The organism is Isoptericola sp. NPDC019482 (assembly GCF_040632295.1).
Lineage (GTDB): Bacteria > Actinomycetota > Actinomycetes > Actinomycetales > Cellulomonadaceae > Isoptericola.
Map to the genome: position 1 here is coordinate 1 of NZ_JBEYBQ010000027.1, position 57,671 is coordinate 57,671.

At 72.5% G+C, this 57,671-nt stretch carries 42 protein-coding genes (1 of these 42 running past the window's edge); 32 read left to right on the forward strand and 10 right to left on the reverse strand.

Features of this window, described 5'->3' with window-relative positions; translation table 11 throughout:
• Nucleotides 1–224 precede the first annotated feature (224 nt).
• The 6 genes from pulA (at nucleotide 225) to ABZ493_RS15945 (ending at nucleotide 12,508) form a co-directional block, all read left to right on the forward strand.
• Nucleotides 225–6,104: a pullulanase-type alpha-1,6-glucosidase gene (gene pulA, locus ABZ493_RS15920; RefSeq protein ID WP_430583121.1), complete on the forward strand. Its 5,880-nt coding sequence runs from the start codon at nucleotides 225–227 to the stop codon at nucleotides 6,102–6,104.
• 310 nt (nucleotides 6,105–6,414) lie between these two features.
• Entirely contained in the window at nucleotides 6,415–7,575 is a 1,161-nt protein-coding gene (gene chvE, locus ABZ493_RS15925; RefSeq protein WP_430583122.1) for a multiple monosaccharide ABC transporter substrate-binding protein, read from the forward strand.
• A gap of 138 nt (nucleotides 7,576–7,713) precedes the next feature.
• Nucleotides 7,714–9,273, forward strand: a complete 1,560-nt coding sequence (gene mmsA, locus ABZ493_RS15930) for a multiple monosaccharide ABC transporter ATP-binding protein (protein ID WP_430583123.1) — start codon at nucleotides 7,714–7,716, stop codon at nucleotides 9,271–9,273.
• Nucleotides 9,270–10,448, forward strand: coding sequence for a multiple monosaccharide ABC transporter permease (gene mmsB, locus ABZ493_RS15935; RefSeq protein WP_430583124.1), 1,179 nt, complete (start codon nucleotides 9,270–9,272; stop codon nucleotides 10,446–10,448). Before mmsA ends, mmsB begins: the two co-directional genes overlap by 4 nt.
• Before the next feature lie 114 nt (nucleotides 10,449–10,562).
• Nucleotides 10,563–11,777 carry an ROK family transcriptional regulator gene (locus ABZ493_RS15940; protein WP_430583162.1) on the forward strand — a complete coding sequence of 405 codons (1,215 nt, stop codon included), beginning with the start codon at nucleotides 10,563–10,565 and terminating at the stop codon, nucleotides 11,775–11,777.
• A complete protein-coding gene (locus ABZ493_RS15945) occupies nucleotides 11,774–12,508 on the forward strand; it encodes an ATP-binding cassette domain-containing protein (RefSeq protein ID WP_430583125.1) in 735 nt (244 codons plus the stop codon). The genes ABZ493_RS15940 and ABZ493_RS15945 overlap by 4 nt, the downstream gene beginning before the upstream one ends.
• A 52-nt stretch (nucleotides 12,509–12,560) precedes the next feature.
• Here the strand turns inward: ABZ493_RS15945 and ABZ493_RS15950 are convergent, their stop codons facing one another.
• Together ABZ493_RS15950 and ABZ493_RS15955 are read right to left on the reverse strand one after the other, a co-directional pair.
• Nucleotides 12,561–13,934 (reverse strand): endo-1,4-beta-xylanase, encoded by a 1,374-nt coding sequence (locus tag ABZ493_RS15950; RefSeq protein WP_430583126.1) that lies wholly within the window; start codon nucleotides 13,932–13,934, stop codon nucleotides 12,561–12,563.
• A gap of 182 nt (nucleotides 13,935–14,116) precedes the next feature.
• Nucleotides 14,117–14,638 (reverse strand): MarR family transcriptional regulator, encoded by a 522-nt coding sequence (locus tag ABZ493_RS15955; RefSeq protein ID WP_430583127.1) that lies wholly within the window; start codon nucleotides 14,636–14,638, stop codon nucleotides 14,117–14,119.
• Between the two features lie 115 nt (nucleotides 14,639–14,753).
• On the opposite strand from ABZ493_RS15955, the gene ABZ493_RS15960 reads away from it, so the two are divergent.
• Together ABZ493_RS15960 and ABZ493_RS15965 are read left to right on the forward strand one after the other, a co-directional pair.
• Nucleotides 14,754–15,368 carry an NAD(P)-binding domain-containing protein gene (locus ABZ493_RS15960; protein WP_430583128.1) on the forward strand — a complete coding sequence of 205 codons (615 nt, stop codon included), beginning with the start codon at nucleotides 14,754–14,756 and terminating at the stop codon, nucleotides 15,366–15,368.
• Nucleotides 15,369–15,397: 29 nt separating this feature from the next.
• The gene (locus ABZ493_RS15965; RefSeq protein WP_430583129.1) at nucleotides 15,398–16,288 is read left to right on the forward strand and encodes a VOC family protein; all 891 of its coding nucleotides are present in this window, start codon (nucleotides 15,398–15,400) and stop codon (nucleotides 16,286–16,288) included.
• An 88-nt stretch (nucleotides 16,289–16,376) separates the two neighbouring features.
• On the opposite strand, the gene purU is transcribed toward ABZ493_RS15965, so the two are convergent.
• Nucleotides 16,377–17,234 (reverse strand): formyltetrahydrofolate deformylase, encoded by an 858-nt coding sequence (purU, locus tag ABZ493_RS15970; protein WP_430583130.1) that lies wholly within the window; start codon nucleotides 17,232–17,234, stop codon nucleotides 16,377–16,379.
• A 69-nt stretch (nucleotides 17,235–17,303) separates the two neighbouring features.
• Between purU and ABZ493_RS15975 the strand changes: the two genes are divergently transcribed.
• From ABZ493_RS15975 to ABZ493_RS16065, 19 genes are all read left to right on the forward strand, one after another.
• A complete protein-coding gene (locus tag ABZ493_RS15975) occupies nucleotides 17,304–17,858 on the forward strand; it encodes a GNAT family N-acetyltransferase (RefSeq protein WP_430583131.1) in 555 nt (184 codons plus the stop codon).
• Entirely contained in the window at nucleotides 17,855–18,934 is a 1,080-nt protein-coding gene (locus tag ABZ493_RS15980; RefSeq protein ID WP_430583132.1) for a LacI family DNA-binding transcriptional regulator, read from the forward strand. The genes ABZ493_RS15975 and ABZ493_RS15980 overlap by 4 nt, the downstream gene beginning before the upstream one ends.
• A gap of 128 nt (nucleotides 18,935–19,062) precedes the next feature.
• A complete protein-coding gene (locus ABZ493_RS15985; protein WP_430583133.1) occupies nucleotides 19,063–20,499 on the forward strand; it encodes a glycoside hydrolase family 43 protein in 1,437 nt (478 codons plus the stop codon).
• Nucleotides 20,500–20,777: 278 nt separating this feature from the next.
• Nucleotides 20,778–22,403 carry an FGGY-family carbohydrate kinase gene (locus ABZ493_RS15990; protein ID WP_430583134.1) on the forward strand — a complete coding sequence of 542 codons (1,626 nt, stop codon included), beginning with the start codon at nucleotides 20,778–20,780 and terminating at the stop codon, nucleotides 22,401–22,403.
• Nucleotides 22,404–22,448: 45 nt separating this feature from the next.
• Nucleotides 22,449–23,159 (forward strand): L-ribulose-5-phosphate 4-epimerase, encoded by a 711-nt coding sequence (locus ABZ493_RS15995; protein ID WP_430583135.1) that lies wholly within the window; start codon nucleotides 22,449–22,451, stop codon nucleotides 23,157–23,159.
• Nucleotides 23,160–23,213: 54 nt separating this feature from the next.
• Complete coding sequence (gene araA / locus ABZ493_RS16000; protein WP_430583136.1) at nucleotides 23,214–24,725, forward strand: L-arabinose isomerase; 1,512 nt, start codon at nucleotides 23,214–23,216, stop codon at nucleotides 24,723–24,725.
• Nucleotides 24,726–24,861: 136 nt separating this feature from the next.
• Nucleotides 24,862–25,881: a LacI family DNA-binding transcriptional regulator gene (locus ABZ493_RS16005; RefSeq protein WP_430583137.1), complete on the forward strand. Its 1,020-nt coding sequence runs from the start codon at nucleotides 24,862–24,864 to the stop codon at nucleotides 25,879–25,881.
• Nucleotides 25,878–27,431 (forward strand): sugar ABC transporter ATP-binding protein, encoded by a 1,554-nt coding sequence (locus tag ABZ493_RS16010; protein WP_430583138.1) that lies wholly within the window; start codon nucleotides 25,878–25,880, stop codon nucleotides 27,429–27,431. Before ABZ493_RS16005 ends, ABZ493_RS16010 begins: the two co-directional genes overlap by 4 nt.
• Nucleotides 27,432–27,605: 174 nt before the next feature.
• Nucleotides 27,606–28,613 carry an ABC transporter substrate-binding protein gene (locus ABZ493_RS16015; protein WP_430583139.1) on the forward strand — a complete coding sequence of 336 codons (1,008 nt, stop codon included), beginning with the start codon at nucleotides 27,606–27,608 and terminating at the stop codon, nucleotides 28,611–28,613.
• Nucleotides 28,614–28,772: 159 nt separating this feature from the next.
• The gene (locus ABZ493_RS16020) at nucleotides 28,773–30,269 is read left to right on the forward strand and encodes a sugar ABC transporter ATP-binding protein (protein WP_430583163.1); all 1,497 of its coding nucleotides are present in this window, start codon (nucleotides 28,773–28,775) and stop codon (nucleotides 30,267–30,269) included.
• Nucleotides 30,269–31,363 carry an ABC transporter permease gene (locus ABZ493_RS16025; protein ID WP_430583140.1) on the forward strand — a complete coding sequence of 365 codons (1,095 nt, stop codon included), beginning with the start codon at nucleotides 30,269–30,271 and terminating at the stop codon, nucleotides 31,361–31,363. Before ABZ493_RS16020 ends, ABZ493_RS16025 begins: the two co-directional genes overlap by 1 nt.
• Entirely contained in the window at nucleotides 31,363–32,385 is a 1,023-nt protein-coding gene (yjfF, locus tag ABZ493_RS16030; RefSeq protein WP_430583141.1) for a galactofuranose ABC transporter, permease protein YjfF, read from the forward strand. Before ABZ493_RS16025 ends, yjfF begins: the two co-directional genes overlap by 1 nt.
• A gap of 149 nt (nucleotides 32,386–32,534) precedes the next feature.
• Nucleotides 32,535–36,416: an alpha-L-arabinofuranosidase C-terminal domain-containing protein gene (locus ABZ493_RS16035; protein ID WP_430583142.1), complete on the forward strand. Its 3,882-nt coding sequence runs from the start codon at nucleotides 32,535–32,537 to the stop codon at nucleotides 36,414–36,416.
• A gap of 126 nt (nucleotides 36,417–36,542) precedes the next feature.
• Nucleotides 36,543–37,559, forward strand: coding sequence for a LacI family DNA-binding transcriptional regulator (locus tag ABZ493_RS16040; protein ID WP_430583143.1), 1,017 nt, complete (start codon nucleotides 36,543–36,545; stop codon nucleotides 37,557–37,559).
• A gap of 186 nt (nucleotides 37,560–37,745) precedes the next feature.
• The gene (locus ABZ493_RS16045) at nucleotides 37,746–39,422 is read left to right on the forward strand and encodes a glycoside hydrolase family 13 protein (protein WP_430583144.1); all 1,677 of its coding nucleotides are present in this window, start codon (nucleotides 37,746–37,748) and stop codon (nucleotides 39,420–39,422) included.
• 85 nt (nucleotides 39,423–39,507) lie between these two features.
• Nucleotides 39,508–40,902, forward strand: coding sequence for an extracellular solute-binding protein (locus ABZ493_RS16050; RefSeq protein ID WP_430583145.1), 1,395 nt, complete (start codon nucleotides 39,508–39,510; stop codon nucleotides 40,900–40,902).
• A 107-nt stretch (nucleotides 40,903–41,009) separates the two neighbouring features.
• Complete coding sequence (locus ABZ493_RS16055; RefSeq protein WP_430583164.1) at nucleotides 41,010–41,885, forward strand: sugar ABC transporter permease; 876 nt, start codon at nucleotides 41,010–41,012, stop codon at nucleotides 41,883–41,885.
• Nucleotides 41,882–42,829: a carbohydrate ABC transporter permease gene (locus ABZ493_RS16060; RefSeq protein WP_430583146.1), complete on the forward strand. Its 948-nt coding sequence runs from the start codon at nucleotides 41,882–41,884 to the stop codon at nucleotides 42,827–42,829. The genes ABZ493_RS16055 and ABZ493_RS16060 overlap by 4 nt, the downstream gene beginning before the upstream one ends.
• Before the next feature lie 98 nt (nucleotides 42,830–42,927).
• Nucleotides 42,928–44,484 (forward strand): helix-turn-helix domain-containing protein, encoded by a 1,557-nt coding sequence (locus ABZ493_RS16065; protein ID WP_430583147.1) that lies wholly within the window; start codon nucleotides 42,928–42,930, stop codon nucleotides 44,482–44,484.
• Nucleotides 44,485–44,590: 106 nt separating this feature from the next.
• On the opposite strand, the gene ABZ493_RS16070 is transcribed toward ABZ493_RS16065, so the two are convergent.
• From ABZ493_RS16070 to ABZ493_RS16080, 3 genes are all read right to left on the reverse strand, one after another.
• The gene (locus ABZ493_RS16070) at nucleotides 44,591–44,857 is read right to left on the reverse strand and encodes a hypothetical protein (RefSeq protein WP_430583148.1); all 267 of its coding nucleotides are present in this window, start codon (nucleotides 44,855–44,857) and stop codon (nucleotides 44,591–44,593) included.
• Nucleotides 44,854–45,411, reverse strand: a complete 558-nt coding sequence (locus ABZ493_RS16075; RefSeq protein WP_430583149.1) for a DUF6529 family protein — start codon at nucleotides 45,409–45,411, stop codon at nucleotides 44,854–44,856. Before ABZ493_RS16075 ends, ABZ493_RS16070 begins: the two co-directional genes overlap by 4 nt.
• A 127-nt stretch (nucleotides 45,412–45,538) precedes the next feature.
• Nucleotides 45,539–47,131, reverse strand: a complete 1,593-nt coding sequence (locus ABZ493_RS16080) for an alpha-L-arabinofuranosidase C-terminal domain-containing protein (RefSeq protein WP_430583150.1) — start codon at nucleotides 47,129–47,131, stop codon at nucleotides 45,539–45,541.
• Between the two features lie 137 nt (nucleotides 47,132–47,268).
• On the opposite strand from ABZ493_RS16080, the gene ABZ493_RS16085 reads away from it, so the two are divergent.
• The 5 genes from ABZ493_RS16085 (at nucleotide 47,269) to ABZ493_RS16105 (ending at nucleotide 53,687) form a co-directional block, all read left to right on the forward strand.
• Entirely contained in the window at nucleotides 47,269–48,618 is a 1,350-nt protein-coding gene (locus ABZ493_RS16085; protein ID WP_430583151.1) for an extracellular solute-binding protein, read from the forward strand.
• A 74-nt stretch (nucleotides 48,619–48,692) separates the two neighbouring features.
• Nucleotides 48,693–49,652 carry a sugar ABC transporter permease gene (locus ABZ493_RS16090; RefSeq protein WP_430583152.1) on the forward strand — a complete coding sequence of 320 codons (960 nt, stop codon included), beginning with the start codon at nucleotides 48,693–48,695 and terminating at the stop codon, nucleotides 49,650–49,652.
• Nucleotides 49,652–50,539, forward strand: a complete 888-nt coding sequence (locus ABZ493_RS16095) for a carbohydrate ABC transporter permease (protein WP_430583153.1) — start codon at nucleotides 49,652–49,654, stop codon at nucleotides 50,537–50,539. The genes ABZ493_RS16090 and ABZ493_RS16095 overlap by 1 nt, the downstream gene beginning before the upstream one ends.
• Nucleotides 50,536–52,593 carry a beta-L-arabinofuranosidase domain-containing protein gene (locus ABZ493_RS16100; protein ID WP_430583154.1) on the forward strand — a complete coding sequence of 686 codons (2,058 nt, stop codon included), beginning with the start codon at nucleotides 50,536–50,538 and terminating at the stop codon, nucleotides 52,591–52,593. Before ABZ493_RS16095 ends, ABZ493_RS16100 begins: the two co-directional genes overlap by 4 nt.
• A 5-nt stretch (nucleotides 52,594–52,598) precedes the next feature.
• Complete coding sequence (locus ABZ493_RS16105; protein ID WP_430583155.1) at nucleotides 52,599–53,687, forward strand: LacI family DNA-binding transcriptional regulator; 1,089 nt, start codon at nucleotides 52,599–52,601, stop codon at nucleotides 53,685–53,687.
• Here ABZ493_RS16105 and ABZ493_RS16110 read toward each other — a convergent pair.
• The 4 genes in view from ABZ493_RS16110 to ABZ493_RS16125 are tightly spaced (at most 57 nt apart) and all read right to left on the reverse strand, a layout consistent with a single transcriptional unit that may run on beyond the window.
• Complete coding sequence (locus ABZ493_RS16110; protein ID WP_430583156.1) at nucleotides 53,671–54,954, reverse strand: MFS transporter; 1,284 nt, start codon at nucleotides 54,952–54,954, stop codon at nucleotides 53,671–53,673. The two genes, ABZ493_RS16105 and ABZ493_RS16110, sit on opposite strands and share 17 nt — an antisense overlap.
• Nucleotides 54,951–55,571 carry a metalloregulator ArsR/SmtB family transcription factor gene (locus tag ABZ493_RS16115; RefSeq protein WP_430583157.1) on the reverse strand — a complete coding sequence of 207 codons (621 nt, stop codon included), beginning with the start codon at nucleotides 55,569–55,571 and terminating at the stop codon, nucleotides 54,951–54,953. Before ABZ493_RS16115 ends, ABZ493_RS16110 begins: the two co-directional genes overlap by 4 nt.
• Nucleotides 55,572–55,628: 57 nt before the next feature.
• Nucleotides 55,629–56,330 carry a DUF624 domain-containing protein gene (locus ABZ493_RS16120; RefSeq protein ID WP_430583158.1) on the reverse strand — a complete coding sequence of 234 codons (702 nt, stop codon included), beginning with the start codon at nucleotides 56,328–56,330 and terminating at the stop codon, nucleotides 55,629–55,631.
• Nucleotides 56,327–57,671, reverse strand: the 3' portion of a protein-coding gene (locus ABZ493_RS16125) for an arabinan endo-1,5-alpha-L-arabinosidase (protein ID WP_430583159.1). It continues 65 nt past the right edge of the window; the window shows 1,345 of its 1,410 coding nt (coding positions 66–1,410); the start codon falls outside the window, past its right edge; its stop codon occupies nucleotides 56,327–56,329. The genes ABZ493_RS16120 and ABZ493_RS16125 overlap by 4 nt, the downstream gene beginning before the upstream one ends.

A 57,671-nucleotide genomic window follows, 5' to 3' on the forward strand; every position in this document is an offset into this window, starting at 1 on the left:
CCGCGGGCGCCCCCGGGGGCCCCCGCCCCCCCCCCGGGGGGGCCCGCGGGGGGCCCCCCCCCCCCGCGGGGGGGGGCGGGTCCGTTTGCGCCCTGTTTCCCTGGGAAACAGGGCCAAACGTCCGCTCACACAAGAAACGCCGTCACCGTTGCTGCAACATTGCAGCAACGGTACAGTCGGCGCGGGTCGCGACCCGCGCGCCCGGACGACGAAGGAGTCCTCCCATGCCTCGTGCTGCCCAGGCCCGCGCCCACCGAAGGCGCCCGACCCGTCGCGTGGCGGCATCGCTGACCGCCGTCGCGCTCACCGTCCCGGCGCTGTCCGCCGGCCTCGGTGGGCTCGCCCTCACGACGGCGCCCGTGGCGGGCGCCGCGGACCGCACCGCCACGCTCGTCGGGAGCCTCCAGACCGAGCTCGGCTGCGCCGAGGACTGGGACCCCACGTGCGCGGCGACGGCGCTCGCGCCCGCCGGCGACGGCACGTTCAGCGCCGACGTCGACCTGCCTGCGGGCACGTACGAGTACAAGGTCGCGCTCGACGGCGCCTGGGACGAGTCGTACGGCCGCGAGGGCACCGACGAGAACGCGCCGCTCGTGCTGGGCGGCGACGCGCGCGTGCGGGTCACGTACGACGACACGACGCACCGCGTCGCGCTGACCCCGCTGACGCTGGCGGGCGCGTACGACGACGCGACGGACGCCGGGCTGGTCGCGGCGCCGGTGCGCCAGCCCGGCTCGGACGAGCGGTTCTACTTCGTCATGACCGACCGGTTCGCCGACGGCGACGCCTCGAACGACACCGGCGGGATCGACGGCGACCGGCTCGACCACGGCTTCGACCCGACCGACAAGGGCTTCTACCAGGGCGGCGACATCGCCGGCCTGCGCGAGAAGCTCGACTACATCGAGGGGCTGGGCACCACCGCCATCTGGCTGACGCCGTCGTTCCTCAACCGCCCGGTGCAGGGCACGGGCGACGACGCGAGCGCCGGGTACCACGGCTACTGGATCACGGACTTCACGCGGATCGACCCGCACCTGGGCACCAACGACGAGCTGCGCGCCCTGATCGACGAGGCCCACGCCAAGGGCATCAAGGTCTACTTCGACATCATCACCAACCACACGGCGGACGTCGTCGACTACGCCGAGGGGGAGTACGGGTACGTCGACCAGGCCACCTCGCCGTACACCGACGCCGCGGGGAACGCCTTCGACCCGGGCGACGTCGCGGGCTCGGACGACTTCCCCGAGCTCGACGCCGCGACGTCGTTCCCCTACACGCCGGTGATCGCGGACGAGGACGCCGACGCGAAGGTCCCGGGGTGGCTCAACGACCCGACGCTCTACCACAACCGGGGCAACTCGACGTGGACGGGGGAGTCGGTCACGTACGGCGACTTCGACGGCCTCGACGACCTCATGACGGAGGACCCGCGCGTCGTGCAGGGTTTCGTCGACGTGTACTCCGACTGGATCGACCTCGGCATCGACGGCTTCCGCATCGACACGGTGAAGCACGTGAACCCGGAGTTCTGGGAGACGTGGTCGGCCGAGGTGATGGACCACGCGCACGCGCAGGGCAAGGACGACTTCTTCATGTTCGGCGAGGTGTACGACGCCGACGCCGCCAAGACGTCGCCGTACGTGCGCGACACCGACATGAGCTCGGTGCTCGACTTCTCCTTCCAGGCGGCCGCGACCAGCTACGCGAGCGGCAACAGCGCCCGCGGCCTGGCGAGCCTGTTCGCGAGCGACGACCGGTACACGACGCCGACGAAGTCCGCGGCCGCGCTGCCGACGTTCCTCGGCAACCACGACATGGGCCGCGTGGGCTACATGCTCGCCGGGACTGACGAGCCGCTGGCCCGTGACGAGCTGGCGCACGACCTCATGTACCTCACGCGCGGCCAGCCAGTCGTGTACTACGGCGACGAGCAGGGCTTCGCCGGCACCGGCGGGGACAAGGACGCCCGGCAGACGCTCTTCGCCACGCAGGTGGACGAGTACGCCGACCAGCCGCTCGTCACGGGCGAGCAGGCCGGCAGCGTCGACCGCTACGCCACGGACGCCCCGCTGTACGGCCACATCGCCGAGCTCGCGGCGCTGCGCGAGGCGCACCCGGCGCTCGCGACCGGCGCGCAGGTCGAGCGGTACGCGGAGAACGGCGCCGGGATCTACGCGTTCAGCCGCGTGGACCGCGCGGAGAAGGTCGAGCACCTGGTCGCCGTCAACAACGCGGCGCAGGCGAATAGCGCGACGTTCACGACCCTCACCCCGGGCGCGTCGTACGAGGTGCTGTACGGCGACGGCGAGGCCGTGACGGCGGACGACGCCGGCGAGGTCACCGTCACCGTCCCCGCGACGTCGGCCCTGGTGCTGCGCGCGGACCGCACGGTGGGCGCGGACTCCGACGGCACGCTCGAGGTCGCGGTGCCCGCGGCGGGCGCGGCCGTGACCGGCACAGCGCCCGTGGCCGCCGACGTCGACGACGACGCGTGGGCGGAGACGTCCTTCGCATGGCGCGAGGTCGGCACCGCCGACTGGCACGCCCTCGGCACCGCCGAGGACACCACGCCGCGCGTCTTCCACGACGCGGGCGACCTGCCCGAGGGCACGCTGGTGGAGTACCGCGCCGTGACGCAGGACGCCGACGGCGACCGCGCCGCCGCCTCGACCTTCGCCTCCGTCGGCGTCGACGTGTCCGGCGTGGTCGGCGACACCGAGCCCGAGCCCGAGATCGACCTGGTGACCGTGCCCGGCAGCCACAACAGCGAGATGGGCTGCGCCGGCGACTGGACGCCCGACTGCGAGGGCGCGCGCCTCACCAAGCGCCCGGACGGCGTGTGGGAGGGCACGTTCGACCTGCCCGCCGGCGAGTACGAGTACAAGGTCGCCGTCAACGGCTCGTGGGACGTCAACTACGGCGTCGGGGGAGTGCGCGACGGCGGCAACGCCACCTACTCGCACGACGGCGGCGAGGTGACGTTCTACTGGGACCCGGTGAGCCACGACTTCTCGTCGACCGCGCAGGGTCCGGTCGTCACGCTGGCGGGGTCGTTCCAGGACCAGGTGGGCTGCCGGAGCAGTTCAGGAGAACCTGTGTCGTGGGCGCCCGACTGCCTCGCGTCGTGGCTGCGGGACCCGGACGGCGACGGCAGGTACACGTGGTCGACCGACGACCTCGCCGCCGGCGCCTACGAGGCGAAGGTGGCGCACGGCCTGAGCTGGGCCGAGAACTACGGCGTGGGCGGCAGGCCCGACGGCGCCAACTACTCCTTCAGCGTGGGCGAGGGCGAGACGGTGGCGTTCTCGTACGACCTCGCGTCGCACGTGCTCGAGATCGGCGTGGAGAACCCGCCGCTCCCCGGGGCCGGGCAGCAGGCCGCGCACTGGGTGCGGGAGGGTCTCGTCCTCGCCCCGGGCGACCTCGGCGCCGGCGACGACTGGACCCTGTGGACGGCGCCGGACGGCGGCCTTGAGGTCGCGGACGGCGAGGTACGGGGGCCGGACGGCGGCGACCTGCCGGAGGGGGCCGCGTCCTACGACCTGGTCCCCGCCGGGGACGTGCCCGACGACGTCGCGCGCGACTTCCCGGCGCTCGCGGGCCACACGGCCCTCGCGCCGGCGGGCGACGACGGGAAGCCGCTGGGCCGCGCCGTGGTCGAGGAGCTCCTCACGGGCCAGCTCCTGGTGACGCGGTCGTCCGCCGACGGCCTCACCGCCGCCACGGGGGTGCAGGTCCCGGGCGTCCTCGACGACCTGTACAGCGAGCAGGCGTCGAAGCGTACGTTCGGCGCGGAGCTGCACCCGAGCGGCAAGTGGGCCTCGTTCGCGCTCTGGGCGCCGACGGCGCAGGACGTCGACCTGCTGGTCTGGCCTGCCGGTCGCGACCTGGGCGAGGACCCCGAGCGCTTCGACGCGGAGCGCGAGCGGGACGGCTCGTGGACGCTCGACGGCAAGCGGGCCGCCAAGAAGCTCCCGTGGGACGGCGCGCGCTACCGGTACGCCGTGCAGGTCTACGTGCCGAGCACCGGGAAGGTCGAGACGAACGTCGTCACCGACCCGTACTCGGTGGGCCTCACGCTCGACTCGACGCACTCGGTCGTCGTCGGCCTGGACGACAAGCGCTGGCAGCCGAAGGTCTGGCGCACCACGCCGCAGCCCGTCGTCGAGCGGGCCGTGGACCAGACGATCTACGAGCTGCACGTGCGCGACTTCTCGATCTCCGACGAGACCGTGCCGGCGAAGGAGCGCGGCACGTACCTCGCCTTCGGAGAGCAGCGCTCGGACGGCATGACGCACCTGCGCGAGCTGGCCGACGCGGGCATGACGACGGTGCACCTGCTGCCGACGTTCGACATCGCGACGATCCCCGAGGACCGCGCGGACCAGGCGACCACGGGCGACCTGTCCGGGTTCGCGCCCGACGGCGAGGAGCAGCAGGCGGCGGTCGCCGACGTCGCGGCGAGCGACGGCTTCAACTGGGGCTACGACCCGTTCCACTTCTCGGTCCCCGAGGGCTCGTACGCCGTCGAGGCCGAGGGCGGCGCGCGCGTGGCCGAGTTCCGCACGATGGTGGGCTCGCTGCACGACGCGGGCCTGCAGGTGGTGCTCGACCAGGTGTTCAACCACACCGCGGCGAGCGGCCAGGACGCGAAGAGCGTGCTCGACCGGGTCGTGCCGGGCTACTACCAGCGGCTGAACCCCACGACGGGCGCGGTCGAGACGAGCACCTGCTGCCAGAACGTCGCGACCGAGCACGCGATGGCGGGCAAGCTCATGGTCGACTCGGTGGTCACGTGGGCCCGCGACTACAAGGTGGACGGCTTCCGCTTCGACCTCATGGGCCACCACAGCCGGGAGAACATGCTGGCCGTGCGCGAGGCGCTCGACGACCTGACCGTCCGCGAGGACGGCGTCGACGGGTCCGCCGTCTACCTGTACGGCGAGGGCTGGAACTTCGGCGAGGTCGCGGACAACGCCCTGTTCACGCAGGCCACGCAGGGGCAGCTCGGCGGCACGGGCATCGGCACGTTCAGCGACCGGCTGCGCGACGCCGTGCACGGCGGGTCGCCGGTGGACGCCGCGTCACGGTTCACGCAGGGCTTCGGCACGGGGCTGTTCACCGACCCGAACGGTCGGGAGGCCAGCGAGGGCGACGCGGGCAGCGTCAACGACGGCTCCGACGACGAGCGCGCGGACCTCGGCCACCAGACCGACCTGGTGCGCCTCGGCCTGGCGGGCAACCTCCGGGACTTCGCGTTCCGGGCCTCGGACGACGGCGCCGGCGAGACGACGCGGGGCGAGGACCTCGACTACCGCGGCGCCCCGGCCGGGTACGCGGACTCGCCGGAGGAGGTCGTCACGTACGTCGACGCGCACGACAACGAGACGCTCTTCGACCTGCTGACGCTCAAGCTGCCGCAGGAGACGTCGATGGACGACCGGGTGCGGATGAACACGGTGTCGCTCGCGACGACGGCGCTCGCCCAGACCCCGTCGTTCTGGCACGCGGGCACGGACCTGCTGCGCTCGAAGTCGCTGGACCGCAACTCCTACGACTCGGGCGACTGGTTCAACGCGATCGACTGGTCGGGGCAGGACAACGGCTTCGGCCGCGGCCTGCCGCCCGCGGCGGACAACTCCGACGCGTGGCCGGTGATGGCGCCGCTCCTGGCGGACCCGGCGCTCAAGCCCGCGCCGTCGGACATCCGGGTGGCGTCCCAGGCGGCGCGCGAGCTGCTCGAGCTGCGCTCGTCGACCCGGCTGTTCCGCCTCGGCAGCGCCGCGGCGGTCGAGGAGAAGGTGTCGTTCCCGGGCTCGGGCCCGGACGCGACGCCCGGCGTGGTCGCGATGGTGGTGGACGACACCGTGGGTCGCGACGCGGACCGGCGCCTCGACGGGGTGCTCACGGTCTTCAACGCGTCCCCCGAGCCGGTGACGCTCGACCTGCCCGGCCTGAAGGGCCGCGACTTCCGCCTCTCGGGCGTGCAGCGCGCGGGCCACGACGAGGTCGTCAGGGCGACCCGATGGGACGCCCGGGCGGGCACGGTCACCGTGCCCGCGAGGACCGTCGCGGTGCTGGAGGACCCGCAGCGCTGACCGCCCCGCGTCCGCGCGGTTGTGTTCGACGTACGAATCGACCGCCGCGGGGACGAGGGGGCCGGGAAGGCCGTGGGACGGACGCCGTCCCACGGCCTTTTCGCTTGCCCCGGCACGTATTCCGGGCCCCTGTGGCGCGGCCGTGACGCGATCGTTATCCCTTTCCACCCGCCGAGGCTTTGACTTCGGAACTCGAACGCAGCAGTCTGTACCGCGGACCGGCTCGGCCGTCCGGGGTTCCCCCGGCGTCCGGGCGCCGGCGGCGAAGGCCGCCGCCGGGGGACACTCGACGACGAGAAGGAGCGCGAGGATGCGACTCGCCAAGACGATGGGCGCGGTGGCCGCCGGTGCGGCGCTGACGCTGGGACTCGCCGCGTGCGGCGGCTCCGGGGCCGGCGGTGGCGGCGGTGCCGACGGCGCCGCGGGCAACGGCGACGACGACGTGAAGATCGGCGTCGCGATGCCGACGCAGACCTACGAGCGCTGGATCCAGGACGGCAACAACGTCAAGAAGGGCCTGGAGGACCTCGGCTACTCCGTGGACCTGCAGTTCGCCAACGACGACATCCCGACCCAGACGCAGCAGATCGACTCGATGATCACCGAGGGCGTCGACGTCCTCGTCATCGCCTCGATCGACGGCACCGCGCTGACCAGCCAGCTCGACGCGGCCGCCGCGGCGAACATCCCGGTCATCGCGTACGACCGCCTGATCCGCGACAGCGAGAACGTCGACTTCTACACGACGTTCGACAACGAGGCGGTCGGCGTCGCGCAGGCCAACGCCCTGCTGCGCGGCCTGGGCTACCTCGACGCCGACGGCAAGGAGACCGGCGAGAAGGGCCCGTACAACATCGAGCTCTTCGCCGGGTCCCCGGACGACAACAACGCCGGGTTCTTCTTCGACGGCGCGATGTCGGTGCTCCAGCCGCTCATCGACGACGGCACGATCGTCGTCCCGTCCGGCCAGACCGACTTCGGCCAGGTCACGACGCAGCGCTGGGAGCTGGAGACGGCTCAGAAGCGCATGGAGGACCTGCTGACCTCCACCTACCAGGGTGGCGAGAAGCTGGACGGCGTGCTCGCGCCGGCCGACGTGCTCTCCCGCGGCATCATCAACGCGCTCAAGAGCGCGGGCATGGGGCCGACCCTCGAGGACGGTCTGCCCGTCGTCACCGGCCAGGACGCCGAGATCGCGAACATCAAGCTCATCGACGACGGCGTGCAGTCCTCGACGATCTTCAAGGACACGCGCCTCCTCGCCGAGCAGGCCGTCAAGGCCACGCAGTCCTTCGTGGAGGGCAACGACCCCGAGGCGAACGACACCGAGACGTACGACAACGGCGTGAAGGTCGTGCCCTCGTACCTGCTCGAGGTCCAGACGGTGTTCAAGGACGACATCCAGCCCGTGCTGATCGACGCCGGGTACTACACCGCCGACGAGGTCAAGGCCGGTCAGGCGGACGACTGATCCGCAGGTCATGACCCGCACGGGCGGGCCTGCCCGTCGCCGCTCCCTCGCGGGGCGACGACGGGCGGGCCCGCCCCCGGGGCCGCCCGGACCAGTCCGACGGCGGCGCACCCCACCGAAGGAGGGACGAGAGCGCAGATGAGCACGATCCTGGAGATGCGCTCCATCACCAAGGAGTTCCCCGGCGTCAAGGCGCTGTCCGACGTCACGCTGACCGTCGAGCAGGGCGAGATCCACGCCATCTGCGGCGAGAACGGCGCGGGGAAGTCCACGCTCATGAAGGTGCTGTCGGGCGTCTACCCGCACGGCACCTACGACGGCGAGATCGTCTTCGACGGCGCGCCCGCGGAGTTCGGGTCGATCAACGACTCGGAGGACCGCGGCGTCGTCATCATCCACCAGGAGCTCGCCCTGGTGCCGTACCTGTCGGTCGCCGAGAACATCTTCCTGGGCAACGAGACCCGGAACCGGTTCGGGATGATCGACTGGAACGCGGCGAACCGGAAGGCCCACGCCCTGCTCGAGCGGGTCGGCCTGGACGAGAACCCGACGACGCCCGTCGGCCAGCTCGGCGTCGGCAAGCAGCAGCTCATCGAGATCGCCAAGGCGCTCTCGAAGGAGGTCAAGCTGCTGATCCTCGACGAGCCGACCGCTGCGCTCAACGACGACGACTCCGAGCACCTGCTCGAGCTGCTGCGCCAGCTCAAGGCGCACGGCATCACGTCGATCATCATCTCCCACAAGCTCAACGAGATCGAGGAGATCGCCGACCGCACGACGATCATCCGCGACGGCCGGACGATCGAGACCCTCGACATGTCCGAGCCGGGCTCCACCCAGGACCGCATCATCCGCGGCATGGTGGGCCGCGACCTCGAGCACCGCTACCCCGAGCGGGCGTCCGTCGTCGGCGACGAGGTGCTGCGGGTGGAGCACTGGAGCGTCGACCACCCGACGCAGATCGGCCGCCAGATCATCGTCGACGCGTCGTTCAACGTGCGCGCCGGCGAGGTGGTCGGGATCGCCGGCCTCATGGGCGCCGGGCGCACCGAGCTCGCGATGAGCATCTTCGGCCGCACCTACGGGCGCAACATCCGCGGCGAGGTCTTCAAGGACGGCAAGCCGATCCAGATCCGCAACGTGTCCGAGGCGATCGGGCACAACATCGCGTACGCGACCGAGGACCGCAAGCACTACGGCCTCAACCTCATCGACGACATCCGCCACAACATCTCCGCGGCCGGCCTGCCCAAGCTCGCCCCGCGCGGCTGGGTCAACGGCAACGAGGAGCTGCGGGTCGCCGAGGAGTACCGCGGCTCCCTCAACATCAAGACGCCCAACGTCCTGGTCGACGTCGGCAAGCTCTCCGGCGGCAACCAGCAGAAGGTCGTGCTGTCCAAGTGGCTGTACACCGACCCCGACGTGCTCATCCTCGACGAGCCCACCCGAGGGATCGACGTCGGCGCCAAGTTCGAGATCTACACGATCATCAACAAGATGGTCGCGGCGGGGAAGGCGGTCGTCGTCATCTCCTCCGAGCTTCCCGAGCTGCTCGGCATCTGCGACCGCGTGTACACCCTCGCCTTCGGTCGGATCACCGGTGAGCTCCCCGTCGCCGAGGCGACGCAGGAGCGCCTCATGGAGCTCATGACGATCGAGCGCGACCAGCCCCTGCCCACGAAGGAATCCGCCTCATGAACGCCATCGACTCGGTCCGGGAGATCCTGACCCGGAACATGCGCCAGAGCGGCATCGTCATCGCCTTCCTGGCGATCGTCGTGCTCTTCGCCGCCCTGAACCCGAACTTCCTCTCGCCGACGAACCTCACGAACATCGTCCTGCAGTACTCCTACATCCTGATCCTCGCGATCGGGATGGTGATGATCATCGTCGCGGGGCAGATCGACCTGTCCGTCGGCTCGGTGGTCGCCCTCACCGGGGCCGTGAGCGCCGTCGTCGTCGTCCGGCAGGGCATGCCCTGGTACGTCGGCGTGCTGGCCGCGCTCTTCGTCGGCCTCCTCGTCGGCATCTGGCAGGGCTTCTGGGTCGCGTACGTCGGGATCCCCGGCTTCATCGTGACCCTGGCCGGCATGCTCCTGTTCCGCGGCCTGACGTTCCTCGTGCTGGACAACAAGTCGCTGTCGCCGTTCGGCGGCACCTACTACGACATCGCCAACGGGTTCCTCAACGGCCTGCTCGGCGGCAACGGGTTCGACGTCTTCACGCTGGTCATCTTCGGCATCGCCGTGGTCGGTTTCGGCGTCAGCCAGTGGCGCACGCGCCAGGGCAAGATCGCCTACCAGCAGACGGTCGAGTCGATGCCGCTGTTCGTGGTCAAGCTCGTCGCGGTCGCCGTCGTGGTGATGTGGTTCGGGTACCAGCTGTCCATCTCGCGCGGCCTGCCGATCGTGCTCATCATCCTCGCCGTGCTGATCATCGCGTACACGCTGGTCACGCAGAAGTCGGTCTTCGGCCGGCACGTCTACGCCGTGGGCGGCAACCGGCACGCGGCCGAGCTGTCCGGCGTGAAGGTCCGGAAGGTCAACTTCTGGATCTTCGTGAACATGGGCGTCCTGGCCTCGGTGGCCGGCGTGGTCTACTCCTCGCGCATGAACGGCGCCCAGCCGGGCGCCGGCAACATGTTCGAGCTCGACGCGATCGCCGCGTGCTTCATCGGTGGCGCGTCGACCACCGGCGGCGTCGGCCGCGTGGGCGGCGCCATGATCGGTGGTCTGATCATGGCCGTCATGTCCAACGGCATGCAGCTGATGGGCGTGCCGCAGTCGATGCAGCAGGTCGTCAAGGGCCTGGTGCTGCTGCTCGCGGTCGCGTTCGACATCTACAACAAGCGTCGCGCCTCGGTGCTGCGCTGACCTGGGGGTCCGGCCGGGGCCGGACCATCCCGCGTCGACGCGCGGGGCGGCGGACGACCGCCGCCCCGCGCGTCGTCGCACCATAGACTCCCCGGCGTGAGAGGACGGCTGCCGATGGTGGGATCGCAGTCGTCGCTGCGCGAGGCGAACCGCGCGCGCGTCGTCGACGCGGTGAAACGGCACGGCGGGCTGACGCAGGTCGAGCTCACCGGGGCCACCGGGCTCTCGCCCGCCACCGTGTCGACCATCGTCAAGGAGCTCGTCGCCGCCGAGCTGGTCGAGGTGCGCAACACGATCCGCTCGGGCCGGCGCGCGCAGCTCGTCACCCTCGCCCACCGCGTGGGGCTCGTCGCGGGCGTGCTGGTGGGCACGCGGCAGCTCACGGTGGCGATCGCGGACGTGTCGCACGAGGTCCTCGCCGAGCAGGTGCTGCCGCTGCCGGCGGAGCACCGCGCCGACACGAGCCTCGACCGCGCGGCCCTGCTCGTCGTCGACCTGCTGGAGCGGGTCGGGTCGGAGCTCGACGAGGTGCTCGGCATCGGCCTCGGCCTGCCGGCGCCGGTCGACGCCTCCAGCGGGCAGGTCACCGTGCGGGGCATCCTGCGCGGCTGGGACGGCGTGCCCGTGGCGCAGGTGCTGGCCAAGCGGCTGGCGCGGCCGGTGTTCGTGGACAACGACGCGAACCTGGGCGCGCTCGCCGAGAGCACGGTGGGCGCCGCCCGCGAGGTCCACGACGCGCTGTACGTCCGCGCCGGCCACGGTGTCGGGGCCGGCATCGTGCTGGCGGGCCGCGTGCACCGCGGCGTCGCGGGCACGGCGGGCGAGATCGGGCACGTGCAGGTGGACCCGGCCGGCAACATCTGCTCGTGCGGCAGCCGCGGCTGCCTGGACACGGTCGTGGGGGACCGGGCGCTGCTCGAGCCGCTGCGCAGCAGCCACGGGAACCTCACCCTCGCCGACGTCGTGCGCCTGACGAACGAGGACGACCCGGGCTGTCGGGAGATCGTCGCCGACGCCGGTACGGTGGTCGGCGGTGTCGTGGCCGGGCTGGCGACGTCGCTCAACCCGGAGCTCGTCGTCGTCGGGGGCGCGCTGGCCGCGACGGGCGAGGTCTTCCTCGGGCCGCTGCGCGAGGCGCTGCGCCGCCGGACCCTGTTGCAGCAGGTCACGCCTCTCGAGGTGGTGCCCGCGGCGCTGGGGACGCGCGCCGAGCTGGAGGGAGCGCTCGCGCTCGCGCTGCAGCACACCGACCTGCTGGAGCAGCCCGACGACGCGGCCCGCGGCGCCGTCGTCGTGGGCCAGGTCCGCACAGGAGAGGGGAACCGGTGAGGGGACGCACGCCGCTGCTCGCGCTGCGGCAGGTCAGCAGGTACTTCGGCGCCGTCGAGGCCCTCGTCGACGTGGACCTCGAGGTGCACGCGCACGAGGTGGTCGCCCTGGTCGGGGACAACGGGGCGGGCAAGTCGACGCTCGCCCAGATCGTGGCGGGCGTGCTCAGCCCCAGCTCGGGGCAGCTGGAGATCGACGGCGATCCCGTGTCGATCCCGTCGCCGTCGGCGGCGAACCAGCTCGGCATCGCGAGCGTCTTCCAGGACCTGGCAGTGTGCGAGAACCTCGACGTCACGGCGAACGTGTTCCTGGGGCAGGAGCTGCGCGGGCGGGCGGGGCTGCTGCGCGACGGCGACATGGAGACCGAGACCCGCGCGCTCCTCGAGCACCTCACGATCCGGATCCCTTCGGTGCGGACCCCGCTGCGGCACCTGTCCGCCGGACAGCGCCAGGCGGTCGCCATCGCGCGCACCCTCATCGGCCAGCCCCGCATCGTGGTGCTCGACGAGCCGACGGCGGCGCTCTCGGTGGCGCAGACCGCCGAGGTGCTCACGCACATCCAGCGCCTGCGCGAGCTGGGGCTGGGCGTCATCCTCATCAGCCACAACCTCAACGACGTGCGCGCGGTCTCCGACCGCATCGAGGTGCTGCGGCACGGCCGGAACAACGGGTCGTTCCCGGCGACGGCCGCGCACGAGGAGATCCTCGCGGCGATCACCGGCGCGGCCTGAGGGCCACGGGGAGGGGTGCCCCGCGGCCCTCAGGGGTTTCGAGGTCAGCGGCTCAGGAGGCCGAGCAGCTGACGGTGGGCCACGTCCAGTCCCCGCCGTGCATCACGGTGAAGCCGAACGAGGTCGTCTGCCCGGCGGACAGCGTCCCGTTGGCGGCCGGGCGCATCGTCATGACCTTGCCCGACGAGTCCCAGGTGGGCGCGCCGTTCCAGGTGGCGCTGATGCGCTGGGCGGAGCTGACGGTCACGGTGGAGGTCCAGGACGAGATGTTCCGGTCGGCCTTGATGGTCACGGTCCCGTTGAAGCGGTCGCCCCACTTCTGCCCCTCGGAGTAGGTGGCCGTGCAGCCGTTGCCACCGGTGGGCGGCGGGGTGGTCTCGCCCGGGTCGGGGTCGCCGTCGCCGGGGACGCCCTGGCCGTCGTTGAGGACGTTCAGGACCGCGGTGTAGGCGGCCTTCTTCTGGCCGTTGCCGTCGAAGAGCAGGGGGGTGCCGCTCGCCCGCCACGAGTCCGTGTCGCGCACGCCCCACACGGTGATGCCGGTGCACCGTGAGACCGCGAGGCACGCCTGTGTGACGCCCCGGTACTGCTCGGCCTGCGAGCTGCCGGAGCCCTCGATGTCCAGCTCGGTGATCTGCACGTCCACGCCGAGGTCGGCGAAGTTCTGCAGCGTCTCGTGGTAGTTGTTCGGCACCGGGTTGCCGCTGTTGAAGTGGGCCTGGAAGCCGACGCAGTCGATCGGCACGCCGCGGGACCTGAAGTCGGCGACCATGCGGTAGACGGCCTGCGTCTTGGCGTGGCTCCAGTTGTCGGTGTTGTAGTCGTTGTAGCAGAGCTTCGCGTTCGGGTCCGCCCCCCGGGCGGCGCGGAACGCCGCCTCGATCCAGTCGTTGCCCGTGCGCTGGAGGTTGGAGTCACGCCGGGCGCCGGAGGAACCGTCGGCGAACGCCTCGTTGACCACGTCCCACGCGTAGATCTTGCCGCGGTAGTGCGTCGCGACCTGGGTGACGTGGTTGAGCATCGCCTGCCGCAGCTGCGAGCCGCTCATGTTCTGCATCCAACCCGGCTGCTGGGAGTGCCACGCGAGCGCGTGACCGCGCACCCGCTTGCCGTGGCTGGTGGCCCAGTCGGCGATCCGGTCGCCGGCGGAGTAGTTGAACACCCCCTGCTGCGGCTCGGTGGCGTCCATCTTCATCTCGTTCTCGGCCGTGATCATGCCGAACTCGCGGTCCGCGATCGTCGTGTACTGCGAGTCGTTCAGCTTGCCCTGCGCGAGGGCAGTGCCGAAGTAGCGGCCCTGGTCCGCTGCCGCCTCGTGCAGCGTGCTCCCGGCGGCCTGCGCGCTCAGGGCGGTCGCGGCGAGGATGCCGAGACCGGCCACCGTCGCTCCCACCGCGGCGCGCCATCGCGTCGTCGTGCGCTTCATCGATCCCATCCTTCGTTCTCGAGCGTGCTCATCCTTGAGTGGTGCTCTGCCACGAGGCCTCGTCATCGAGCGGTCGGGGTCGCCGACGACCCGAGGCTAGGTAGAAAACGTTTTCGATACAACCCCGGCGGGTGAATTCGTCGTCGAGGTCGGGGGTGGTCCGGGCTATGGGGCGGCGCGGCTCAGCGGGCGGAGCGCTCGCCGAGGCCGAAGCGGTCGTGCGGGTCGATGTGCGCGAGGACCTTGTCGAGGGCGCCGGCGAGGGTGCTGACCTCGTCCGGGTCGAGGTCGTCGAAGACGTCCTGGAGCACCGTGCGCGCGTGGCCCGGGGCGCTCGCGACGACCTTGCGCCAGCCCTCGTCGGTGAGGTGCGCGATCGTCGCGCGACGGTCGTCCGGCGCGGTGCAGCGCTCGACGTAGCCACGCGCCTCGAGCCGGCGGGCCACGTGCGAGAGGCGGGGGAGCGTGGCGCTGGTGAGGCGGGCGAGCTCGGTCATGCGCAGGTCTCGACCGGGCGCCTCGGACAGCATCGCGAGCACCATGTACTCGAAGTGGGTGAGGTCCGCGTCGCGGCGCAGCTGCTGGTCGAGCGTGGCGGGCAGGAGCTCGATCACCGCCTGCAGCCGGAGCCATGTGCGCATCTGCTCGGCGTCGAGCCAGCGCGGCTCGTCGTCGGCCGCCGTCGTGCGCCGGGTCGTGGTCACGTGATCGCCCTCCTGTTCCGTCACCCCCGAACGAAGGTTGACGCTACAACTATAGCGGTCTATGTTGGTTGTAGCGTCAACCAAACGGGTCGACGACGGATCCTCAGGAGGAACCATGGCCACCATCAGCATCATCGGCGCCGGGAACATGGGCACCGCGATCGCCGGGCTCGCGCTCGCCGGCGGGAACGACGTGCAGGTCGTGGCCCGCGACGTCGCCGAGGCCGCCGCGGTGGACCCCGCCGTCACCGCCGCCGCGTTCGGCGAGCCGCTCACAGGCGAGATCGTCGTGCTGGCGCTGCCGTACCCGGCGCTCGACGACGTCGTGGCGACCTACGGCGACCAGCTCGCCGGCCGCACCGTCGTCGACCTCACCAACCCGCTCGACTTCGCCACCTTCGACGCGCTCGTCGTGCCCGCCGACTCCTCCGCCGCCGCCGGGCTGGCCGAGAAGCTGCCCGACGCGACGGTGCTCAAGGCGTTCAACACGAACTTCGCCGCGACGCTCGTGAGCGGCACCGTGGGCGGCGTGCCCACGACCGTCCTCGTCGCGGGCGACGACGCCGACGCCAAGGCCGCGTTCGCCGCCGCGTTCGACGGTTCCGCCGTCCGCGTCGTCGACGCCGGGTCGCTCAAGCGTGCCCGCGAGCTCGAGTCGCTCGGGTTCCTGCAGCTGACCCTCGCCGCGGGGGAGGCAACGCAGTGGACCACCGGGTTCGCACTGCTCTGACCCTCGTCCCCCAACGCCAGGAGCCGACCATGACCTCGCAGTCCTCGCCGACCCGCCGTCCCGACCTCCTCGCGGCCGAGACCGCGATGGGCGCCGTCACCCTGCACGTGGGTGACCTCGGCGCGATGAGCGCCTACTACCGCGAGGCGATCGCGCTCGAGGAGCTACCCGCCCTCGGTGCGCCCGGCCGGGTGGTGCTCGGGCGCGGCGGGGTGCCCGTCGTCGCGCTCCAGCACACGCCCGGGCTGCCGGCGACGTCGCGCAACCAGGCCGGGCTGTTCCACACGGCCGTGCTGTTCGACACGGAGGCGGCGCTCGCCGCCGCCGTGGCGCACGCCGCGCGGCACCCGCTGTCGCGGTTCGCGGGGAACTCCGACCACTGGGTGTCGCGGGCGTTCTACTTCACGGACCCCGAGGACAACGGCATCGAGCTCTACTGGGACCGCCCGCGCGAGGTCTGGCAGCACGACGGCGGCGGCCGCGTCGCCATGGGCTCCGACTGGTTCGACCCGCAGGAGTTCCTGCAGCGGCACCTCACCGAGGACGCCCTGGCGGGCACCTCGGGGCAGGCTGCGCAGGTCGGGCACGTCCACCTCCAGGTGGGCGACATCCCCACGGCGCAGCGGTTCTACGTCGACACCCTCGGCTTCGAGATCATGGCGACGTTCCACGGCGCGCTGTTCGTCGCCGCCGGCGGCTACCACCACCACATGGCGATGAACACCTGGAACAGCGCGGGCGCCGGGCCGCGGGCCGCGACGCTCGGGCTCGGGCAGGTGGCGCTCACCGTGCCGACGCGCGACGAGGTCGGCGCGCTCGCCGACCGGCTGAAGCACGCCGGAGTCGCGGCGCGCGACGACGGCCAGACCCTGCGCTTCGACGACCCGTGGAACACCCTCGTCGAGGTCTCGGTGGCCTGACCCGGATCCTCGCCGAACAGGCGGTTGACACCGTGATGGGGAGACTTGGCCGCCCATCACGGTGTCAACCGCCTGTTCGGCAGGGGGGTCAGCGGAAGACGACGGTGCGGTGGCCGTCGAGCAGCACGCGGTGCTCGGCGTGCCAGCGCACGGCGCGCGCGAGGGTGCGGCGCTCGACGTCCTCGCCGATGGCGACGAGGTCCGCGACGGCCCGCGAGTGGTCGACGCGCTCGACGTCCTGCTCGATGATCGGGCCCTCGTCGAGGTCGCCCGTGACATAGTGCGACGTCGCGCCGATGAGCTTGACGCCGCGGTCGTGCGCCTGGGCGTACGGGCGCGCGCCCTTGAAGCTCGGCAGGAACGAGTGGTGGATGTTGATGACCTTGCCCTGCAGGTCGCGGCACAGCTCGTCCGACAGGATCTGCATGTACCGCGCGAGGACGACCAGCTCGACGTCGAGCTCGGCCACCAGCTCCCGCAGGCGGTCCTCCGCCTGCGCCTTCGTGTCCTTCGTGACCGGCACGTGGTGGAACGGCTTGCCGTAGAACGCCGCCATGTCCTCGAGGTCGGCGTGGTTGCCGACGACGCCGACGACGTCGACCGGCATGCCCTGATACCGCTCGCGGTACAGCAGGTCCACCAGGCAGTGCGGCGCCTTGCTGACCAGCACCAGCGTGCGCAGGCGGCGGCCGACGACGTCCAGCTCCCAGGTCATGCCGAACCGCTCCGCCACCGGCGCGACCGCGGCCGTGAGCGCGTCGCGCCCGGCCGCCTCCTCGACGTCGAGCGCCACCTGCACCCGCATGAAGAACAGCCCCGACGCCGGGTCCCCGAACTGCTGCGACTCGGTGATGTTGCCGCCGTGCTCGGCCAGCACGCCCGCGACGGCGTGCACGATCCCGGGGCGGTCGGGGCAGGAGAGGGTCAGCACCCATTCGGTCGTCACCCGCCCATTGTCACCGACGGCCCCGGGCGCGCGACGACACGTCCGCCGTCGGTCTGCCACGATGTCCTCATGAGCGAGGCACGCGGCACTGACGCCCAGGAAGTCAACCAGGGGAACGGCGACGACACGCTGCGGATCGCGTTGGTCGAGGACGACCAGGCGGGCGAGCTGCTGACGCTGCGTCGGGCGGCGTTCGTCAGCGAGGCGCAGCTGTACGACGACCCGCACATCCCGCCGCTGACGCAGACGCTGCACGAGCTGCGCGACGACATGGCGCGCGACGACGTCGTGACGGTCGGAGCGTGGGAGGGACACCGCCTGGTGGGGTCGCTGCGCCTGGAGATCGAGGGGCCGAAGGCGACGCTCGGGCGGCTCGCCGTCGCGCCGGACCAGCAGGCCAAGGGCATCGGCACGTCGCTGATGTTCGCGATCCTGCAGTTCCTGCCGTCCGAGGTGACGGAGGTGTGGGCGTTCACGGGCAAGGACTCGAAGAAGAACCTCGCCATGTACACCAAGCACGGCTACGAGGAGCAGTACGACCGGGCGGCGGGCAAGCTCACGCTCACCTACCTGCGCCGGGTGCTCGACGAGGTCGACGCGAGGAACGCGGCGCAGGAGCGATGACCGACGCCGGCGGGCAGGCGACGCGTCCTCGGTCGCGGCGCCCGTCCATGGCCGACGTCGCGGCGGTCGCCGGGGTCTCGCACCAGACGGTCTCCCGGGTGCTCAACGACCACCCGAGCGTGCGCGGCGAGACGCGCGAGCGGGTGCTGGAGGCCATCGCGAGCCTCGGCTACCGGCGCAACAGCGCCGCCCGCGCGCTGGCCACGGCGCGCTCGACGACCCTCGGCGTGGTGACGACCGGCTCGGCGCTGTTCGGGCCGACCAGCACGCTCATCGCCATCGAGGGTGCGGCGCGTGACCAGGGGTACTTCGTCTCCGTCGCGACGCTGCGGCGCTACGACGCCGAGGCGATGCACGAGGCCCTGGAGCACTTCATGGACCAGGGCGTCGAGGCGATCGTCGTCATCGCGCCGCAGGACGACGTCGCCGCCGCGGTCGAGTCCTTCCGGGCGCCGGTGCCGGTGCTCGTGGTCGCGGCACTGGAGAAGCTGCCGCGCGACGCCGGCACGACGGCGGCCGGCCCGACGACGCTGTCGCTCGCGGTCGACCAGCGCGCGGGGGCGCGCGCCGCGACCGAGCACCTGCTCGACCTGGGGCACCGCGACGTCCTGCACGTGGCCGGCCCGCAGGACTGGTTCGACGCCCGCGAGCGCGCCGCCGGCTGGCGGGAGGCGCTCGAGGCGCGGGGGATCTCGCCGAGCCGCCCGCGGTACTGCACCTGGTCCGCCGGCGACGGGTACGCCGCCGGTCGCGACCTGGCCGAGGCCGTGGTGGCGCACGAGGGCCCTACGGCGGTGTTCGCGGGGAACGACCAGCTCGCGCTCGGCGTCCTGCGCGCGTTCTGGGAGCGGGGGCTCTCGGTGCCCGACGACGTGTCCGTGGTGGGCTTCGACGACGTCGCGGGCGCGGCGTACTTCGTGCCCCCGCTGACCACGGTGCGCCAGCCGTTCGGGGTGCTGGGGGAGCGGAGCGTGGCGATGGTCGTCGCGGCGCTGGCCGACGCCAGCGTGCCGACCGAGCGGATCGTGCCCGAGCTCGTGGTGCGCTCCAGCACGGCGCCGCCGCCCGCCCGCTGACCGCAGGTCGTCGACCTCCTCGTGGAGCTCTTCGCCGGCCCGCTCGCCGACCCGTTCGTTGACCGCCGTCGTGGCGGCTGGGTAGATTCGGCGCGTTCGCAGTTCTACATCGTTGTAGAGGAGTCACGATGCACAGATCTCTCAGGCGGGTCCGGGCCGCCGCGGCCGGGGTGCTGACGACGGCCCTGCTGGGCGCGTCTCTGGTCGCCGCCACCGCCGTCGGCCCCGCCACCGCCACCCCCGACGCGGCCGAGCGCGGCCGTCCGGCGGCGACCGACCCGACCGGAGGCCTCTCGGTCACCGGCGAGACCTCGCCGGTGCACGACCCTGCGCTCGTCGTCGACGACGACGGCACCTGGCGCGTGTACACCACGGGGCTGGTGAACCGCGAGAAGGGCGGCACCATCCAGATGTGGTCGAGCCACGACGAGGGCGTGACCTGGGCCTTCGACGGCACCGTCTGGGACGAGATCCCCGCCTGGATCGACGAGCGCTTCGCGGCGGACGGCAGCGGCGTGCTGCCCGACAACCTGTGGGCGCCGGAGGTGTACGAGCACGACGGCACCTACTACCTCTACTACTCGGCGTCGCGCTTCGGCACGAACACGTCGGTCACGGCCCTCGCCACCAACACGACGCTCGACCCGGACGACCCGGACTACGCGTGGGTCGACCAGGGTCCGGTCATCAGCTCGCCGAACGACATCGCCGGCGGCAAGACCTTCAACGCCATCGACGCGGGCATCGTCGAGGGCGCGGACGGCACCCCGTACATGGCGATCGGCTCGTACTGGTACGGCGTCTTCCTCGTCGAGCTCGAGTGGCCCAGCGGCAAGCTCGCCGACGGCGCGCTGGAGAACGCCACGCACCTGGTCGACCGCATGATGGCGGGTAACCCGGTCGAGGCGCCGTACATCACCGAGCACGACGGCTGGTACTACCTGTTCGTGTCGTTCGACCGGTGCTGCCAGGGCCTCGACAGCACCTACCAGGTGGCCGTCGGCCGGTCGCGCGACGTCGCCGGGCCGTACCTCGACTCCGGCGGCAAGGACATGGCCGACGGCGGCGGCACGGTGCTGCTCTCGTCGCACGGAGCGGTCGTGGGCCCGGGCGGCCAGTCGGTGTCCGACGGCGTCCTCGCCTTCCACTACTACGACGCCGCGAACGCGGAGATCCCCGGCTTCCCGACGCTCGGCCTCCAGCGCCTCGGGTGGGAGGACGGGTGGCCGACGGTGGACCAGACGGTCGAGGAGCCGACCGTCACGGCGGACCCGCGCGACGTGACCGTCCGCGGCAACCGGCCCGCGTCGTTCGAGGTCGCGGTGTCCGGCACGCCGGTGCCGGTCGTCACGTGGGAGGTCTCCGACGACGAGGGCGCCACCTGGTCGCCGGCCCCGGCCGCCGCGACGCGCGCCACGGGCGGCACCGCCCGCTGGACCCTCAAGCACGCGGGGCGCGAGCCCGACGGCCTGCTCGTGCGCGCCGTCGTCGCCAACGCCCACGGCGAGGTGCGCAGCGAGCCGGCACGGCTCGACGTCGTCACGCCCGGCCACTCGACGAGGTAGTCACGATCCTGTCGAGGTAGTCACGATCCTGTCGAGGTAGTCACGATCCTGTCGAGGTAGTCACGATCCTGTCGAGGTAGTACTCCTCCTGCCGAGGTAGTGGTCTGGTCCACTACCTCGGCAGGGTGGTGACTACCTCGGCCAGACTGGGACTACCTCGGCGAGACTGGGACTACCTCGACCGGACTGGGACTACCTCGCGGGTTGGGGAGCGCTGCATGTGAGCGCTAACATGGATCGACCACCACGACGCCCGGCCGGGCGGGGACGGAGCAGGGATGTCGGAGCAGGGCACGGGCGACGTGACGGAGATCCGGGACGCGATCGCCGCCGGGAGGACGACGCTCGGCATCGAGCTCGGCTCGACCAACATCAAGGCGTGCCTCATCGGGCCGGACCACGCGCCGCTCGCCAGCGGCTCGCACGCGTGGGAGAACGAGCTCGCGGACGGCGTGTGGACGTACTCGCTGGACGCCGTGCACGCCGGGCTGCAGGGTGCGTACGCCGCGCTCGTGGCCGACGTCGAGCGACGCTACGGCGTGCGCCCCACGACCTATGCGGCCCTGGGCGTCTCGGCGATGATGCACGGCTACCTGCCGTTCGACGCCGACGGCGAGCTGCTCGTGCCGTTCCGCACCTGGCGCAACACGAACACCGGGCCGGCGGCCGCGGAGCTCTCCGCGCTCTTCGGGCACAACATCCCGCTGCGCTGGTCGATCGCCCACCTCTACCAGGCGATCCTCGACGACGAGCCGCACGTGCCGCAGGTCGCGTCCTTCACCACCCTGGCCGGGTACGTGCACCGCGCGCTGACCGGCCGCCACGTGCTCGGCGTCGGCGACGCGTCCGGCATGTTCCCGATCGACCCGGCCACGGGCGACTACGACGCGCGGATGCTGGAGCAGTTCCGCCACCTCGCGGCTGCCAAGCGGCCGGGGCTGCACGTCGAGGGCCTGCTGCCGCAGGTGCTCACCGCGGGCGAGGACGCCGGCCGGCTCACCGCGGAGGGCGCCGCGCTGCTCGACCCCACGGGCACCCTCCAGCCCGGCGTGCTGCTGTGCCCGCCCGAGGGCGACGCCGGCACCGGCATGGTCGCCACCGGCTCGGTCGCGCCGCGCACCGGCAACATCAGCGCGGGCACGTCGATCTTCGCGATGGTCGTGCTCGAGCGGCCGCTGACCTCCGTGCACCACGAGCTCGACCTCGTCACCACGCCCGCCGGCGACCTCGTCGCGATGGTGCACTGCAACAACGGCGCCAGCGAGCTCGACGCGTGGGCCGGCGTCTTCGGCCAGTTCGCGGCCGCGCTCGGCGCGCCGGCCGAGCCGGACGCCGTCTTCGGCGCGCTCTTCCGGGCCGCGCTCGACGGCGCCCCCGACGGCGGCGGCCTGCTCGCCTACAACTACCTCGCCGGCGAGCCCATCACGGGCCTCGACGAGGGGCGCCCGCTCGTCGTGCGCACCCCCGACAGCCGCCTCACGCTGGCGAACTTCGCGCGCACGCAGCTCTACGGCGTGTTCGGCACCCTCGCGCTCGGCATGCGCGTGCTGCACGGCGAGGGCGTCGCGATCGACACGATGTTCGCGCACGGTGGCCTGTTCAAGACGGCGGGCGTCGCCCAGCGCCTGCTCGCCGGCGCGATCGACGCCCCCGTCGCCGTCGGCCAGACGGCGGGGGAGGGCGGCGCCTGGGGCATCGCGCTCCTCGCGGCGTACGCCGCCGCGCGGTCCGAGGCCGACGGCGACGCGCCCGCCCTCGACGCCTACCTGGCCGAGCGCGTCTTCGCCGACGCCCGGCTCGACGTCGCGGAGCCCGACGCGGACGACGTCGCCGGCTTCGCCGCCTACCTGGAGCGGTACTCCGCCGGCCTCGCGGTCGAGCGCGCCGCCACCGCAGCCCTCTGACGACACCCGCAGTCGACGAACCGCCCCCCCGCACTGGAGAAGCACATGAGCACCCCCACCGAGGTCCCCGCGCACCTGCGCGCCGCCGTCGACGCCGCCAAGGAGAAGGTCGCGGCCCTGCACGCCGAGCTGCCCCGCTGGGAGCTCGTCGTGTGGACCGCCGGCAACGTCTCCGAGCGCGTCCGCGACGACCGCACCCCCGACGGCTCGGGCGACCTGCTCGTCATCAAGCCCTCCGGCGTCTCGTACGACGACATCACCCCCGAGTCGATGGTCGTCTGCGACCTGGACGCGAACCTCATCGAGGGCGACCGCTCGCCGTCGTCGGACACCGCTGCGCACGCCTACGTGTACTCGCACATGCCCGAGGTGGGCGGCGTCGTGCACACGCACTCCACCTACGCGACGGCGTGGGCCGCCCGCGCGGAGGAGATCCCCTGCGTGCTCACGATGATGGCCGACGAGTTCGGCGGCCCGATCCCCGTGGGCCCGTTCGCGATCATCGGCGACGACTCGATCGGCCGCGGCATCGTCGAGACCCTGAGCGGTCACCGCAGCCCGGCGGTCCTCATGCAGAACCACGGCCCGTTCACCATCGGCAAGGACGCGCGCGCCGCGGTCAAGGCCGCCGTGATGGTCGAGGAGGTGGCGCGCACCGTGCACGTGTCGCGCCAGCTCGGCGAGCCGCTGCCGATCGCGCAGGAGCACATCGACTCCCTGTACGCCCGCTACCAGAACGTCTACGGCCAGCACTGAGCCGGCCGCCCGCCGCACCAGATCTGATCCAGACCTGATCCTGAGAGGACACCCATGAGCAAGCCGTACGCCGACCGCGAGGTCTGGTTCTTCACCGGCAGCCAGGACCTGTACGGCCCCGAGACGCTGGAGCAGGTCGCCCAGCAGTCGCAGGAGGTCGCCCGCGCGCTCGACGCGTCGTCGGACGTGCCCGCGAAGGTCGTGTGGAAGCCCGTGCTCAAGGACGCCGGCTCCATCCGCCGCGCGATGCTCGACGCGAACGCCGACGACAAGGTGCTCGGCGTCATCACGTGGATGCACACGTTCAGCCCGGCCAAGATGTGGATCTCGGGCCTGGACGCGCTGCGCAAGCCGCTGCTGCACCTGCACACGCAGGCGAACGTCGAGCTGCCCTGGGCGGACATCGACTTCGACTTCATGAACCTCAACCAGGCCGCGCACGGCGACCGCGAGTACGCCTACCTGGCCACGCGCCTCGGCGTCGCGCGCACCACCGTCGTCGGGCACGCGTCGAACCCGGCCGTGACCCGCCGCGTCGGCACCTGGGTGCGCGGCGCCGCGGGCTGGGCCGCCACGCACGAGCTGAAGCTGGTGCGCTTCGGCGACAACATGCGCAACGTCGCCGTCACCGAGGGCGACAAGACCGAGGCTGAGCTGCGCTTCGGCGTCTCCGTGAACACGTGGGGCGTCAACGACCTCGTCGAGGCCGTCGAGGCCGTGGACGACGCCGCGGTCGACGCGCTCGTCGCCGAGTACGAGGAGCTCTACGACGTCGTCGCCGAGCTGCGCAAGGGCGGCGAGCGGCACGAGTCGCTGCGCTACGCGGCCCGCCAGGAGATCGCTATGGAGGCGTTCCTCGAGGAGCGCGGCGCCAAGGCGTTCACCACGAACTTCGAGGACCTCGGCGCGCTGCGCCAGCTGCCCGGCATCGCCGTGCAGCGCCTCATGGGCAAGGGCTACGGCTTCGGCGCCGAGGGCGACTGGAAGACGGCCGTCCTGGTTCGCGCGGCCAAGGTCATGGGCGAGGGGCTGCCCGGCGGCGCCTCCCTCATGGAGGACTACACCTACGACCTCACCCCCGGGGCCGAGCTCATCCTCGGCGCCCACATGCTCGAGGTCTGCCCGTCCCTCACGACGTCGAAGCCGCGGGTGGAGATCCACCCGCTCGGCATCGGCGGCAAGGAGGACCCGGTCCGCATGGTGTTCGACGCCGACGCGACCGAGGGCGCCGTCGTCGTCTCGCTCGCCGACATGCGCGACCGCTTCCGCCTCACCGCGAACGTGGTCGACGTCGTGCCGCCGACGCAGGACCTGCCGAACCTGCCCGTCGCCCGCGCCGTCTGGGCGCCGCGTCCCGACTTCACCACCTCCGCCGAGGCGTGGCTCACGGCCGGCGGCGCGCACCACACGGTGATGTCGACGGCGGCGGGCGTCGAGGCGTTCGAGGTGTTCGCGAACATCGCGCGCACCGAGCTGCTCGTCATCGACGAGGACACCACGCGCCGCGGCTTCGCCGACCAGGTGCGCTGGAACCAGGTGTACTACCGCCTCGCCCAGGGGCTCTGACAGCGCCCTGACGTCGCCGGCCGCCACCCCGCGCGGCCGACGGTTCGGAACTCGTACGCGAAACGCCCGATAACGTACGGCATCAGAACCGTCGGCCGGGGTGGCCGGCCCGGTGCACGAACTCAGGAGGGTCCGCATGGCGAGTCCCGCCGACAAGCCGAACATCCGGCAGGTCGCGCAGCTCGCCGGTGTCTCGCACATGACCGTGTCGCGGGTGCTCAACGACCACCCGAACATCCGGGAGGCCACCCGGCGCCGCGTCGAGGAGGCCATCGAGGAGCTCGGCTACCGGCCGAACATGACCGCCCGGGCCCTGGCCACCCAGCGCACCCGCCGCATCGGCGTCCTCGTGGAGAGCGCGGCGACGTTCGGGCCGACCAGCACCCTGTACGCCGTCGAGTCCGCCGCCCGCGCGTCCGGGTACGTGGTGACCTCCGTGCTCCTGCGGGCGGGGGAGGAGATCACCCCCCAGGAAGGGGTCGACCACCTCGTCGCGCAGGGGATCGACGCGCTCTGCGTCGTGGCGCCACGGTCGTCGTCGATCGCCGCGCTGCGCCGCATCGCCGTCGGCGTGCCGGTGCTCGTCGTCAAGCCCGACAAGGACCCGACGTTCCTCACCGTGACCGTCGACCAGCAGGCGGGGACCGTGCTCGCCGTCGACCACCTCGTCTCGCTCGGGCACCGCGACATCCTGCACCTGGCCGGCCCGCTGGACTGGCTCGACGCCCGCACCCGCGAGCGGTCCTTCCACGCCCGGGCGAAGTCGTGGGGTTTGCGCGAACGGCCCATCGTCGTCGGGGACTGGACGGCGGACTTCGCCTACGACTTCGCCCGCGGGATCCGCGAGCTCCCGGAGTACACGGCGATCTTCGCCGCGAACGACGACATGGCGGTGGGCCTCGTGCACGGCCTGCACGACCGCGGTTTCTCCGTGCCCGACGACGTGAGCGTGGTCGGGTTCGACGACATCCCCCTGGCGCGGCACGTCATCCCCCCGCTGACGACCGTGCGGCAGAACTTCCACGCCCTGGGCGTCTCCGTCGTCGACGTCCTGCGGTCCGCGATCGAGGAGCAGGAGATCCCGACGGTCACGAAGATCCCCGCGGAGCTCGTCGCGCGGGCGTCGAGCGCCCCGCCGCGGAAGGTCGGCGGATGACCTCGCGGCCCGGGGTGCCGGCCCCGGTGGTGGAGATGCGCGGGATCACGGTGGAGCGCTCGGGGGTGCGCGTCCTGGACGACGTGGACCTGGTGCTGCGGCCCGGCGAGGTGCACGCGCTCATGGGGGAGAACGGTGCGGGCAAGTCGACGCTCATCGGCGCGCTCACGGGGACCCTGCCGATCCTGGCGGGGACGGTCGTGGTGGACGGCGCCGCGAGCCCGCCGACGAGCGTCGCCCAGAGCCGCGCCGACGGCATCGCGACCGTCTTCCAGGAGACGCACCTGAGCCCGCACCTGACGGTCGCGGAGAACGTCATGATCGGGCACGAGGTGCGCGGCTGGTTCGGCATCGACTGGGGGCGCACGCGGGCGCGGGCGTCGGCGGCGCTCGCCGCGCTGGGGATCGAGGACATCGACCCGCGCGCGCCGCTGTCGGCGCTGTCGCCCGCGACCAAGCAGCTCGTCGCGGTGGCCCGGGCGATCGTCCTCGAGCCGCGCGTGCTCGTGCTGGACGAGCCGACGTCGAGCCTGGACGCGGACGAGGCGGCCCGCCTGCTCGGCGTCGTGCGCCGCCTGTGCGACCAGGGCGTCGCGGTGCTGTTCGTCTCGCACTTCCTCGAGCAGGTCTTCGAGGTGAGCGACCGGATGACGGTGCTGCGGGGCGGCCGGGTCGTCGCGGAGTTCCGGACGGCGGACGTCGAGCGCGCCGAGGTGATCTCCAAGATGCTCGGCGAGGACATCGACGCGCTCCAGGCGCTGCACTCGCAGCGGCTCGCGCACCACTACGCGGCCACGGGCGAGCCGACGCTGCGGGCAGCGGCCCTGGGACGACAGGGCGTGCTCGAGCCGACCGACCTGGAGCTGTCCCGGGGCGAGGTCGTGGGCCTCGCGGGGTTGCGCGGCTCCGGGCGCACCGAGCTGGCCCGGCTGATGAGCGGGGCGGAGCGGGCCGACCGCGGCGAGCTGTGGCTCGACGGCGTCCGGGTGCAGCTGCGCAGCCCGTCCGCCGCCCTGCGCTCGCGGATCGCGATGTCGAGCGAGAACGTGCGGACCGACGGCATCGTCGCGGGGCTCACGGTGCGGGAGAACATCGTCCTGGCGCTGCAGGCGCTGCGCGGCTGGTCGCGGCCGCTGTCGCGCGGCGAGCAGGACGCCGTCGTCGACACCTACCTCGACGCGCTGCACCTGTCGTCCGACGACCTGGACCGTCCGGCCGGCGAGCTGTCCGGTGGCACGCAGCAGAAGGTGCTGCTCGCCCGGCTGCTGGCCACCCGGCCGCACGTCCTCATCCTCGACGAGCCGACGCGTGGCATCGACATCGCCGCCAAGCTCGAGATCCAGCGCCGGGTGGCGCGCCTCGCGGGCGAGGGCGTCGCCGTCGTCTTCATCTCCTCCCAGCTGGAGGAGGTGGTGCGCCTCGCCGACCGCATCGTGGTGCTCAAGGACCGCGAGAAGATCGGCGAGCTGAGCAACGGGCCCGGCGTCACGGTGGACACCATCGTCGAGATGATCGCCGCGGAGCTGGACGAACCCGACCCCGGCGCCTGACCCCCGGCGAGCCCGCCGAGGGGCGTTACGCGATCGTGACGTGGATTCCTGGACGGCCCCTATTGTGACCGGTCACATCTCCGCTATGTTAGCGGTCACACAAGCGTTGCCGGAGGGTCAGAGAAGACCCACGGACCGGGTCCCCCGGTCGGCCGGCGTCTCGAGGAGGAGATCATGAGCAAGAACTTCCGGCGCGCCGGTGCGGCGCTGTTCGTCACGGCGCTCACGGCGGCCTCGCTGGTCGCGTGCAGCAGCGAGCAGGCGCCCCAAGGCGGCGGGGACGGCGGCGGCGAGTCGGCCGCGGCCTCGGACACGATCGTCCTGGGCTTCTCGCAGGTCGGGGCGGAGTCCGGCTGGCGCGCGGCCAACACCAAGTCCATCCAGGACACGCTCACGAAGGAGAACGGCTTCGACCTCAAGTTCTCCGACGCGCAGCAGAAGCAGGAGAACCAGATCCAGGCGATCCGGTCCTACATCCAGCAGCAGGTCGACGTCATCGCGTTCTCGCCCGTCGTCGAGACCGGCTGGGACGCCGTGCTCGAGGAGGCCAAGTCCGCCGGCATCCCGGTGATCCTCACCGACCGGGCCGTCAACTCCGAGGACGACACCCTCTACGAGTCGTTCATCGGATCGGACTTCGTCGAGGAGGGCAAGCGCGCCGGCGAGTGGGCCGTGGAGCAGTACGACGGCGAGGGCTACAAGGCCGTCGAGCTGCAGGGCACCACCGGCGCCGCGCCGATGATCGACCGGCAGCAGGGCTTCGCCGACGCGATCGCGGGCTCGGACATCGAGATGATCGACTCGCAGACCGGCAACTTCACCCGCACCGAGGGCAAGCAGGTGATGGAGGGCTTCCTGCAGAAGTACGACGACATCGACCTGGTCTTCGCCCACAACGACGACATGGGCCTGGGCGCCATCGAGGCGATCGAGGCCGCGGGCAAGGTGCCGGGCAAGGACATCAAGATCATCACGGTCGACGGCGTCAAGGACGGCATGCAGGCGCTCGCCGACGGCAAGATCAACTACATCGTCGAGTGCAACCCGCTGCTCGGCCCGGACCTCGCGGAGATCGCGAAGAAGGTCGTGGCCGGCGAGGCGGTCGAGAAGCGCATCGTCACCCAGGACGAGGCGTTCGACCAGGAGGCCGCGAAGGCCGCGCTGCCGGACCGTCAGTACTGATCGTCGGTACGCTCCACGAGACCCGCGGTGGGTGCGGTGCGGGACGCCCGCGCCGCACCCACCGCGCTCCACGGAAGGTCAAGGATGACGCCATCGGACGCCGGCGACGCCGGCAGCACCCGCGACGCCCGACCCGAGGACGCGCGCCCCGTCGTCGAGATGACCGGGATCTCCATCGAGTTCCCGGGCGTCAAGGCGCTCGATGGCGTGGACCTCCGGCTCCTGCCGGGCGAGGTGCACGCGCTCATGGGCGAGAACGGCGCGGGGAAGTCCACGCTGATCAAGGCGCTCACGGGCGTCTACGGCATCGACTCCGGCGAGATCCTCGTCGACGGCGAGCCGCACCGGTTCTCCGGCCCGGGCGAGGCCCAGGCCGCGGGGATCGCGACCGTGTACCAGGAGGTCAACCTCTGCGAGAACCTCACGGTCGCGGAGAACATCATGCTCGGCAACGAGCCCCGGCGGTTCGGCGCCATCGACTGGCCCCGCACGCGCCGCCGGGCGGCCGAGCACCTCGCCACCATGGGGCTCGACATCGATCCCGCCTCCTCGCTCGGCTCGCACTCGATCGCCGTGCAGCAGCTCGTCGCGATCAGCCGGGCCATGGTGGTGGACGCCAAGGTGCTCATCCTCGACGAGCCGACGTCCAGCCTCGACGCCGACGAGGTCGCGCGGCTCTTCGCCGTCGTGCGCCGGCTGCGCGACCAGGGCGTCGCGATCCTGTTCGTCTCCCACTTCCTCGAGCAGGTCTTCGAGCTCTCCGACCGCATGACCGTGCTCCGCAACGGCGTGCGGGTGGGGGAGTACCGCACGACGGAGATCAGCCGGAGCGAGCTCGTCTCCCGGATGATCGGCCGGTCGATGGAGGTGCTCGAGGACCTGGAGGTCCGCACCGAGCACGCCGTCGACACGGCCCGGGGCAAGCCCTTCGTGCGGGCCGTGGGGCTCGGCCGCCGCGGCTCCGTGCAGGCGTTCGACCTGGACGTGCACGAGGGCGAGGTCGTGGGCCTCGCCGGCCTGCTCGGCTCCGGCCGCACCGAGGTGGCCCGGCTGCTCGCCGGGGCGGACCGGTCCGACACCGGCACGCTGTCCGTCAAGGGCACCGACACCCGGCTGCGCACGCCGCGTGCGGCGATCTCCCGGAAGATCGCGTTCTCGTCCGAGGACCGCAAGGCCGAGGGCGTGGTCGGTGACCTCACCGTGCGCGAGAACATCGTGCTCGGCCTCCAGGCGGAGCGCGGCTGGCTGCGCCCGCTGCCCGGCAAGCAGGTGGACGAGATCGTGCACCGGTACATCGAGGCGCTCAACATCCGGCCCGCCAACCCCGACGCCCTGCTGCGCAACCTCTCGGGCGGCAACCAGCAGAAGGTTCTTCTCGCGCGCTGGCTGGCCACCGCCCCCGAGCTGTTCATCCTCGACGAGCCGACCCGCGGCATCGACGTCGGCGCCAAGGCGGAGATCCAGCGCCTGGTGTCCGACCTCGCCGGGCGCGGCATGGCGGTGCTCTTCATCTCCGCCGAGCTCGAGGAGGTGGTGCGGCTCAGCCACCGCATCGCCGTCATGCGCGACCGGCAGAAGGTCGCCGAGCTGACCAACACCGACACCGTCGGCGTCGACGACGTCGTCGAGCTCATCGCGAGCGGAGGGGACCGCTGATGCCCACATCCCAGGCCGCCGGCGGGTTCGGCGCCGTCGTGCGCCATCACCTGTTCTGGCCCGTGGTCGCGCTGGTGGCGCTGCTCGCCGTCAACACGGCCGTCCGGCCGGGCTTCCTGTCCGTGTCGATCCTCGACGACCACCTCTTCGGGTCGCCGATCGACATCCTGCGCAACTGCGCCCCGCTCATGCTGGTCGCCCTCGGCATGTCGCTCGTGATCGCCACGCGCGGCATCGACCTCTCCGTCGGCGCGGTCGTCGCGATCTCGGGGGCGGTGGCCCTCACCTTCATCGCGGGCGCGCCGGACCCGGCGTCGACGACGACGGTGCTCCTCGCCATCGGGATGGCGCTCGCGCTCGGCCTGGTGCTCGGCGTCTGGAACGGGTTCCTCGTGTCCGTGCTCGGGATCCAGCCGATCATCGCGACGCTCATCCTCATGACCGCCGGCCGCGGCGTCGCGATGCTCATCACCGAGGGGCAGATCACCACGGTCACGAGCGCCCCGTTCAAGATGCTCGGCGCCGGGTACTGGCTCGGGCTCCCGGTCGCGACGCTCGTGGCGTTCGGAGTCTTCGCGCTCGTCGCGCTGCTCGTGCGGCGCACGGCGCTCGGGATGCTCGTCGAGTCGGTCGGCATCAACCCTGCCGCGAGCCGGCTCGCCGGCGTCCGCGCGCGGACCATCGTGTGGACCGTCTTCGCGCTGTCGGGGCTGTTCTCCGCGCTCGCCGGGCTGATCCTGTCGTCCAACGTCATGGCGGCCGACGCGAACAACGCCGGCCTGTTCATCGAGCTGGACGCGATCCTCGCGGTCGTCATCGGCGGCACGTCGCTGGCCGGCGGCAAGTTCTCGCTCTCCGGCACGTTCGTCGGCGTGCTCATCATCGCGACGCTGTCGCTCACGGTGACCAACGTCGGCATCTCGCCGCTCGTGACGCCGCTGTTCAAGGCGCTCGTGGTCGCGGCGGTGACGCTGCTCCAGTCGCCCGCGATGCGACGCAAGCTCTTGGAACGCACACGACGGCGGGGCAGGGCGGCGCCGGTCGCGCCGTCCGACAAGCCCGCGGACGTGTCCACGGACAAGGTGGTGGCCTGATGACGACCCTCGCTTCCCCGCGCCGTGGGGCGCCCAGCCCCGGCGGCGTGCCGTCCGTCGGACGACGCCTGCGCGTCGACCGTCGGTACCTTCCCGTGGTCGGCACGCTCGTGGTGTTCGTGCTGCTGCTGGTCGTGGGCGGCGCGCGCTACGACAACTTCCTGTCCGTGGGCGTGCTCGCGAACCTGTTCATCAACAACGCGTTCCTCATCGTGCTGGCCGTCGGGATGACGTTCGTCATCCTCACCGGCGGCATCGACCTCTCCGTCGGCTCGGTGCTCGCGCTGTCCGGCGTGACGGCGGCCTACCTGCTGCAGTCCGGGGTCCCTGCCGGGGTCGTGATCCCGCTGGTCGTGCTCATCGGCTCGCTGATCGGGCTCCTGGTGGGCGCGATGGTGCACGTCTTCGAGGTGCAGCCGTTCATCGCGACCCTCGCGGCGATGTTCTTCGCCCGCGGCCTGTGCTTCCTCGTGGCGCCGGAGTCGATCCCGATCGACGACCCGTCGTTCGTCGCCCTGGCCTCCTGGGACACCTGGGCCGGCGGGCAGTGGCGGATCACGTCGAGCGTGGTGATCGCGCTGGTCGTGGTGGCGGTGGCGTTCTACCTGCTGCACTACACGCAGTTCGGCCGCACCGTGTACGCCATCGGCGGCGGTGAGCAGTCGGCCAAGCTCATGGGCCTGCCCGTCGCGCGCACCAAGGTGCTGGTGTACGTCATCAGCGGCACCTGCGCCGGCCTCGGCGGCCTGCTGTTCGCCATGTTCTCGCGGTCGGGCTACTCCCTGACCGGCGTCGGCATGGAGCTGGACGCGATCGCGGCCGTCGTCATCGGCGGCACACTGCTCACCGGCGGCACCGGGTTCGTGCTCGGCTCCGTGCTGGGCGTCCTCGTGCTCGGCCTCATCCAGACGATCATCACCTTCGAGGGCACCCTCAGCTCCTGGTGGACCAAGATCGTCATCGGCGCGCTGCTGCTGGTCTTCGTGGTCCTGCAGCGGCTGCTCGCACTGCGGCGCACCTGACCGCACCCGCCCCGGCCCGCCGGCCGACGGTTCTGATCGCGAACGTTCTGCGCCGTTTGGCGTACACGATCAGAACCGTCGGCGGGTCGGGGCGGGCGGCGCACTCCCCGAACCTGTACGACGACGTACTCACCGGAGGTTCTACAACGATGCATACCCCATCCAGATGGTCGTCGCCCCTGGCGGTGGCCCTCGCCCTCGCGCTGCCCGCCACGGCGGCCGCGGCCGTCCCGCCACCGGCGGCCCCCGCCTCCCAGGCAACGGCCACGTCAGCGGTAGGCGCCGGCTATGGCGCCTACGTCTTCCCCTACTTCGCCGGCGAGCAGGACGGCGGCGAGAAGATCTACCTGGCCGTCAGCGAGGCCGACGACCCCACCGCGTGGACCACGCTGAACGGCGGCGAGCCCGTCCTCGAGTCCACTCTCGGCACGCAGGGCCTGCGCGACCCGTTCCTCACCCGCAACCCCGAGACCGGCCGGTACTACCTGCTCGCCACCGACCTGAAGATCGCGGGCGGCGGGAACTTCGGCGACGCCCAGGAGACCGGCAGCCGGTCGATGATGGTCTGGTCGTCGGACGACCTGGTCCACTGGTCCGACCAGCAGCAGGTCGAGGTCGCGCCCCCGAACGCCGGCAACCTCTGGGCCCCCGAGGCCACGTGGGACCCCGAGACAGGGCAGTTCGTCGTCTACTGGGCGTCCGCGCTGTACCCGGACGACGTCGCCCCCGAGGACCGCGACATCGCGACGTCGTACCAGCGGATGCTGTCCGCCACGACGCCCGACTTCTCCGCGGGCAGCTTCTCCGAGCCGCAGGTGTGGATCGACGAGAAGCGCGGCGCGGGACTCGGCATGATCGACTCGACCGTCGCGGTCGAGGACGGTACCTACTACCGGTTCACCAAGGACGAGGCGGACATGACGGTCCGCGAGGAGTCGTCCGACGACCTGTCCCGCACGCAGGGCGTGACCGACGGCGACGGGTGGGACCTCGTGGCCGAGCACGTCGGCGTGGGCGAGCCGAACCCCTGGGGCGGCGAGTTCACCGCGGGGGAGGGGCCGACGGTCTTCCCGTCCCTCACCGACGACTCCTGGTTCATGATGATCGACCAGCCGTCGTACCACGGCGGCCAGGGGTACATGCTGTTCCGCACCGACGACCTGGCGAGCGGGGACTGGACCTCGGTGCCCGACGCCGAGCTGCCGAGCCACCCGCGGCACGGCACCGTGCTTCCCATCACCACGGCGGAGCAGCAGGCGCTGCTCGAGGCGTATCCGGAGGGCGAGCCGGAGGTCGTCGAGCAGAAGCTGACCATCGACTCGGCCGCCGACCGCACCGAGATGAGCGACGACCTGTACGGCGTCTTCTACGAGGACATCAACTACGCCGCCGACGGCGGCCTGTACGCCGAGCTGGTGCGCAACCGGTCGTTCGAGTTCGACGCGTCCGACAACGCGAGCTTCACCGGGCTGACCGGCTGGGAGCGGACGGGCGGCGGCGAGGTCGCCGTCGAGTCCGCGCGCGGCGAGTGGCTCAACGACAGCAACCGGCACTACCTCACCGTGACCTCCGACGGCACCACCGGCGTCGCGAACTCCTCGTACAACGAGGGCGTCGCGCTCGATGAGGGAGCGTCGTACGACTTCTCCGTGTGGGCGCGGTCCGACGTCGCGCAGGACGTCACGGCGACCCTCGTCTCCGCCGACGGCGCGACGACGTACGGGACGGCGACGGTCGCCGTCGACGGCTCCGACGAGTGGGCGCAGTACACGGCGACGGTGACAGCCTCCGCGACGACGAACGCCGCGCGGCTGCGGGTGTCCTCGGGGGCCGAGAGCATGCTGCGCCTCGACATGGTGTCGCTGTTCCCGCAGGACACGTGGGTCGGGCCCGTCAACGGCAAGAGCACCCTGCGCAAGGACCTCGCCGAGAAGGTCGCGGAGCTCGACCCGAGTTTCCTGCGCTTCCCCGGCGGCTGCGTCACCAACGTCGGCACGTTCGACTCGTACCTCGAGTCCGACGGCCAGGACCGGCAGCGGACGTACCAGTGGAAGGAGACCATCGGCCCCGTCGAGGAGCGCCCGACCAACTGGAACTTCTGGGGCTACAACCAGTCGTACGGCATCGGCTATCTCGAGTACCTCGAGTTCGCCGAGGACCTCGGCGCCTTCGCGCTGCCCGTCGTGTCGGTGGGCGCCAACGGCTGCGGGTCGCGCATCCCGGAGATGACCGACGACCAGCGCCCGCGCTGGATCCAGGACACCCTCGACCTCATCGAGTTCGCCACCGGCTCCACCGACACCGAGTGGGGCGCCAAGCGTGCCGAGCTCGGCCACCCGGAGCCGTTCGACCTGCCGTACATCGGCCTGGGGAACGAGGAGAACACCCCGAAGTTCCAGGAGAACTTCCCGGCCTTCCGCGACGCCATCGAGGCGGAGTACCCGGACATCACGGTGATCTCCAACTCCGGGCCCGACGACGCCGGCACCCGCTTCGACGAGCTCTGGGACTTCAACCGCGAGCAGGGCGTCGCGATGGTCGACGAGCACTACTACAACGACCCGTCGTGGTTCCTGCAGAACTCCGAGCGGTACGACTCGTACGACCGGAACGGTCCGCACGTCTTCCTGGGCGAGTACGCGTCGAAGGGGAACACGTTCGGCAACGCGCTCGCGGAGGCCGCGTACATGACGGGGCTGGAGCGCAACTCCGACGTCGTCGAACTGGCCTCGTACGCGCCGATGTTCGCCAACGAGGACTACGCGCAGTGGTCGCCGGACATGATGTGGTTCGACAACGACGAGTCGTGGGGCTCGGTGAACTACTACACCCAGCAGATGTTCATGACGAACGCCGGCGACCAGGTGGTCCCGTCCGAGCTCGGCGACGGGCCCGACGTCGTCCCGCAGGACGTCGACGGCGGCGTCTTCCTGTCCACCTGGGCCACGCAGGCGCAGTACGACGACGTGCAGGTCACGGACAACGCCAGCGGCGAGGTCCTGTTCTCCGACACGTTCGACGACGCGTCGCAGTGGGAGGCTCAGCGCGGCACCTGGTCCGTGGCGGACGGGCGCTACGTGCAGTCGAACGCCACCGTCGAGGACGCGCGCGCCGTCATCACGGGCGCGTACGACAAGGACTGGAAGAACTACACGATGGAGGTCACCGCCCGGAAGACCGGCGGGGCGGAGGGCTTCCTCGTCGGGTTCGGCGCGAGCGCGAGCGACGACTTCTACTGGTGGAACCTGGGCGGCTGGGGCAACACCCGGTCCGTGCTGGAAAGGGCCGACGGCGCGCGCCAGGGCGAGGTCGCCGCGGCGGAGTCGTTCACGCCGCTGGAGAACGGTCGTGACTACCGGATCAAGGTCGTCGTCGAGGGGCGCACCATCGAGATGTACCTCGACGGCGAGCTCCAGCTGACCTACACGGAGCCCGTGACCAAGTCGCTGTTCCAGGTCGTGACGCACGACGAGGAGACCGGCGAGCTCGTGGCCAAGGTGGTCAACGTCGGCGACGCCGTGGCGCGCACCGACGTCGAGGTCACGGGCGGCTTCGAGCCTGCCGCGACGGCGACCGTCACCGAGATGACGGCCGACCCGGCGGCGACCAACACCAAGACGCGACCCGAGCGCGTCATGCCGGTTGACCGGACGTTCGAGGGGGCCGGGACGTCGTTCACCTACGACTTCCCGGCGCACTCGATCACGTTCCTGCGGCTCGCCGAGGCGGAGGCGCCCCAGGTGCCCGCGTGGGACGCCGGCACGACCTACACCGCCGGCGAGCTCGTCACGCACGACGGCTCGGTGTGGGAGGCGGCCTGGTGGACACGCGACCAGGCGCCGGGGGAGTCCGACTGGGGCCCGTGGCAGGAGATCGCCGAGACCGCCGACGGCACCGCGGTGTGGACGCCGTCGCGGATCTTCGACGCCGGTGACGTCGTCGAGCACGAGGGCCGGATCTACACCGCGAGGTGGTGGACCAGGAACCAGGAGCCGGGCGACCGCCACGGTCCCTGGAAGCCCACGAGCTGACCCCGTCCCCACCGAGCTGTCAGGGCCACGCGCAGGTATTCCTGCACGTGGCCCTGACGCCTCGCGGACGCGCAAACGATGCAAGAAACGCAAGCCGCTTGCGTGGTCGCGTGTACAGTCGGGAGCATGTCGAGACGACTGGCCGACGTGGCCGCGAAGGTGGGGGTCAGCGAGGCGACGGTCAGCCGGGTGCTCAACGGCAAGCCCGGGGTGTCGCAGGCGACGCGCGACGCGGTGCTCACCGCGCTCGACGTGCTGGGCTACGAGCGGCCCACCAAGCTGCGCGGCGACCGGCCCCGGCTCGTCGGGCTGGTGCTGCCCGAGCTGGCGAACCCGATCTTCCCCGCGTTCGCGGAGGTGGTGGGCGGCGCGCTGGCGCAGCAGGGGTACACGCCCGTGCTGTGCACGCGCACCGCGGGCGGCATCTCCGAGGCGGAGTACATCGACCTGCTGCTGGGCCAGCAGGTGTCGGGGGTCATCTTCGCGGGCGGCTTCTACGCCGAGCGCGACGCCGACCATGCGCACTACGAGCGGCTCCAGGCGCTGAACCTGCCGGTCGTGCTCATCAACGCGTCGATCGAGAGCCTGGACTTCCCGCACGTCTCGTGCGACGACCTGGTCGCGACGCACCAGGCGCTGGAGCACCTGGTGTCCATGGGGCACACGCGCATCGGGCTGCTGCTGGGCCCGCGCGACCACGTCCCGTCCGAGCGCAAGCTCGAGGCCGCACGCGCGTACGCGCGGCGGCACGGCGTCGAGCTCCCCGACGAGCTCGTCGTGCACAGCCAGTACTCGCTCGAGAGCGGCCAGGCCTCGACGGGTCGCCTGCTCGACGCCGGCGCGACGGCGATCCTGTGCGCGTCCGACCCGCTCGCGCTCGGCGCGGTCCGCGCGGTGCGGCGTGCGGGGCTCGAGGTGCCGCGCGACGTCTCGGTGGTGGGCTACGACGACTCCGCGCTGATGAACTCCACCGACCCGGCGCTCACCACCGTGCGGCAGCCGATCGACGCCATGGGCCGCGCGGCGGTCGACATCCTGGCCAGCATGATCGCGGGCGCCACGGTGTCGCGCGACGAGCTGCTCTTCGAACCGGAGCTCGTCGTGCGGCGCTCGACGGCGGCGGCCCCGCGCGCCGCGGGCTGACACCCGCACCCCTCCCTCCCGACGGCCGGTCGGGCGACCCTTGTCGCCCGGCCGGCCGTTCCTGCGCGCGGATCTGGTCGTCGCTGATGTCGCAGTTCGATAACGCTGTTGTCAAGTTCTTGCGCGCTATGAGTCGTCTGATTACTGTCCTGCTCATCGACGCGACGACGCGGAAGGAGCTCATCGGTGAGCAACGGGCAGGACGCCGAGTGGTGGCGCAGCGCGGTGATCTACCAGGTCTACCCGCGCTCGTTCGCCGACGGGAACGGCGACGGCACGGGCGACCTGGCCGGGGTGCGCAGCCGCCTCGGGTACCTGCGGGACCTCGGCGTCGACGCGCTGTGGTTCACCCCCTGGTACGTGTCGCCGCTGGCGGACGGCGGGTACGACGTCGCCGACTACCGCGCCATCGACCCGCAGTTCGGCACGCTCGCCGAGGCGGAGGCGCTCATCGCGGAGGCCCGCGAGGTCGGCATCCGCACGATCGTCGACGTCGTGCCCAACCACGTCTCCGCCGAGCACCCGTGGTTCCGCGCGGCGCTGGCCGCCGGTCCCGGCTCGCCCGAGCGGGAGCGGTTCTGGTTCCGACCCGGGCGAGGGGAGGGCGGCGACGAGCTGCCCACCCGCTGGGTCTCGGACTTCCAGGGCACCACCTGGACCCGCACGACGAACTCGGACGGCACGGCCGGCGAGTGGTACCTGCACCTGTTCGCCCCGTCGCAGCCCGACCTCAACTGGGACCACCCCGACGTGCGTCGTGAGCACGAGGAGATCCTGCGCTTCTGGTTCGACCGGGGCGCCGCGGGTATCCGCATCGACTCGGCCGCGCTGCTGGTCAAGGACCCGGCCCTGCCCGAGGTGCCCGAGCATCCGGGGCCGGGGGAGCATCCGCACGTGGACCGCGACGGGCTGCACGACGTCTACCGGTCCTGGCGGGCCCTGGCCGACTCCTACGCCGAGCCGCGCGTGCTGGTCGGCGAGGTCTGGCTGCCGGACACCGAGAGGTTCACGCGGTTCCTGCGTCCCGACGAGATGCACACGGCGTTCAACTTCGACTTCATGGCCCGCCCGTGGGACGCGAAGGCGCTGCGCGAGTCGATCACCACGACCCTCGACGCGCACGCGCCCGTCGGGGCGCCCGCCACCTGGGTGCTGTCCAACCACGACGTCACCCGCCCGGTGACGCGCTACGGGCGGGCGGACTCGTCGTTCGCGTTCGCCGCCAAGCGGTTCGGCACCCCGACCGACCTGGACCTCGGGCGCCGGCGGGCCCGCGCCGCGGCCCTGCTCGTGGCCGCCCTGCCGGGGGCGCTGTACGTCTATCAGGGCGACGAGCTCGGCCTCCCGGAGGTCGAGGACCTGCCGCACGAACTCCTCCAGGACCCGATGCACGACCGGTCCGGCGGCGTCGACCCGGGCCGGGACGGCTGCCGCGTGCCCCTGCCCTGGACCCGCGCCGGCACCTCGCTCGGCTTCGGCCCCGACGACGGGGCGCCGCCCTGGCTGCCGCAGCCGGCGGCGTGGGGCGGCCTGTCGGTCGAGGCGCAGGACGCGGACCCGGCGTCGACGCTCGCCCTGTACCGCCGGGCGCTCGCGGCCCGCCGCGCCGAGCCGGCCCTGCACCACGGCGGCCTGCGCTGGCTCGACGCCGTCGGTGACGTCCCGGTAGGCGACGACGTCCTCGCCTTCGCCCGCGACGGCGACCCGGAACGGGCCGGTGTCGACGGTCTGGTGTGCGTCGTCAACCTCGGGCCCGAGCCCGTCCCCCTGCCCACCGGCGCCGACGTCGTGCTGCACAGCGCCGATCCCCGCGAGCCGCTCGAGCGGGTCGCCACCGACGTCGCCCTCTGGCTCCGACCGTGAACCGGCCCGCCTGAACCCACCTGCCCGCACCGACCAGCTGCACCACCGCGATTCCTTCGCCGGTGACCTCGACAAGGGAGTGACGATGAAGTCCACACGAAAGCCGGCCGCGCTCGTCCTGGTGGGCGCGCTCACGACGGGGGCGCTCGCCGCGTGCTCCGGCGGCGGCGACCCGCAGGACGAGAGCACCAACTCGGCGGGGCAGGTCACCCTCTCGGTGGTCTCCCTGCTGCCCGGGTCCACGGAGGAGGCGGTCGCCGCCTTCGAGGACCAGGTCGCGGAGTTCGAGAAGGCGAACCCCGACATCGACGTGCAGCCCGAGGAGTACGAGTGGAAGGCGACGACGTTCGCCGCCCAGCTCGCGGGCGGCACTCTGCCCGACGTCTTCGAGATCCCGTTCACCGACGCCCAGGGCCTGGTGGAGAACGGCCAGCTCGCCGACATGGACGCGCAGTTCCGCGCCCTGCCGTACGCCGAGCAGTTCAACCCGACGATCCTCGAGGCCGGCACGGGCGAGGACGGACACGTGTACGCGATCCCGGCGAAGAACGCCTACCCGGTCGCCCTGCACTACAACCGCCAGCTCTTCGAGTCGGCCGGCCTCGACCCCGACAGCCCGCCGACCACCTGGGACCAGGTGCGCGAGTACGCGAAGAAGATCGCCGACGCCAACCCCGGCGTCGCCGGCTACGCGACGATGACGCAGAACAACACGGGCGGTTGGCAGCTCACCGCGCAGACCGTCGCGCGCGGAGGCCGCACCGTCGAGACCGACGCGGACCAGAAGGCCACGGCGACCCTCGACAACCCGGGCACCAAGGAGACCCTCCAGTTCCTCCACGACCTGCGGTGGACGGACAGCTCCATGGGCGGCAACTTCCTGCTCGACTGGGGCAGCATCAACCAGGAGTTCGCGGCCGGCCAGGTGGGCATGTTCACCTCGGGCTCCGACATCTACACCTCGCTGGTGCAGACCAACGCCGTCGACCCGGACACCTACGGCCTCGCGCCGATCCCGCTGTCCGACGCCCCCGAGGCGGCCACGCTCACCGGTGGCACCCTCGCGGGGGTCCCGGCGAACGTGGACGACGGCGTCAAGGACGCCGCGATCAAGTGGATCGACTTCTTCTACCTGAACAAGCTGGTCGACGAGGACCGCGCCGTCGCCGACGCCGAGACCCTCGCCAAGAACGACCAGCCTGTGGGCACGCCCGTCCTGCCGATGTTCTCGAAGGAGCAGTACGAGCTGAACCAGGAGTGGATCGCGGACTACGTCAACGTGCCGCTCGCCCAGATGACGGCGTTCACCGACGCGATGTTCGACCTGCCGCTGGCTGGCGAGCCGTCGCAGAAGACGCAGGAGGTGTACGCGCTCCTCGACCCGGTCGTGCAGGCGGTGCTCACGGACGAGGGCGCCGACATCGACGCCCTTCTCGCCGACGCGAACACGCAGGCCCAGGCGCTGCTCGACCAGGGCTGACAGTGACCGTCACGACCACCTCGTCCCGCTCATCGTCACGCGGCGGCGTCGCCGCACCCGCGCGGGCGGCCGGTGCCGGCCGCCCGCGTCGGGGCCCGGCCACGTGGCTGCGCGGGGGCGGGCTGCACAGCCTCGTCTTCCTGCTGCCGCTGCTGGTGATCTTCGGCGTCTTCTCGTGGTTCCCGATCGTGCGCGCCGTGATCATGAGCGTGCAGGAGACGAACCTCGTCACCGACCCGACGTTCGTCGGGCTGGACAACTTCCGGCACGTGCTGGCCGACCCGCTGCTGTGGAAGGCCGTGAAGAACACCCTGTACTTCGCGTTCCTGGCCCTGCTGTTCGGCTACCCGGTGCCCCTGGTCGCCGCGGTGCTCATGCGCGAGGTGCGCCGCGGCCGGGGCCTGTACTCGGCGCTCGCGTACCTGCCGGTCGTCGTGCCGCCCGTGGTCGCCGTCCTGCTGTGGAAGTTCTTCTACAAGGGCGGCCCGACCGGGGTGTTCAACACGATCCTCGGCTGGGTGGGGCTCGGCCCGTACCCGTGGCTGCAGGACGCGTCGTGGGCCATGCCGTCCCTCGTGCTCGCCGCGACCTGGGCCGGCGCCGGCGGCACCGTGATCATCTACCTGGCGGCCCTCACGAGCGTGCCCGCCGAGCTGTACGACGCCTCCGAGGTGGACGGCGCCGGCCTGTGGCGCAAGATCTGGCACGTCACGTTGCCGCAGCTGCGCGGGGTCCTGTTCATCACGCTGATCCTGCAGGTCATCGGCACGGCGCAGGTGTTCCTGGAGCCGTACCTGTTCACCGGCGGCGGCCCCAACAACGCCACCGTGACGGTGCTGCTGCTCATCTACCGGTACGCGTTCCAGAACAGCCTCGGCGGCGACTACGGCGCCGCGACCGCGCTGTCGCTGATGCTCGCAGCGGTCCTCGCCGTCTTCTCCGTCCTCTACTTCCGGCTCACCCGGTCCTGGAGCACGTCATGACGCTCTCGCCCACCGCACGTCCCGCCCGGGTGCGCGCCGCGCGCCGTCGCACCACCCGGTCCGACGACGGCGACCGCGGCGCCCTGTCCGCACCCGACTGGCGTCGCCCCGCGGTCCGCTGGGGGATGGGCGGCACGCACGTGCTGCTGCTCGTGCTGCTCGTGGTCGTCGGGCTCGGCCCGATGCTGCTGCTGGCGAAGTACGCGGTCACCCCGACGCAGGACATCCTGCGCACGCCGATGGCGGTGTTCCCGCACGGCATCGCGTGGGAGAACCTCGAGCGGGCCTGGAACGACGTCCAGGTCAGCCGCTACTTCCTCAACACGGTGTGGCTGGCCCTCGGGTCGTGGGCCGTGCAGCTCGTGGTCGCGACGACGGGCGGCTACGCCCTGTCGGTGCTGCGTCCGCGCTACGGCAAGGTCGTCCAGGCGCTCGTCCTGTCGACGATGTTCGTGCCCGCCGTCGTGCTGCTCGTGCCGCTGTACCTGACGATCCTCGACCCGCCGCTGCTGGGCCGGTCCCTGGTCGACAGCTTCTGGGCCGTGTGGCTGCCGGCCGGCGCGAGCGCGTTCAACGTGCTGCTGGTGCAGCGGTTCTTCGACAACCTGCCGCGCGAGGTGTTCGAGGCCGCGCGGGTCGACGGCGCCGGGCCGTACCGTCTGTTCTGGTCGATCGTGCTGCCGATGTCGAAGCCGATCCTCGGCGTCGTGTCCGTGTTCGCCGTCATCGCGGCCTGGAAGGACTTCCTGTGGCCGCTGCTGGTGCTCAAGGACCCGGCGATCCAGCCGCTGTCCGTACGCCTTCCGGCGATCGAGGCGTCCACCGAGCTGGGTGTCTTCCTGGCGGCGCTCGCGATCTCGACCGTGCTGCCGGTGGCGATGTTCCTCGTCTTCCAGCGGCTGTTCCTGCGGGGCGCCGGGCTGGGGGGAGCGGTCAAGGGCTGACGGTTCACCCGCTGTGTCGTTGACGCCTGGATCGTCCGAATGCTGGTATATGCGCAGATCTGATAGGTGAGCAGATCAGCGACTCCCGGAGGAACGACGTGACCCAGCTCGACCCGACGACCGACACCCCGGGGCCCGCCCGGCGCACGGTGCGCTACCGCGGGCGGCACCTGCCGATGGTCGCGGTCGTCGTCGCCGCGACCATCGCGACCGCCCTGGCGTACAGCGGCATGGTGCTGTTCGGCCTGGAGGTCGCGGGCATGTCGCCGGCCGAGGCCTACGCGCTGGCCGGGTTCCTCGAGGTCAGCCTCGTCGCCGTCGCCCTCATGGCGCGCAACGCCGCGCTCGAGGGCCGGCCGTACGGCGTCCTGCTCACCCTCACGTGGATCCTGTCGGGCACGTCCGGCATGTTCGCGGCGCTGCACGAGATCGCCGTGCCGGACGCGAGCACCCCGTACATGGTCGCGTTCCGGTTCGTGCCGCCGCTGGTCGCCGCCCTCATGTGGCACCTCGCGCTGGTGGGCGAGCGCCATCTCGTCACCGGGCACACGCTCGACGAGCGCCGCCGCGAGCACCGCGTGCACCAGTACGTCACCGCGCTCGAGCTGTGGCGCGACGCGCGCCTCGACAGCACCGGGAACCACGCGGGCATGCGCAAGGTGCGGACGGCGCACAGCCGCCAGCGGGCCGCGCGCGACGCCGCGCTGAAGCTGCTCACGGTCGAGGACTTCGAGCGGCGCATGCAGGTCTGGGTGGAGCGGCTCGAGGCCGCCGAGCGGCACGGCAACCGCCTCGACCTCATCGGCGCCAGCTCCGTCGAGCGCGGCGTCGCCCGCGGTGCGGCCGCACCGGGCCCGCGCGTCCTGCCGGCGCCCGCCGCGCCGTCGCCCGCGCAGGCGGCCCCGGAACCGGCCGACCCCGAGCCGGTCGTCACCACGACGGCGGTGCAGGGCGCCGCGGGCGGCTCGTTCGTCGACGACGCCTTCGCGGACGACCTCCAGGCGGCGCTCACGGGCGCGACGCCCGTCGTCGACGAGGCCGGGCGTCGTGACGGTGCGGTGGACGGCGTGGTGGACGGCGTGGTGGACGACGTGGTCGACGACGCCGTGGTGCAGGCCTGGTTCGACGACGTCGACGAGGACCTGGGGCCGGACCCGGCGGCCGACCCCGCCGAGCGCGCCGGTGGCGCTGGTGGCACCGGGGACGGTGACGCGCCGGAGCTCCGGCCCGCCGACGTCGAGGTGGACAGCGGGCTGCCAGGCACGAGCGAGCCGCTGCCGGAGACGGGCCACACCCGCCGGGTCGAGGTGTTCGACCTGCTGCGGCAGTCGGACCCGGCGCTGGGCGGCGCGCTCGCGCAGCGGTCCGCGTTCCTCACGGCCCACGGCACCTCGCCGGACGGGGGCGCCACGGATGACACCACGGTCGACTCCCCGGTCGACGCGTCCCCGCCTGCTGCGCCGCAAGCGCCCACAGTCGTGGCGGAGGAGCCACCGGCCACGACGGCCGACGAGCAGCCCGAGGACCGGGGCGACCGCGACCGGCGGATCGTCGAGCTCGCCGACGACGGTCTCACGCACCGGGAGATCGCCGAGCGCTTCGACGTGTCGCGCGCGACGGTGAGCCGCGTCGTGAGGCGGCACGCCACCGTCTGAGTCCTGTCGGGCGCCGGTCAGCGCAGCGCGGCCAGCATCGCGCCGACGGTCGCGGCGGCCAGCGCGATCAGCACCAGCGTGGGCAGGCGCTGCCGGAACCGTCGTCTCATCCTCGCCCCCGGTCCGGACCGCTGCGATCCTCGTCGTCGTCCCGCTCGTCGTCCTGCCGGTCCTCGAGCTCGTCCTGCTCCTCGTCTCGCTGGTCCTCGAGCTCCTCGCGCTCGTCCTCGGACGGCGGGCCGGAGGCGGAGAACCAGGCGAAGCCGCCGACGCCGGCGACCAGCGCGACGGCGAGGCCCTCGACGACGTCGCGTCGCGACGGTCCCGGACCGTCCGGAGCGGCGGCGTCGGGCGCGGCGCGGGGACCCGTCACGCGACACCGCCGGTGAGGTACCAGAGGGCCGAGGTGGACCAGACGAGGGCGAGGAGCGCGACGACGAGGCCGCCGAGGACGGGCAGCACGACCGGCGGTAGGCCGCGCACCCGCAGGGCGAGCATCTTGACCGTGAACGCGCCGTAGAACAGGCAGCCGGCGACGGAGTGCGCCAGCACCCGCGCGGGCTCGTCCTCCAGCCCGATCGACCAGACGCACGCGAAGGCGACCGGCAGCGTCAGCCCGAACGCGGCCACCCCGCTCCACCGGTGCAGGAGGCCGACCCATCCGGGGGCCTCCCGGACGCCGGGCAGCCTGCCGTACATCGCCAGCGCGGAGGCGAGCTGGACCAGGAGCAGCGCGACGGCGCCGGTGGACAGCCACGCCTTCATCGCCAGCAAGTCGGTGAACCACAGCGTCAGCAGCGGTGCGCCGTCACCCGGGTGCGCGTCCGCGTACGCGCCGAACGCGGCCGCGACGGCCACGCCCGCCGCCGTCGCGGCGGCCAGCGCCCAGCGCCACGACGCGCGGGGGACCGCGGGGGACTCGCCCATGTCAGCACAGTGCCCGGTCCTCCCCGCGCTGGCCATCGGGACCGTCCACGACGAGATCGAGGCACCCGTCGCGAGATCGACCCTCTGAGCGTCGATCTCGCGACGGATACCTCGATCTCGCGGGGGCTCAGACGCGGGCGAACGTCCCGCCGAACGCGGTCCACGACTCCGGCGCGAGGCGCACGCGCGTGGTGCCGGCGTCTCCCGTCGTGGCGACCGACGCGACGTCGACGACGGACCAGCAGGCCTCGGCGACCTTCGCGGCGTGCTCCGGGCCCTCGACGGCGGGCTCGTGGTCCGCGACCATCTGCCAGCCCTCGGCCAGGTCGAGCGCGGCGCCGACGTGGGCCAGCTCCACCTCGACCACCCGGTCGGACCGGTTGGTGAGGAACAGGCCGAGCGTGCCGTCGTCGTCCACCGTCGCGGCGGCCGTGACGACGGGCGCCGCGCCGTGCCGCGCGGTGTCGTACGACGGCGCGTCGACCCGCACGTCGAGCGCGGTGCCGCGGGCGAGGCGCGACGTCGTCGCGAACGGGTGGAAGGTGGGCTGGCGCCACGCCTCGCCGCCCGGGGCGGTCATGATCGGCGCGATGACGTTGACGAGCTGCGCGAGGCACGCCACCGGCACGCGGTCGGCGTGGTTGAGCAGCGTGACCATGAGGTCGCCGACGACGACGGCGTCGAGACCGGAGTAGACGTCCTCGATGATGCGCGGGGCGTCGCGCTGGATCGGCAGGTTCTCCTCGCCGGGGAAGCGGGTCTCGAGGTACCAGACGTTCCACTCGTCGAAGCTGATGGTGATCTTCTTGTCGCTGCGGCGCTCGGCGCCGACGGCGTCCGCGGACGCGACGACGCGGTCGATGAAGCGGTCCATGGCGGTGCCCGACGCGAGGAAGGACGCGCGGTCGCCGCCGACCTCCTCGTAGTAGGCGTGCATGGAGATGTGGTCCACCAGGTCGTACGTGTACGACAGGACGGTGCGCTCCCACTCGCCGAACGTGGGCATCTGCATCGACGAGGAGCCGCACACGATCAGGGAGATCGACGGGTCGACGAGCTTCATGGCCTTGCCGGCCTCGGCGGCGAGCTTGCCGTACTCGTGGGCGTCCTTGTGCCCGATCTGCCACGGGCCGTCCATCTCGTTGCCGAGGCACCAGAGCGTGACGCCGTAGGGCTTCTCGCGGCCGTTGGCGATGCGCAGGTCGGCCCAGCGGGTGCCGGCCTCGCCGTTGCAGTACTCGACCAGGGCGGCGGCGGCGGCGACGCCGCGGGTGCCGAGGTTGACCGCCATCATCGGCTCGACGCCCTCGCGCTCGGCCCACTGGAGGAACTCGTCGGTGCCGACGAGGTTCGGCTCGACGGTGCGCCACGCCAGGTCGAGGAACGGCTTGCGCTGCTCGACCGGGCCGACGGCGTCCTCCCACACGTAGTTGGAGACGAAGTTGCCGCCCGGGTAGCGCACCATGGGCACGCCGAGCTCGTGGACCAGGTCGGCGACGTCGCGGCGGAAGCCGTGCTCGTCGGCCGTCGGGTGGCCCGGCTCGAAGATGCCGGTGTACACGGCGCGGCCGAGATGCTCGACGAACGAGCCGAACAGGCGGCGGTCGACGGCGCCGCGGCGGAAGTCGGGGTGCAGGGTGACGCGGGCGCCTGCGGAGGCGCCGGGGGCGTCGTCGGGAGCGGCGGGGGCGGGGCGGGCATCGGTGTGGGGAGCCGTCATGGGTCTCACGTTCCTCGTCGAAGTGGGCGATGGTGAAGCCACCGTGTACAACGATGTAGAGTCAACCACGGTCGCCGCGCGCGGCACCAATCGGCCCAGGATGATCTGGGTCCGGACGACTCGAGGAGGAATCGGCAATGCGCAGAGGCTTGCGACGCGCCGTGGCGGCGACGGCCGCCGGCCTGGCCGGCCTGTCGCTCGCGGCGTGCGCGCCCGGGGACGACGCCGGCTCGGCGAACAACACGAGCTGCACCAACGAGATCGCCGAGCCCGACGCCACCCGCGTCACGCTCTGGGCCTGGTATCCCGCCGTCGAGCAGATCGTCGACACGTTCAACGCCCAGCACGACGACGTCCAGATCTGCTGGACCAACGCGGGCCAGGGCGCCGACGAGTACGGCAAGTTCTCCACCGCCCTCGAGGCGGGCACCGGCGCCCCCGACGTCATCCAGCTCGAGTCCGAGATCCTGCCGACCTACACGATCCTCGACGGCCTCGCCGACCTCGCGCCCTACGGCGCCGCCGACCTGGAGGACCAGTTCCCGGCGGGCGCCTGGTCCGACGTCTCCTCCGGCGGCTCGGTGTTCGCCGTCCCCGTCGACGGCGGCCCCGTCGGCATGCTCTACCGGGCCGACATCTTCGAGAAGTACGGCGTCGAGCCGCCCACCACCTGGGACGAGTTCGCCCAGGCCGCGCAGGACCTGCGCGATGCCGGCTACGACGGCTACATCACCAACTACGCCACGAACGGCGGCGCGTTCAACTACGCGCTGTTCGCGCAGGCCGGCTGGGCGCCGTTCGCCTACGACCCCGCCCAGCGCGACCAGATCGGCATCGACGTCGACACCCCCGAGGCGCGCCACGTCCTGTCCTACTGGGAGGACCTCATCGACCGCGGCCTCGTGTCCAGCGACGACGCGTTCACCAGTGACTACAACACGTCCCTGGTGGACGGCACCTACGCCGTCTACATCGCCGCCGCGTGGGGCCCCGGCTACCTCGAGGGCCTGTCGGACGCCGACTCCGGCGCCGAGTGGAAGGCCGCGCCGCTGCCGCAGTGGGACCCGGCGAACCCGGTGCAGGTCAACCAGGGCGGCTCGGCGCTCGCGGTCACCTCGCAGGCCGCGGACCCCGAGGCGGCCGCCACCGTCGCGATGGAGCTGTTCGACGACGAGGAGACGTGGAAGATCGGCGTCGAGGACGCCGGCCTGTTCCCGCTGTGGAACCTCGCGCTCGACGCGCCGTGGTTCACCGACCGCCGCTACCCGTTCTTCGGCGGCCAGCAGGTCAACCGCGACGTCTTCCTCGACGCCGCCGCGCAGTACCCGGGCTTCACGTTCAGCCCGTTCCAGGTGTACGCGTACGACCGCCAGACCATGGCCCTCTACGACATGGTCGAGGGCGACTCGACCGCCGCCGACGCGCTGGCGACCATCCAGGACAGCCTGGTGCGCTACGCCGAGCAGCAGGGGTTCACGGTCCGATGACGCGCACAGGATCGACTAGCACAGGATCGACTAGCACAGGGTCGACAGGCACCGCATTGACCGGAGGGGGCTCCTTGACGACCTCGACGACTTCCGCGCCGGCGACGGCGCAGCGCGCCCGCACGCCGGGCGGACGGCGCGGGCAGAGCCTGCTCGACACGAAGCGGCAGTGGTGGGGCTGGCTGTTCCTCGCCCCGTTCACGGTCGTGTTCGTGCTGTTCCTGCTGGTGCCGCTCGCGTACGCGTTCTGGCTCAGCCTGCACACCAAGGGCATCGCGACCGGCGGGGAGAGCGTCTTCACCGGCGTCGCCAACTACGTGCGCGTGTTCACCGACGCGGACTTCCTGTCCGGCATGGCGCGGGTGGGCCGGTTCGTGCTCGTCATGGTGCCGATCCAGATCGGCCTCGCCGTCGCGATCGCGCTCGTGCTCGACACGCTGGCCACCCGCCTGTCGAAGGCGTCGCGGCTGCTCGTCTTCGTGCCGTACGCCATCCCCGCCGTCATCGGCGCGCTGATGTGGGGCTTCCTGTACAGCCCGCGCTTCGGCCCCGCGAGCGACGTCTTCGGGATCTTCGGCCTGGCCGCCCCCGACTTCCTCAGCCGCGACCTCGTCTTCGGCTCGCTGGTCAACATCGTGACCTGGCAGTGGGTGGGCTACTACATGATCATCGTCTACGCCGCGCTGCGGGCGATCGACCCCTCGATCTACGAGGCGGCGAAGCTCGACGGCGCGGGCAACGCGGCGATCGCGTTCCGCATCAAGATCCCGATGATCGCGTCGTCGATGGTGATGATCGTGGTGTTCGCGCTCATCGGCACCCTGCAGTTCTTCACCGAGCCGACGGTGCTGCGGTCGGTCGCGCAGGGCGCGATCCCCACCACGTACACCCCGAACATGTACGCGTACTCGATGGCGTTCTCCTACAGCCAGTTCAACTACGCGTCCACGATCGCGTTCGCGCTGGGGATCCTCGTATTCATCGGGTCGTACGTGTTCCTGTACGCCACCCGCAAGCAGAGCGGACTGAAGTGATGACGACCGTGACGACGCAGCAGTCCACCTCGCGCCGGCCGCGACAGCGCCGGATCGGCTCCCACCTGTTCCTCCTCCTCGCGGTCGTGTACTTCGTCGTGCCGCTGTGGTGGCTCGTGGTCGGGTCCACGAAGTCGAACAGCGGCCTGTTCGTGGGCTCCGGCGGGGCCCTGTGGTTCAACGACGAGTTCGCGCTGTGGGACAACGTGAAGCAGCTGTTCACGTACCAGGGCGGCATCTACTGGACGTGGATGCGCAACTCGTTCGTGTACGCGATCGTCGGCGGCGTGGGGTCCACGGTGCTTGCCGTGCTGGCCGGGTACGCCCTGGCCAAGTACCGGTTCCGGGGGCGCAACCTCTACTTCTCCATGCTGCTGGGCTCCGTGATGGTGCCGCTCACGGCGCTGACGATCCCGACGTTCGTGCTGCTCAGCCAACTCGGCATGATCAACACGATGTGGGCCGTGATCCTGCCGTCGCTGCTCAGCCCGATCGGCGTCTACCTGGTGCGCGTGTACGCCGTCGACGCCATCCCGGACGAGATGCTCGACGCCGGGCGCGTCGACGGCGCGGGGGAGCTGCGCCTGTTCTTCCGCGTGGCGCTGCCGCTGCTGCGGCCGGCGTTCGTCACGGTCCTGCTGCTGACGACCGTCGCCACGTGGAACAACTTCTTCCTCCCGCTGGCGGTGCTGCGCGACCCGCAGCTGCTGCCCGTCACGGTGGGCATCAACCAGTGGCAGGCGCTGTCCAACGCGGGCGCAGGCGGCGAGCAGGTGTGGAACCTCATCACCACCGGCGCGCTGGTGTCGATCCTGCCGCTGGTCGTGGCGTTCCTCGGCCTGCAGAAGTACTGGCAGGGCGGGCTCTCGCTCGGGTCGATCAAGTGATCGGCACGGCGCCCAGGACGACGACGGCGGGCGTCGGCCCGGTCGGCGGCGCGCTGCCCGCGGCGCGCACCCGCCCGCTGCCCGCCGCGGCGGTGCGGCTCGGGGCGTCCGGGCTGCTGGGGCGGTGGCAGGAGCGCAACGCCGCCGCCACCCTGCCGCACTGCCTCGACGCGCTCGAGACGTCCGGCGCGCTGGACAACCTGCGCCGCCTGCTCGACCCCGCCGATCCCGACCACCACGCCGGCCCGTACCGCGGCTTCAACTTCGCCGACTCGGACGTGCACAAGACGCTCGAGGCGGTCGCCTGGGAGTCGGCGCGCGCCGGCGCCCCGCGGCACGAGGACGAGGTGCGGCGCGTCGTCGACCTGCTGCGCCGGGTGCAGGCGCCGTCCGGCTACCTCGACTCCCACGTGCTGGGCTCCGACGGCACCGACGGTTCGGCGGGCGCCGCGCCGTCGCCCGAGCCGTACGCCGACCTGCGGTGGGGGCACGAGCTGTACGTGCTGGGCCACCTGGCGCAGGCGGGCGTGGCGCGGGCGCGCGCGACCGGCCAGGACGACCTGCTCGACGTCGCGCTGGCGTGGGCCGACGACGTCGTGGCCCGGCTGGCCGCCGGCGAGGAGCTCGTGTGCGGTCACCCCGAGGTGGAGTCGGCCCTCGTGGAGCTGTACCGCGAGTCGGGCGACCCCGCGTACCGCGAGGCCGCCCGCCGCATGCTCGAGCTGCGCGGCCACGGGCGGCTCGGGTCCGGCCCGTTCGAGCCCGCCTACCACCAGGACGCGACGCCGGTGCGCGACGCGGACGAGGTGGCCGGGCACGCCGTGCGGCAGCTCTACCTGCTGGCGGGCGTCGTCGACCTCTACCTGGAGACGGGCGAGGAGGCGCTGCTCGCGGCCGCCGCGGCGCAGTGGGACGACGCGCACGGGCGCCGCACGTACGTCACCGGCGGGATGGGCTCGCGGCACAAGGACGAGTCCTTCGGCGACCCCTTCGAGCTGCCGCCCGACCGCGCGTACGCCGAGTCGTGCGCCGGGGTGGCGAGCGTGCTGTGGGACTGGCGGATGCTGCTCGCCACCGGCGAGGCGCGGTACGCGGACTCCCTCGAGCACGCACTGCTCAACGTGGTCGCGGCGGCGACCTCGACGGACGGCACGGCCTTCTTCTACTCCAACCCGCTGCAGGTCCGCACCGGCCACGACGGGGCGGACGAGTACCAGGCCTCCGGCCGGCGCGGCTGGTTCGCCTGCGCCTGCTGCCCGCCGAACCTGGCGCGGCTCGTCGCGACGCTGCACACGATGGTCGCGACCCGGGACGCGGACGACGGCGCGCTCGCCGTGCACCTGTACGCCGACGCCGACCTCGACGCGGACCTCGAGGCGGACCTCGGGGCGGGCACCGCGGCGGGGGACGTCGTCCGCCTGGCGATGCGCACCGGCTACCCGTGGGACGGCGACGTCGTCCTCACCGCGGACGCCCCGTCGCCGGTGCCGCTCGCGCTGCGGCTGCCCGGCTGGGCCGACGTCGCGCGCACCCGGCTCGACGTGGACGGCGAGCCCGTCGACGTCGCCGCCGCGCTCGACGCCCGCGGCTACCTGCGGGTCGGTGCCGGCGCGCGCCGCGTGCGCCTGAGCCTGCCGATGGAGCCGCGCGCGATCGGCGCGCACCCGCACGTGGACGCCGTGCGGGGCTGCGTCGCGCTGGCCCGCGGACCGGTGGTGCACTGCCTGGAGCAGGTCGACCACCCCGGCGTCGTCCTCGAGGACGTCACGCTCGACCTCGCCGCGGGCCTCGAGGTCGGGCCGGCCGACGACGCCCTGGGCGTGGGCGCGACGCTCGTCGGGACCGGGCGCGCGACGCCGTCGGAGGGCCTGCCGCTCTACCGCGACGTGAACATCGACGCGACGCCCGACGACGCGCCGGTAGAGGCCACGGACCTGCAGGTCCGGGCGGTGCCCTACGCTGTGTGGGGCAATCGAGGAGAGGGTCCGATGCGGGTCTGGATCCCGGCCGCGGCGTCGTTGCGGCCCGGCGACCGACGGCGGTCGGGAAGGTGAGCGGCATGCGCGTGACCATGCACGACGTGGCCCAGCGGGCGGACGTGTCGATCAAGACGGTGTCGAACGTCGTCAACGGGTACCCCCACATCCGGCCCGAGACGCGCCGGCGCGTCGAGGAGGCCATCGAGCACCTCGGCTACCGGCTCAACACCACGGCCCGGAACCTGCGCACGCAGCGCACGGACATGATCACGCTGGCCGTGCCGGAGCTCAAGCTCCCGTACTTCGCGGAGCTCGCCGACTCCGTGATCCGCTCCGCCGAGGAGCAGGGCCTCACCGTGCTCATCGAGCAGACCGGGTCGGTGCGCGAGCGCGAGATCGAGCTGCTCGACGGCCGGCGACGTCACCTCACGGACGGCGTCATCTTCTCGCCGCTGGCGCTGGGCCAGGACGACGTCGGGCTGTTCACCGTCGACTTCCCCCTCGTGGTGCTGGGCGAGCGCGTCTTCGACGCTCCCGCCGACCACGTGACGATGAACAACGTGGCCGCCGCCCGTGCCGCGACGCTGCACCTGGCGTCGCTCGGGCGGACGCGGATCGCCGTGGTGGGCGCACACGAGGGCGAGCGGGTCGGCTCCGCGGCGCTGCGTACCGAGGGCTACCGGCAGGGGCTGGAGGCCGCCGGGCTGCCGTACGACCCGGCGCTGGTGAGCGAGGCGGGGCTGTGGCACCGCTCGACCGGGTCGGAGTCGATGGGCCGGCTGCTCGACTCCGGCGTCGAGATCGACGCCGTCTTCGCGCTCAACGACGCGATGGCGCTCGGCGCGCTGCACGCGCTGCACGCCCGCCGGATCGACGTGCCGGGAGATGTCGCGCTGATCGGCTTCGACGACGTCGACGACGTGCGCTACTCCGTGCCGACCCTCAGCTCGGTGGACCCCGGTCGCGAGCAGATCGCCCGCACGGCGGTGGACCTGCTCGTCGAGCGGATCGCGGGCGGTTCCGACCGGCCGTACCGGCGCGTGGTCACCGGCTCGCGGGTCGTCGGGCGCGAGTCCACCGGCGACGCCGCGGAGGGCATGGAGAAGGTGGTGGCAGTCCAGCCCGGCGGCAGCGAGGAGATCGTGTCGCCGGTCAGCGCGACGGCGTGACGACCCGCGGCACCTGGCGCGGTGCCGGCATCTCCCGCAGGCCGCGGAGCGGGCTGCGCAGCGCGCCGAGGCAGGCGGCGCAGTGCACCGCCGCCATGAGCAGCACGGTCTCGCGGACGCCGAGCACCTCGCCCAGGGCGCCCGCGGCCAGCCCGGCGAGCGGCATCGTGCCGAAGTTGACGAACTGGCTGGTCGTGACGACGCGACCCATCAGGGGCTGCGTCACGTAGCGCTGCCGCCATGCCCCGCGCAGCACGTTCCCGGCGACCACCGCGAGCCCGACGAGGAAGAGGCCGGCGACGGTCCACGCGACCTGTGCGCCGTCGTCCCCGAGGCCCACCAGGAGCGCGGGCGGGCCGCCGGCGACGATCAGCAGCACCGTGGCGCGGGCGCTGCCGAGACGCCGGCTGAGCCGGGTGGCCACGGTCGCGCCGAGCAGCCCACCGCACGCGCCGACCGTCATGACGACGCCCAGCGCGGACGGGCCGAGGCCGACCGTGTCCACGAGGAACAGCACGAGCAGCGCGGTGTACCCGGTGAGGCCGAAGTTGGAGATCCCGCCCACGACGACGAACCAGCGCAGGTAGCGGTCGGAGGCCACGAACGCCACGCCCTCGCGGATGCGCACCCGCAGCGGCGCCTGGGGCTGCCGCTCCGGCTGCCGCTCCGGCCGGACGCGCCAGAGGCACAGGGCCGAGACGAGGAAGCTCGCCGCGTCCAGGGCCAGCCCGGCGGCGGCGCCGAGCGCCTGGGCCATCGCGCCGCCGATCCCCGGCCCCGCCACCTGCATGCCCGACTCCGTGCCGAGCAGGCGCGCGTTCGCGGCCTCGAGCTGCTCGTCGGGCACCACCTGGGGGAGGAGGACGGTGTAGGCGGTACGGAAGAAGACGGTCGTGACGCCCGCGGCGAGCGCGGCGCCGACGAGGTGCGGCAGGGTCAGCACGTCGAGCGCGGCGGCGACGGGGACGCTGCCGATGGCGACGGCGGCGACCAGGTCGGCCGCGATCATCACGGCGCGGGCGGGCAGCCGGTCGACCCACGCCCCCGCGGGCAGGCCGATCACGAGCCACGGCAGCCACGCCGCCGCCGTGAGCAGGCCGACGACCGCGGCCCCCGCGTCGAGCTCGAGCACCGCGACGAGGGGCAGCAGCACCGACGTGGTGGCGTTGCCCAGCACGCTGACGCCCTCGCCGAACCAGAGCCGACGGAACCCCCGGTTGTGGTCGAGGGGCACGACGGCGGCGTCCCGGGCCGTCGCGGCGGTCATGGCTGCGCGGGGAACCCGCGGCCGAAGACGAGCACGGGCTCGCGCTCGACGCCGTCGTCCGGGCGCGGGCGCTCCGCCCACCGCACGAGGACGGCGGTGATCTCCTCGCCGAGCGCGGCGAGCTCGGCGGGGGAGAGGTGCACCCACGTCTCGGTGGCGAACGCGGCCGCGTCCCACTCGGGCGCCGACCCGGCGTTCGCCTGCCACGCCCGGACCCGGTCGAGCTGCCGCTGGAGGTGGAGGGCCTCGGCGGCCTCGGCGGCGGTGACGGCGGCGGGGTCGGCCGCGAACTCCTGGCGGGACCAGCGCAGGCGCGGGGCGACGAGCCGCCACCAGCGCTCGCGACGGTCGCGGGCGAGCTCGGGGGCCTCGGCGACGAGGCCGGCGTCGTGCAGCACCTTGAGGTGGTGGCTGGCGCTGCCGACCGCCTGGCCGGTGCGGCGGGCGAGCGCGGAGGCGGTGGAGGGGCCGTCGACCTTGAGCGCGTCCATGAGGCGGGCCCGATAGGGGTTCGCGAGGGCGGCGAGCGCCTTCGCCTCGGTGACGGTGCGCACCTCGTGCTGCTCGGCCTCGCCGCCGTGGGGGGTGCCGGCGTCAGGGCCGGGGGACGGTGTCATCCCGCCACCGTAGACCTACAAGAGGTGTTGTACAAGAGTTCTTGTGGATGCCTTCCGTCAGGCCGTGGTGCCCGCGGAGACCTGGGCGTCGATCCGGTCGAGGCGGTCGGCGGCGAGGCGTCCGGTGGCCCACAGCCAGAAGCCGGGGCCCACGAGGGCGGCCAGGAGCGGCACCGCCCAGGCGGCGGCGAGCACGGCCGCCGTCACCACCAGCACCGCGAGCGCCGTCGTCGGGGCGAGCAGGGGCAGCAGCAGCAGGAGCCGCCACGTGGCGGCGGCCCTGCTCCGGTACCGCGTCACGACCGCCGGCCAGCAGGCGAGCACGACGGCGCCCCAGGCGCCGACGGCCAGCAGCCCGCCCGTGAGGAGGGCGCGTGCCGGCCCGTCGAGCAGCCCGAGGGCCGCGCCGTCGAGCCAGAGCAGTGCGCCGACGACCCACACCGGTGCGAAGAGCGCCGCGGACCGCCCGAGCCCGTCGCGCCAGGCGCGCCAGAACGTGCGCCACGGCGTGGGCTCCGCGGTCATCCGCGCGGCGACGACGCCGCCCGCGCGCAGGGCCGGCCCGAGGCCGAGCAGCACGCCGCCGGCGAGGGTGCCCAGCACCACCATGGCGGAGATCTCCACGAGCAGCGTCACCCAGCGCAGCGCGAGCATGACGCCGCCCGCCCAGCCGGGCACCTCGGCCTCGGCGACGGCGGTGCGCCCGGGGGTGTGCACCGCGGCGCGGTCGGGCGCGTGTCCCGGCGCGGGGGCCGTCACGGGAGCCTCGTCGCGAGCGTGACCCGGCCCGCGTCGTCGAGCGACTCGAGGCACAGGGTGGCGCGGTCGCGCACGGCGTCCCACGCCGGGTGCACCACGGCGGACACCGCCGCGCCGTCGGGGGCGGTCCACGCGAAGCGTCCGCCCCCCAGGGCGCGCACCGCGGTGCGGGCCTCGAGCGGGCCGACGACGCCGTCCTGCACGCGCGTCGGGTCGGTGCCCGGGGTGAGCTGCTCCCACAGGCCGTCGAGGACGGCCGGGTCGGCCGGCCAGCGGGAGACGTCGTCCACCTCGCGCCCGGGGCCGGCCCACGGCTGCGGCGCGACGAGCGGCCAGGCGTCGTGCGTCCACACCAGGCGGCGCAGCTGGAGCCGGTGCTCGGTGGGGGCGTCGGCGTCGCGCACGTGGTGCACCAGCAGCTGGCGCGCGTGCGTGCCCGCCTCGGGCACCGCGGCCGGGACCCGCTCGCTGAGCACCGACGCGTGGCCGGGGGCGAGGACCCCCGGCCCGTCGGCGAGCCGGTGCCCGGAGAGCACGGGCACGCCCACCGACCACGGGTCGGCGTCCACGTCGGTCAGGAGCAGCCCGCGGCGGTCGCGGTACGGTCCGGCGACGGCGTCGCCGGCGCTGACACGCAGGTGGTAGCTCCCGCCGAGCGAGTCGTACGAGACGAGCAGCGCCCAGCCGCCGCCGGGGCGGGGGAGCACGAACGCGCCCTCGACCGCGCCGTCGGCGGCCCGGGCCCGGCGCGCCAGGAGGCGGCCCGGCGCGGCGTGCAGCTCGCCGGCGGCGGGCGCGAACCCGTCGGCCACGAGCCCCGTGGCGGCGTCGAGCGGGAGCACGTGGATACCGCTGAAGAACGACCCGTACACGAGCCACTGCGAGCCGTCCGGCTCCGTCACGACGTTGGCGTCGATGGCGTTCGGGTGCCCGAGGCCGGCGGGCGGCTCCACGTGCTCGCTCGCCACGACGATCCCGCGGTCGGTCCACGGGCCGGCCGGGTGCGGCGCCTCCGCGAGCCCGATGGCGGAGCGTCGGGAACCGAACGTGGACGCCGAGTAGTACATCCGCCACACGGGTCCACCGGCGGTCGCCACCTGGACGACCTCGGGGGCCCAGAGCCCCTCCGCACCGGACCAGTCGGCCGCGGGGGCGGGCACGCCGGGCAGCGCCCAGCCGTGGAAGTCCCACGTCACCAGGTCGGCGGAGCGGCGCACCTGGACGCCGCCGCGGACGGGGCCGTCGGAGCGGGCGTCGGTGGAGAAGAGCCAGTAGACGCCGTCGTCGTCGCGGACGGCGGTGGGGTCGTGCACGTGGCGCCCGCCCCAGGCCGACGTGTCG

Coding starts and splice junctions, on each gene's coding strand:
- ABZ493_RS15950 (WP_430583126.1), bottom strand. CDS start 13,934: ATGAAGCGCACGACGACGCGATGGCGCGCCGCGGTGGGAGCGACGGTG.
- ABZ493_RS16020 (WP_430583163.1), top strand. CDS start 28,773: ATGACCGGGATCTCCATCGAGTTCCCGGGCGTCAAGGCGCTCGATGGC.
- ABZ493_RS16080 (WP_430583150.1), bottom strand. CDS start 47,131: ATGACGGCTCCCCACACCGATGCCCGCCCCGCCCCCGCCGCTCCCGAC.
- ABZ493_RS16115 (WP_430583157.1), bottom strand. CDS start 55,571: ATGACACCGTCCCCCGGCCCTGACGCCGGCACCCCCCACGGCGGCGAG.
- ABZ493_RS15965 (WP_430583129.1), top strand. CDS start 15,398: ATGACCTCGCAGTCCTCGCCGACCCGCCGTCCCGACCTCCTCGCGGCC.
- ABZ493_RS16010 (WP_430583138.1), top strand. CDS start 25,878: ATGACCTCGCGGCCCGGGGTGCCGGCCCCGGTGGTGGAGATGCGCGGG.
- ABZ493_RS16085 (WP_430583151.1), top strand. CDS start 47,269: ATGCGCAGAGGCTTGCGACGCGCCGTGGCGGCGACGGCCGCCGGCCTG.
- ABZ493_RS16075 (WP_430583149.1), bottom strand. CDS start 45,411: ATGGGCGAGTCCCCCGCGGTCCCCCGCGCGTCGTGGCGCTGGGCGCTG.
- ABZ493_RS15995 (WP_430583135.1), top strand. CDS start 22,449: ATGAGCACCCCCACCGAGGTCCCCGCGCACCTGCGCGCCGCCGTCGAC.
- ABZ493_RS15960 (WP_430583128.1), top strand. CDS start 14,754: ATGGCCACCATCAGCATCATCGGCGCCGGGAACATGGGCACCGCGATC.
- ABZ493_RS15985 (WP_430583133.1), top strand. CDS start 19,063: ATGCACAGATCTCTCAGGCGGGTCCGGGCCGCCGCGGCCGGGGTGCTG.
- pulA (WP_430583121.1), top strand. CDS start 225: ATGCCTCGTGCTGCCCAGGCCCGCGCCCACCGAAGGCGCCCGACCCGT.
- ABZ493_RS16050 (WP_430583145.1), top strand. CDS start 39,508: ATGAAGTCCACACGAAAGCCGGCCGCGCTCGTCCTGGTGGGCGCGCTC.
- ABZ493_RS16110 (WP_430583156.1), bottom strand. CDS start 54,954: ATGACCGCCGCGACGGCCCGGGACGCCGCCGTCGTGCCCCTCGACCAC.
- ABZ493_RS15980 (WP_430583132.1), top strand. CDS start 17,855: ATGACCGACGCCGGCGGGCAGGCGACGCGTCCTCGGTCGCGGCGCCCG.
- ABZ493_RS16005 (WP_430583137.1), top strand. CDS start 24,862: ATGGCGAGTCCCGCCGACAAGCCGAACATCCGGCAGGTCGCGCAGCTC.
- ABZ493_RS16095 (WP_430583153.1), top strand. CDS start 49,652: ATGACGACCGTGACGACGCAGCAGTCCACCTCGCGCCGGCCGCGACAG.
- ABZ493_RS16025 (WP_430583140.1), top strand. CDS start 30,269: ATGCCCACATCCCAGGCCGCCGGCGGGTTCGGCGCCGTCGTGCGCCAT.
- ABZ493_RS16015 (WP_430583139.1), top strand. CDS start 27,606: ATGAGCAAGAACTTCCGGCGCGCCGGTGCGGCGCTGTTCGTCACGGCG.
- ABZ493_RS16035 (WP_430583142.1), top strand. CDS start 32,535: ATGCATACCCCATCCAGATGGTCGTCGCCCCTGGCGGTGGCCCTCGCC.
- yjfF (WP_430583141.1), top strand. CDS start 31,363: ATGACGACCCTCGCTTCCCCGCGCCGTGGGGCGCCCAGCCCCGGCGGC.
- ABZ493_RS15990 (WP_430583134.1), top strand. CDS start 20,778: ATGTCGGAGCAGGGCACGGGCGACGTGACGGAGATCCGGGACGCGATC.
- araA (WP_430583136.1), top strand. CDS start 23,214: ATGAGCAAGCCGTACGCCGACCGCGAGGTCTGGTTCTTCACCGGCAGC.
- ABZ493_RS16105 (WP_430583155.1), top strand. CDS start 52,599: ATGCGCGTGACCATGCACGACGTGGCCCAGCGGGCGGACGTGTCGATC.
- mmsA (WP_430583123.1), top strand. CDS start 7,714: ATGAGCACGATCCTGGAGATGCGCTCCATCACCAAGGAGTTCCCCGGC.
- ABZ493_RS16060 (WP_430583146.1), top strand. CDS start 41,882: ATGACGCTCTCGCCCACCGCACGTCCCGCCCGGGTGCGCGCCGCGCGC.
- ABZ493_RS15975 (WP_430583131.1), top strand. CDS start 17,304: ATGAGCGAGGCACGCGGCACTGACGCCCAGGAAGTCAACCAGGGGAAC.
- ABZ493_RS15940 (WP_430583162.1), top strand. CDS start 10,563: ATGGTGGGATCGCAGTCGTCGCTGCGCGAGGCGAACCGCGCGCGCGTC.
- ABZ493_RS16040 (WP_430583143.1), top strand. CDS start 36,543: ATGTCGAGACGACTGGCCGACGTGGCCGCGAAGGTGGGGGTCAGCGAG.
- chvE (WP_430583122.1), top strand. CDS start 6,415: ATGCGACTCGCCAAGACGATGGGCGCGGTGGCCGCCGGTGCGGCGCTG.
- mmsB (WP_430583124.1), top strand. CDS start 9,270: ATGAACGCCATCGACTCGGTCCGGGAGATCCTGACCCGGAACATGCGC.